Source organism: Shewanella sp. 10N.7 (assembly GCF_020806285.1).
Classification (GTDB): domain Bacteria; phylum Pseudomonadota; class Gammaproteobacteria; order Enterobacterales; family Shewanellaceae; genus Shewanella; species Shewanella electrodiphila.
In genome coordinates, this window is record NZ_JAJGZS010000021.1 from 1 (window position 1) to 57,671 (window position 57,671).

Consider the following 57,671-nt stretch of genomic DNA (forward strand, 5'->3'; position numbering starts at 1 on the left):
GAATGTTCCAATCTTTTTTCAATATCTTGTTGTTTCTAATAATTATTTCGTGGGGGTTCGTCAGGTTCAGAGTAAACTTTAACTACTTACCCTCATTGCTTTTGATGTTTTCTTATATAAAAATCAAATAAAGCCAATAAAACTAGATAAAATACAATGTATATAAAAATAGTAACTTTCTTTTCTGGAACAAACTGTAGTTTATAAATCAAGTCGTTAAAAACCACAAAAGCGCCATAGCCCATACAACCAGTAAGTAGCTTTGTTTTCTTTCGTTTATATATAGAGCTACACAATTTTGAATAAACGCTATTAAAATGCACTAAACTAAATAATATTGAATAAACTAGAAATTCAATATACCAATCAGAAAAGCCTACCAAATAAACAACTATATAAACACAAAACCAAGTTATGATTACCATAATCGCTTGATTGAAAACTTGATCATTATACTCCATGTTTTCTGAGTTTATTCCCCGCATAAATATCCTTAAAAAGTGGGTTCAGAGTAAACTGTATCCTGACCTTTGAGCATCAATTACACCACTGTCTTTCGCAGGGGATGCCGTCTCTATCACCGTCCATTTTTGTGCCTGGGCAGTTGTTGTTATAAAAAGTCGCTTCTTCACATGAACTCATGTGACTGCAATGAGTTTTACCTACTTCACATCTAAATGTTGGTTGGCTTGTTATTGGGTTGCTGTTTTGTACAGCGGGCTGCCATTCCATTTGTTCAATGTCTTGGTTTGTCAGTACTGGCGTTGCGGTCATTTCTTTATACTTCTGAAATCCAAATATACCGAGAGCTAATATGACTAAGAGAGGAATAAGCATGCCGCTAGATGATTTGTTATTGCCTTGTCGGTGATGAACACGATTGGACTTGCGGGTAGAGATGACTGCGACACCTTCGATATTGGCTTTTATCGCTTTGACTTTGCCATCGCTTTGAATCTCTGAAAAGTAGTTGATTTGGTCGCCAACGACAGGTTTTCTTGCCATGTGTTTGAGTATCGATATATGAATGAATATATCTTTACTACCTATTGAATCAGGTTTGATAAAACCAAAGCCTTTGTCGGCGTTCCAACGAACAAGTTTGCCTTTTTCCATGTTGTTCAATTTCTATTCCTTAGACAATCTGCTGACTATAACTACAATCTTGGCAATTCAAGGAGTAAGTCTCTTTGCGCTTTTGTACTTTGGTATTTTTGCTGTGGCACATGGGGCAGGCTTGCTTCATGGGCGTATTTTTAGTGCATTGATTACAATTAATGTAATAACCGAACTTACCGTACATTGGGATGTAATTTGTTGATTCACCGCAATGTTTACAGCTTAGTTTTACTTGAGGAATGGGTTGAGCCTCTTGATAGACGTTTGTAACTTGAGGCTTTGCTATTGGGGTGACTAATTCAGCTGTTGGATTGGATGTTGTTTGTTTACAGCTATTAATCTGGTTAATGCTATCAATATGCTGACTGAGTATGAAGTTACCTATGGAGTAGAGTTCTTGCTGGTTGAAGGCGGGTCTGGTGTCGTTAATATTGACTACACGCATTATTTTATTGCGGATATTCATAACGCTTTCTAGCTTATCAACTAAGAACTCTGTTTTAACTAACTGTTCTGAAACTGCTTTAGGCATGGACTTTCTGTCAATTAAGGTATCACTTGATACCACGCAAAGATTGTCCCATTTACGGCCATTAAACCCTTGTTGTTTTATTCCTAGTAGTTTCCCTAATACTTCTGCTTTGTGTTGCTTGAGTAGTTGTTTAAGCAACTTCTGTTGCAGTTCTACCTGCTTAATTGGCGATGGCATGCCTGACCATTTCTGATTAAAGCTCCGATTCCATTCACCTTGCTGATTAACCTTTACATGGCCTTTAATGCTTTTTGATTCAATCAGCACAAAGCCATAAGGGTAAATGATCAAGTGATCGATCTGGGCGACTTCATCATTAAAACTAAATTTGAAATCATTGATCACCAGTATTTCTGGGTGATCTTTAAAGGCGCGGCGTAAAAAGAAGGCCACGTTTTGCTCTTGCTTTTGACCCGCGATCGCTTGCGGTGAAGTGGTGTTTTGCAGGGTTTTCGTTTTGAGTATCATTTATCAACAGCATCCATTCATAACTTGATAAAAATCATTACCATAATACCCAATTATAGATTGATAAAGCTATGATTATTGATTGAATTTGTATAAAAATAGCAGTCAATTTAACCCTTTTTTAAAATCATCTTCCACTACACGCATCCACGGTTAATGGCTTTGCGTAACAGTACTGGCTTTGAGTAAAAGCCGTGAGAGTTATACCAAGGTTTATGGCATACTGGTTTGCATGCTATGGATCATTCTAATTATTGTCATTGCGGGCTGTGTTTTCTTGCCTGGCTTGTGGGTTAAGCACATCATGAGCAAGTACCAACAGCCCACTGATCGCTACCGTCATCAAGGTAGCGGTGGTGAATTTGCTCGCCATATTCTAGATCGTTTTGGCCTAAATGACGTTAAGGTTGAAGAGACGCCTGACGGTGATCATTATGATCCCGGGGCTAAGACTGTTCGCCTTTCGCCGGATAACTATTCCGGTCATTCCCTGACTGCTGTGACTGTCGCTGCCCACGAGGTAGGGCATGCTCTGCAGGATTCTCGCGGCGAGTCTTTGTTTTTGATGCGACAGAAGCTCGCTAGAACCGCGATGGTCGGTGAACGTATTGCCGGCATGATGATGTTCGCGGCGCCAGTGGTCTTAATGCTCACCCGTATACCGCAGGCAGGGGCGTTGACCATATTAATCGGCGTGCTGTCGATGGGGTTGAGCACTATTGTGCATCTGGTGACCTTGCCGGTGGAGTTCGATGCCAGTTATGGCAAGGCGCTGCCCATACTCAAAGAGGGCAATTACCTGCACGACGGTGACCTAAAGCATGCGGAGAAGATTCTCAAAGCGGCCGCGCTAACCTACGTGGCTGGCTCGCTGGCCAGCTTACTCAATCTTGGCCGCTGGATAGCGGTGCTGCGTCGCTAATAGGTTTTATCTAAGAGCCCCCTGTGTCAGGATTATGTTCGACGAGTTAGCTAGTTGCTAGTTCGTTAGTTGCTAGTTCGTTAAAGAAAGCTCTTTTCGAACAATGTCAGCACCCGCACTTAATGCTTGTAACTTTCCTCTTGCGACATCACGAGATAACGGCGCCATGCCGCAGTTAGTGCATGGGTACAGCTTGTCAGCATCGACGTATTTAAGCGCTTCACGTAAGGTGTTGGCGACTTCTTCTGGTGTTTCAATGCTATTGCTGGCGACATCAATAGCGCCGACCATGATTTTTTTACCGCGAATAAGCTCCAGCAGTTCGATGGGCACATGGGAGTTGTGACATTCCAGCGATATAATATCGATATTAGATTGCTGTAGCTTAGGGAAAGCCTGCTCATATTGACGCCACTCTGAGCCCAAGGTCTTTTTCCAATCGGTGTTGGCTTTTATGCCGTAGCCATAGCAAATATGCACCGCTGTTTCACACTTAAGCCCTTCAATGGCTCGTTCTAAACAAGCAATACCCCATTCATTCACTTCGTCAAAAAATACATTAAATGCAGGCTCATCAAATTGAATAATATCAACACCTGCAGCCTCTAACTCTTTCGCTTCTTGGTTGAGAATCTTGGCAAACTCCCAAGCCAGTTTTTCACGGCTTTGATAATGGGCATCATAAAGAGTATCTATCATGGTCATAGGGCCTGGCAGCGCCCATTTGATCGGTTGATTGGTTTGTTTACGCAGTATTTTTGCGTCTTCAACAAACACTGACTTTGGCCGAGAAACCGCACCGACTACTGTTGGAACGCTGGCGTCATAACGGTCACGAATTTTAATGGTTTTACGCTGTTCAAAATCGACACCCGTTAAGTGCTCAATAAAGGTGGTCACAAAGTGTTGGCGGGTTTGTTCGCCATCACTGACGATATCAATACCCGCTTGCTGTTGCTCTTGCAGCGACAAACGCAGCGCATCGTGCTTACCGTCAATCAACTCTTGACCCTGTAATTTCCAAGGTGACCATAGCGCTTCTGGTTCTGCCAGCCATGAAGGTTTAGGTAAACTGCCAGCCGTTGATGTTGGCAGTAATGTTTTCACTGTATTCGTCGTCATAAGAGCTGCTGTCCGTTTGGCTAAAATTGTTTCGATTGCGATTGTTTATTCATGTACTTGTTTTAGCACTTGTTATTGGTGCGAGTTATTCATGTACTTTTTATTCATATACTTGTTATTTATGCACTTGGTATTAGCGCTGCTGATTACAGCGAGTAGCTCGCAGACCATTGTTCTAGAATGGCTTGATACGGTTTGATGAAGTACTCCTCGGCAAACTTACCCTGTTTAATGGCTAATTTACTGCGCTCATCTCGGTCATAAACAATCTGAGTGATAGAGTGATCCTGATTGCTCAAGTTAGGTTGGTAACAGTTACCTGCCACGGCATTCGCGTTATAAATTTCAGGTCGGTATATCTTTTGAAACGTCTCCATGGTGCTGATGGTGCTAATTAACTCAAGGTTGCTGTAATCATTGAGTAAATCCCCAAAGAAGTAGAATGCTAGAGGCGCCACACTTTTAGGCGGCATAAAATAGCGCACTTGTAGACCCATTTTTTTGAAATATTGCTCAGTTAACGACGACTCATTCGGTTGGTACTCATAGCCCAGTAATGGATGTTGATTGCCCGTGCGCTGATAGGTTTTGTTATCTGACACACTCAGGCATATTACGGGTGTTTTTTTAAAGTGCTGTTTATAGGTGTCTGAATTAACGAAATACTTGAACAGCTTGCCGTGTAAGTCGCCGAAGGTATCAGGAATGCTAAATTGGCTCTGGCCTTTATTATGCTCAGACAGCAATACGCTAAAGTCATAATCTCGCACATAAGATGAGAAGTTATTGCCGACTATGCCTTCAATACGTTCGTTGGTTTGATGATCAATAATATGGGTTTTTAATACTTCAATGGAGGGAAACGTCTGGCCACTGTTTTCAATTTCCATATCAACAGAGACAATTTCAAGTTCAACTGAATAACGGTCAGCTTTTGGGTTGTCCCAGTAAGCTAACGCATTAAAACTATTATCAATCATTTTTAACGCATTACGTAAGTTCTGTTGGCGGCTCTCACCTCTGGCCAAATTAGCAAAGTTAGTGGTAATACGGGTACTGTCTGATGGCTGGTAGTTCTCATCGAGACAGATGTTTTTAATCGTAAAAGTAAATTCGTTATTCATGATGTTCTGGTATCCCATCTTGTGTAATCAAAGCTGAATATTGGTTAATATTTTGCTGCTTTTTGATAACTGCCATTCAGCAGTTTCAAGTTTTTCTAAGCTGTGTTTGATTTATACGTGTTTCATTACTTGATGAAAATTGATTAAATTTCCGCTGCAACATGAGCGCTATTCATGTTGAGTTTTGGGTGAAGAAAATGGCTGAGATAGCGCGGTATTAAAACGCTAATAATGGCAGCTGTCAGGGTAGGTGTAACTTGTTTGAATTAGTGGCCACGATGTTGTTTAACCATGCCTGAAATGATGCTTGCTGATTTGTCACCTGAAGGGATAAAGCGACAAGATTTGAGCGCCTCGATATCATAAGGTGTCGGGGATTTTTAATATCGATAGGGTGGAAGAGTATTTTGCAGCGTGTTTCAGATTCTGTGCTTATTTAGCGATTAGATACAAAAAATGGCTGAAATATGGCTTAATAATCAATAACGCAACTGCTGGTTGACAGATTAACAAGCTGGCTTGCTAGTGAGCAACTGCCTGATTTCTTATGCTTGCTGCTCAATTATTGATTAAAAGGACTCACTAATGATACTTGCAGATAAGATTATTAGATTAAGGAAGAAACTGGGCTGGTCGCAGGAAGAGTTGGCTGAGAAAATGAATGTTTCTCGTCAGTCTGTTTCTAAATGGGAAGGGGCAAATAGCATTCCTGATTTAAATAAAATCATTATGCTTTCACAGATTTTTGATGTGTCTACAGACTTCTTACTAAAGGATGAGAACGAGGAATTTGAAGTTGCTACGGAAGCCAAAGAACCAGGCATTAACCATATTACCCTAGAGCAAGCGACTGAGTATGTTGAGCATAAAATCGCAATGACGAATCTTGTTTCTAAAGGCGTGGTTTTGTGTGTGTGTTCTGCAATGCCGTTATTTTTCTTTATGGCGATGGCGGAAACGAATCGATTAAACATGACGGGTGATATCGCAGCGGCATTGGGTATTGTGAGTGTGTTGATTTTGGTGTCAGTTGGAGTGAGCTTTTTTATCAAGACAAACCAATATCAAGATGAAATAGCGGCGATAGAAGATGAACCATTTGAACTCGCTTATGGTGTTCACAGCGTGTTTCATGAAAAGCGTAAACAGTTTAGACCGGCTTATAATTTGCGTTTATCTGTCGGTATCTTCTGTTTTATTGTTAGCTTTGTTCCGCTGCTGTGCGTGAGTATTTTTTCTTTTGAGCAAGACATCGTTTTATTAATGATAGATGTACTGCTTTTTATCATTGCAGTTGGCCTATTCATTATTTTACCGGTTTCAGCAAAATATGATGCCTATAGCAATGTATTGAAAGAAGCCGTTAAAGAGACAGAGACAACTAGACGTACTAAACGAGCCGAGAAGTTGGCTGGATTTTATTGGCCCTTGCTGATTGCTATCTATCTTGGCTGGAGCTTTTGGACAATGGCTTGGGGTATCACTTGGATTATTTGGCCTGTTGGCGCCGTACTGTTTGCCGCACTCGTTGGCTTGATGGAATTACTTCACAAAGACACGCCTTAATTAATACGTGGGAATTAATACGAGGGAATTAATACGTAGGAAACAAGAAGTGGGAAATAAGATGTGGAAAATAAGGCGTGGGAAATCAGGGTACGAAGTTAATGCGCCGAAAGAAACCCAGAGTAAATCGCCAAGGGTAAACCTCTTCTGCGCACAATACATTTTATTCTGCATTAACAGCCGATAACGTCGTAAAAATGGACAACAAACGCTGCCCGTAGGGGGCGGCTAAATCGGATTCTGCATTGTTGAGCGTTTTTTGCGAACAAAGAGGGCTTAAATTGCTAGGCGGCAATTCACTCGCCGCGCTTAATCCGTTTTTATCTCGAACAAAACTCAACCCGTAATGAACAACACGTCCTAGTTAACACTTATTGATAATTGTTCTGCTAATTAAGGTTTTATTGATTTAATCATCTATAAGATCTATTAGCTTTGCAGTAGAGTGCGCGCAATTATGGCTTGGGAGGATTTATGGTAACAATTGAGTTAGTGGTGGTATTAGCTGCCATCTTTATCGGCGCACGGATTGGCGGCATTGGTATTGGCTTTGCTGGTGGTTTAGGTGTGTTGGTGTTAACTCTTGGGTTAGGTATGACCCCAGGCACCATTCCTATTGATGTGATTCTGATTATCATGTCGGTCATCGCAGCGATTGCGGCGATGCAAGTTGCGGGTGGATTGCAATATTTAGTTAATATTGCTGAACGGATCTTACGCCGAAACCCTAAGCAGGTAACTTTTTTAGCCCCAGTTGTGACTTACACCATGACATTGTTTGCAGGTACGGGACATACAGCATTTTCCACTTTGCCCGTTATTGCTGAAGTAGCTAAAGAGCAGGGCATTCGTCCCTCAAGGCCATTAAGTATTGCCGTTGTTGCCTCTCAAATTGCGATTACAGCGTCACCGATTTCAGCTGCAGTTGTGCTTATGAGTGGCATGCTTGAAAGTAAAGGCGTGGGCTATATCAGTTTATTGATGATTTGTATTCCATCTACTTTTCTTGCTTGTATGGTCGGTGCTTTTGTTGCCCAATTTATGGGTAAAGAGTTAAAAGATGACCCGGTTTATCAAGAACGTGTTGCGCAAGGTTTAGTGAGCAAACGCGAAACAAATAGCATTGAGTTACCTGCGAGCGCGAAGCGTTCAGTGATGGTTTTTCTGGTAGCTATTGTGGCGGTGGTGTTTTATGCCACGGCGATTAGTGATGCTGTTGCGCTTATTGAGAATCCGACATTACCGCGAAATGAAGCCATTATGGTCTTTATGTTAACCGCCGCCACTGCTATTACCTTGTTGTGTAAAGTGGATACGGCAGAGGTGCTTAATGCTGCGACGTTTAAGTCGGGTATGAGCGCGTGTATTTGTGTATTAGGTGTAGCGTGGCTTGGTGATACTTTTGTTTCTGGGCATTTAGAAGAGATTAAAGCGCTATCGGGTGGCTTGTTAGAAGAGCACTCGTGGATGTTGGCTATTATTTTGTTTTTAGCGAGCATGTTGCTGTACTCGCAAGCAGCAACAACTGCGGCGTTAATGCCATCAGCATTTATGCTAGGGGTTAGCCCAGAGGCGGCCATTGCTTCGTTTGCAGCAGTGAGTGCGTTATTCGTATTGCCAACGTATCCAACCTTGTTGGCTGCAGTTGAAATGGATGACACTGGCTCTACCCGCATTGGTCAATGGGTATTTAATCATCCTTTTGTGATACCGGGTGTGGTGTCTATTGTGAGTTCAGTGATTATCGGCTTTGTACTTGCTGAGATGATTTTATAGGCATAAACGATTAGTTTTACTATCTAGTCATACAAGCTGTAACTGAAAGTTGTTTGGGGTAGCTTATTGCTACCCCAATTATTTGCAGGGCTATTTATCTAGTTATTTATCTAGTTATTTATCTAGTTATTTATCTAGTTATTTATCTAGCTATTTGCTTAGTTATTTCTCTAATGAGTTAGCACAAATAGTGATTATTTGGTGCGGCTTATTTTGTCGAGATAGCCCATGACAAAGGCTGATAACACAAAAGTGATATGGATAAGTAAGTACCACATGATTTTGTCGTTTTCGATATTTTCGGCATTCATAAACACCTTCAATAAATGAATCGATGAGATGGCGACAATTGAGGCCGCGACTTTGTTTTTAAGCGAGCCTGAATCCATCTTGCCAAGCCAGTTGAGCTTTTCATCTTTATCAGCGACATCAAGTTGTGAGACAAAGTTTTCATAGCCTGAAAACATCACCATCACGATGAGCCCGCCAACCAAAGTGATATCAATCAGTGATAAGGCAATTAGCACTAAATCAACTTCTTTCATTTGAAAGATAATCGGTAAGATATGAAAGATCTCCTGAAAGAACTTCAGACCCAGTGCAATCAAAATCAGGCTTAATCCTAGATAAATTGGCGCCATGATCCAGCGTGATGCATACATCAATTTCTCAAACATTTGTTCCATTGGTAATCCAACCTTTAAATTAAAAATCGCTACTCATCAGCGATTTTCGAACAATACCACAATGATGCTAATCCACACTCATCATTTTAGCTTTCATCAAGATAATAAGTTTAGGTGATTTATCGGCACTGATGAGTTTACTTAAATTCAAGGCGCTAACTTAATTGTAGGTAGAACAAATATTGATATTGATGCACTTCTAAGCTGTAGATATTTTTTCTTGCTTGGCAAATTCATTGCCATTTTACTGATGCCAATAGCGCACGACTTTAGCTTTGAGGTGCCTTGCGCTAATGGCTATTAGTTATTGCTAGTTATGTCCTACCTTGGCTTGATTGTTAAGGCCCACATGCTTCAACGCCGCTTGTAGCGCTTCATAGCGGAATAAGAAGGTATTTTGTTCAGGCAAGGAGTCAATCACACGGAACTTATTTAATTGCTCACGGGTTTGCGGATTTGGGCACAATAAAAACACTTCACAATGAGCATCTTGGGCATCTTTAATCGCATTTTCTAGTGCTAAACCGACTGTCACATCAATCATGGGGACGTCGGTTAAATCTAAAATCATCGCTTCATATTCGCTAATACTGTTGTGCTGACGTGATATTGCTTTCGATACGCTGAAAATCATCGGCCCCGACAAATAAAAGAACAACACTTTGCCGTTGGCTTGATCCAATAAATCACTTTCGCTTTGCGTGAGTGGTACGGTGTTTTGGTCTGCATCACTTATGGCTTTGACTTGGCGAGCTTGTTCACGGCTAAGGCGTTCAATAATGATGATGTTTGAGATAAACACCCCTAATCCGACCGCAACAATCAAATCGACAAACACAGTAAGCAGCATAACGCCGTACATGATGGCCATGCCTGCAACACTGACTTTATGAGCGCGCTGAATAAAGCTCCAATCTAAAATATTAAAGCCCACATAGACAGCAATACCAGCCAGTACCGCCATCGGAATAGGTTCGGTTAATCCACCTGCCACTAACACAACTAATGCCAGTACTAACGCACGTGTCATGCCCGAAACCGGTGAACGCGCACCTACTTGAATGTTGGTTACTGTGCCCATCGTTGCGCCTGCACCGGGTAATGCGCCAAATAAACCGGCCAACATATTAGCTAAACCTTGGCCGCGTAATTCTTTATCTGAATCATGTTCTTTACGGGTTAATGAGTCGCCAATCACGGCTGTCAGTAAGGTATCAATACAGCCTAAAGTTCCGAGCACTAAGGCATCAATAATCATGGTGGTGAAGATTTCACTATTGATATGCGGGATGACGATTGAAGGAAGGCCAGCTGGGATCTCGCCAATTCGGCGTATGCTGTCATCATCAAAAAATATGATCGACAGTAATGTGACTGCGATTAACGCGACCAGTTGTGCGGGGACATATTTACGGTATTTTTGTGGGAATAAAAATAAGGTGACTAGGGTTAATATGCCTAAAAATAGTTCTTTGAAATCTATGTTTAGTAAGGTCTCTGGCAGCGCATTAAGTGTCCCAATAACACCGCCAGCAGGAGCTGCATGGCCTAAAAGTGGCGACAACTGTAAGATGATCAAGATAATACCAATGCCAGACATGAAACCAGACACTACGCTGTAGGGCATTAGGGTGACATATTTACCTAATTTGAGCATGCCCAGCAAAAACTGAAATGCACCAGCCATCATTACAATGGTAAATGAAATTGCTACGCCTGATTCTGGGTATTTGGCCACCATGGTGGTCAAAATAGCCGTCATGATCACTGTCATTGGGCCCGTAGGCTCAGAAATGAGTGTCGAAGAACCGCCAAATAATGCGGCAAAAAAACCAACGAGAATGGCGCCCCATAACCCCGCTTCTGCGCCAGCACCTGACGCTACACCAAAGGCGAGAGCAAGTGGTAATGAAATAATGGCAGTAGTAACACCACCAAATATATCTCCCTTTAGACTGACATCTTGAAAGCGTTGTTTAAACAAAGCGAATACCACCTAAAACGTTAGCAACACAAAATTTTGCAGCATTGTATAGTGAATATATTAATGGGATCAATGTCGCAAATGTAATTGAATTTGTGAGCTTGTTTTGTGGGTGGTATTTATTGCATGAGATTACATTTTTAGGCAGAATTTCGCTAAATAAGGCCATGTCTTTTAGAGTTATTAGCTTCTTAAATATAGCTTCTTAAGCTGTGGTTTCTTTAAGCTTGGGTTAATTTAAGCTTGGCCGCCGCAGTACTTTTTTATCTGAATGTTGGACAGTGTGAACCGATTTTTAAAGCAGGCAAATTATAAATTACTTTTAAGTTCAAGCTCATTATATTGATTTAATCTTGGCCTCAGGTAGGGTTGTTACAGTCTGTTACGACGTCAATTAATTCAACATTTAAAGAGAGCATTGCTATTATGGGGACTTCTAATTCAAACACTACTCGCCGCAAGCCTTTAGTGGGCTTGGGTATTGTCGCTGCTATTATCGTATTGATTGCGGTAGTTTTTTCGGTTTTGCCTAAAGGTTTTAAAACTTCTCATGAGGATATTGGTTCGGGTATCTCTGCAGTCGTATTTGTCTATGATCCCAACCTTGCTGTAAGTAATAGCCAGACAGAGCAAATGAATGAGGCTCGTGGTGCATTAGGTGATGATGTTGCTTTTCTTATTGCAAGGATCGGTACCCCAGAGGGTGATCAGTTTATTGGCAAGTATCAAGCCAGACCTGCTGAGGTACTCCTTTTTGAGCCAGTAGGTAAGTTGGTGAAAAGGCAGTATGCATTGAAATCGGCTACCGAGTTAGTGCAGTGGGTTAACTCACTTAACTAAATTCACGAGCAAGCTAGAGAATGGATTGAATCAGTCTTATTTTTACTGATTAAAAAGCCTTGATAGCGAAAACTATCAAGGCTTTGTTGTTTGTGCTTACAGGTGAGTCATTTTTCTGTAGTGTTAATATCTTATTGGTTTACTGCTTATAGACTTGGCCGTCTTTCATCACAAACGTTACGTTTTCCATTAAGCTGATATTCTTGAGGGGATCGCCATTAACAGCAATAATGTCAGCTAAGAATCCTGCTTTAATTTGCCCTAGGTTGTCTTGTTTTAATAATTTAGCACTATTAATTGTCGCAGCCTGTAAAGCTTGGGTTGGGGTCATACCAAATTTAACCATGCGTGAAAATTGATTGCCGTTATCACCATGTGGGTATACCGCTGCATCTGAACCAAACACCATGTTAGCCCCCGCTTTTACTGCTGCTCTAAAGCTATCTCGCTGCGCCTGTGATACTAATTTTTCTTTATTGATATTTGCTTCTGGCACACCATTAGCTGCACCGAATGCAAGGGTATACTCGGTATTATAAATATCGCAAGATAAGTAAGTGCCCGCTTCTACAGCCATTTCTATCGCTTCACTATCCATGAAACTACAATGCTCAATACTATCGACGCCAGCTTTGATTGATGCTTTTATGCCATTGGTACCATGGGCGTGAGAGGCGATAACTAAACCACGCATATGTGCCTCATCTACGGCTGACTTTATTTCTTCATAGGTTAACTGTTGAACCCCTACTTTGGTTCCTTTTGAAAACACACCACCTGTGGCACACACTTTAATGGCATTGGCGCCATATTTTATATTTTCACGCACTTTAGCGCGTATTGCCCAAGGCCCATCAGCCACCCCTTGTGCCTTTGCCTTTTTTTCAGGAGATGAAAAGTTATCATCGCAATGTCCGCCAGTAATACTAATAGGGTGGCCTACAGCCCAAATTCTTGGGCCTGCAATTTCACCCGCATTAATACCATCGCGGGTGGCGATAACGGCGTAGCCTGCAGCGCCCAAGTCACGGACGGTAGTAAAGCCAGCCTTCAAGGTTATCTCAGCATTTTTAACCGCTTTGACCGTTTGGCGTGGAATAGAATAATTTTGTGCGGCCAAAAAGTTATCCTGTGCATCACCGGCTAGGTGAACATGCATGTCCATTACACCAGGGAGTATGGTTTTACCACTGAGATCGATAAGTTTGTAATCATGATTAGTTGGTATCTTTGACTGCTGGGTGACCTGGCTTATCTGATTGTCACTAATGACGATGGCTACGTCTGTAATGGTTTTTCCTTTTGCGACATCAACGTAAGCATCTGCAATTAATAAAGTATCTTGTGCTAGGGTTGGCATGCTCATCGTTAGCGCAATTATTGTGGCTAACGATAACGACAGAGAGGATTTCCTGTTTATTTTTGGTTGCGCCATTGGTGTTCGATATTTGATTTCCATCTTTGTGGCTTCCCTTTTATTATTTTTGTTTGAAACAAGATTGAAACCCATCATACGATAAATGTTATGGCAAAGTTAATTGGTGACGCTGTTGAATTGAAACAACTGATGTATGAGAAGTCGTTTTAGCACTTATTTAATCGCGCTATTTATGCTTTTTAAGCCAATATTCATCCGCTTCTTTAATGAATGGGCCTTTATTTTCGAGCCAGTTTTCTCGTACGCTCAAGCTGTAGTTTAAGTAGAGTTTGTCTTCAAATACGGTAAAAGCGAGTGGGTCACTACTGACCACAAAGCCACTGCTCATGGCATAGGCGCAGTATCCTCCGTATTGCGGTATATATCGCTCAGGGGATTGTTCAAATAACTGTTGATGCTGCTGGCTGGCAAATAACCACTGAGTGCCTTGGTATTCAATCTGAAATTGGCGGTCACCTTTTACGGCTTTATTGTCGGTAAAATAAGCGACAACATCATATCCAGAAACAGCATAACCTTCGTTATTATAGATGGGGTGTTTATTTAAGCTGGTGCAGCCAGCCATGATGAATAATATCAGTGGCAGTAATAGTGTCGTCAGTAATTTCATCTCATATCCTTTGGAAGACTTCGCCTTATTCAGTTGTAAAGTACAACTGGTCTCGCTGGTTATCTTGATAAAGAATGAGACCTAATAAAACAGTAAATCATTTCAGAAAGAGTGAAATAGCCAAGAATATTTAAATACAAATTGTGATTACAATGCGCATTCACCTTGGCTGAGTTCGTTGGTTAATCTGCGTAACATGGTTTCAGAGGTAAAACCACGGCGCTTGGCAAGGATGGTGCCTTTGGTATCAAGTACTAAAGTGGTTGGAAAGCCTTTCACGCCACCGCTTTTACGTACAAACATTTTATTGCTTTGCTTAGAGGGTATATCGGCTGAAAAATGACGTAATTCGCGTTTGAGTTGGCTTTTAGAGCCTTTATCCCCGACTAGAGTAAAGTGCACGCTATTGCCACATTCGCCTAATAGCTCTGTGATTATTTTGCCCTGCTTTTTACACCAACTGCAATCGGGTTGAAAGTACATCAACACGGTAGGTTTTTCTGCATGGTAACTCACCGAGGATTGACTGGTGCGCAAATCCTTTAATTGGATTTGCGCCACAGAAAGTGCGGTATTCGTATGATCTGCACTGGCAGTGCTACCGAGAGCTAAAGCTGTCAGTAGCAATAGGCAGTTAAAGCTTGCCTTCAACGCCAACATAGAATTCTCGACCATGAAGTGGACCATAGATGTAAGCTACGTCATAGCCGCCATCAGCATCATAAAACAGTGGTGATTCACCTTCTTCTATTTGGGTGTAGTTGAAGATATTAGATAAACCGCCATAGACCTTGATGTTATTGTTGCTGGACTATGTCATGCCTACTTCAGTGGAGATATTGCAATTTCAGTGCTGCATTTATTCTTACACTATTCATATCGAAGATTTTTGGGTTAAATGCTACTATAAATAAAATAACAATAATTTCACATCGTCATTTATGCCCAAGCTTAGCGACTTAAAAAACGATAATAATATAGCGCTCAGTAACGAAAGTTTACATTCTCTCCTTTGGGGGCTGTTACTCACTTTTGTTGTGTGTGCTTGTGTGCTGAGTACTTCTGTTAAAGCTGATACCATCGTTATTCCTGAGTTCCAGCAAGGCAGCCTGGGTAAGCAAACTCAGTACTTTAGAGAGCAAGATAGCAAGCTTTCATTGAGCCAAGCCCTTGAGCATTTTGAAGCGGGCTCGCTCACTCGTGGCAGCAGTAACTCTATTTCTTTAGGCATTGATGTGACTCCAGTCTGGATGATATTTACGGTCAATAACACATCACATTCGCCAACTCCTTACCGACTTTCAGTTGAAACACCGTGGATTGATTACATCGATACTTGGCTAATACAAGATGGAAAAGTGGCGCAACATATTGCTGGTGGCGATGGCTTGCCCTTTGAATCAAGACCCATGCAATATCGTTTTTACGCATTTGAACACGCCTTTGTTTCGGGTGAAACCCAAGTCATTATGCGCGTAGAAACAAAAGGCCCGATGGCACTGCCGATACAATTTAGCTCATTAGTACAAGCCATTCATCGTGATATTAATAGCGGTTATCAATATGGCGCTTTATACGGCATTATGCTGGCGCTTGCGCTATATAATTTGGTGCTTTTTGTATATATTCGACAGAGAGAATATTGTCTTTACGGCTTATATCTTCTAGGTTTTGTGCTTAACAGTCTGTCTTATACGGGCCAATTACACACCATTATTACCTATGATTTTGGTGCTTACTTTCAAGATTGGCTCGATATATTCCTCATGATTACCTACAGCGTAGCTGGATTGCATTTTGCTCGTTCATTACTGCAAACAAAGGAGTATGCTCCTGGATTAGATCGATTTGTGTTACGCACTACCTTATACATTCCTTTCGGAATGCTGATTGGTTTTATTTTCAATCAGTTGTTTTTCTCCATGGTGCTAGCGTTTTTACTTAACACCTGTTTTGTGGTGCTATTTATCGCCATGGGCGTTAAAGCGCTGAATGCTAAAAAACCATTTGCAGTGATTTTTATTCTTTCCTCTGTCACTGCCGCCATATGTATCACTATCTCAACATTGGCAGTTGCAGGGGTGTTAGTGCCGTATAACGACTACACCTTTAAGGCTATTGAAGTCGGTATGGCGTTCGAAGCCATTTTGTTAGCTTCTATTCTGGCTCGCCAATTTAGAGTTGCTCAAATTGATAAATTGATTGCTGAAAAATACGCCCGCACCGATCCACTGACTGAGTTAAATAATCGTAGAGGGTTTCAAGAATTAACTGAGCCCCTTTGGCAGCAGATCGTTTATCAGAAGGGTGACGCATCGTTATTATTAATCGATGTCGACTCTTTTAAAGATGTTAACGACACTCATGGTCATAGTGTTGGTGATGAGGTGTTGAAAGCCATTGCTAAAGTGATTTCTGAATCCTGCCGGCAAGGTGATATTTCAGCGCGCTGGGGCGGTGAAGAGTTCATTGTATTTTTACCTCGTACCTCTCGCGATAGTGCCATTACTCAAGCTGAAGTGATAAGAGAAGCGATAGAAAAAGTTGAATTTTTAGCGCTAGAGCTTTCGTTAACCTTAACCGCTAGTTTTGGTGTGGCAGGTTCAGTAGCCAATCAGTTTGAGGATAGCCCGTTAACTTTAGCAAGGTTTGAGCCTATGATTAAAAATGCAGACAGAGCATTATATATCGCCAAATATAGCGGTAAAAACCAAGTAAGAATAGTGAGTTAACGTTCAAGTTCTCGCTTGTTGAACACTGATTTACAGCTAGAAATATCATTAGCTAAACAAAAATTAATGGTCGAATACTCTTGTAATGGTAGAATGCGCGCAATCAAGCCACAAGGCTTTCATCCCGCTTTGCTTCATATCAGATTAGAGTCATTATGAAACGGATTTTATTACCTACCTTATTAGCATTTTCAAGTGCTGCTGTTGCTGTTGAACCACTATTTGAAACACCAAAAGATATGGAGCCGACTTGGGTCGATGACATTTTATCTGTGTTTGGTGCTGATGGTGAATTTGATGACAGCAAACCGATTGATATGAGTTACTTACCAACTGCTTATTACACGCCTGAGAAAAAATTTGGCGTGGGATTGTTGATGGTAGGCTTATATAAAACCGAAGGTTCTACACCGGAAGAGCAGCCTTCATCATTGGTGCTGAACTCTTTTGTGTCGATGAATAACTCCTATGGTATTGAAGTTGAAAACATGACGTTTTTCAATGGTGGTAAACAAAGGCTGTTACTGGATTTAGAGCTATACAATGAAGCTGCAGTCTACTATGGCCAAGGCATTGAAGAAGGCAATATCGATGCCAACCATCATGAGTATGAAGAGCAAGCTTATAGCTTTAAACCTCGTTGGATGACAGAAATTGCTGACAATTACTTTTTAGGTGTTGGAGCGGATTTTACTTATTCTAGTGCTGAAAAGCTGGAGTTAGTTGAAACTGGTGAGCCGGTTGACGAAAACAGCCTATTGCCGAGTAACTTTAGTTCTGGTGTTGTCGTCACCAGTATTTACGACTCCCGTGACTATCGTTTGAATGCCACTAAAGGTTGGCTATTTCAAATTGATGCAGGGTTATATCAAAACAGCGAATATTCTACTTTTTCGACCTATAATATCGAGTTAGCCAACTATATTGATTTAAGCTCAACGTCTATTTTAGCTAATGCTCCTGGTTTAATTGCTTGGCAAGTCCAAGGTAATTTTACCAGTGGTGATGTGCCTTGGAATATGCTGCCTGACTTGGGTGGTTCTAGTGCCATGCGTGGTTTCATTAAAGGCCGATACCGTGACGAGCAAATGATGATGGGACAAGTTGAGTATCGTTTACCGATTTTCCAACGCTATGGCATGGTATTTTGGGGCGCGGTTGGCAGTGTTGCACCTAATGTCAGTGACTTAACTGAAGAGCTATTAGCCTCATACGGCACAGGTTTCCGCTTTAAAATCAAAGACAATATTAACTTACGTTTTGATGTTGGTGTGGGCGAAAACGAAACTAACTTTTACTTAAATGTGAACGAAGTATTTTGATGATCTTGCCGATTGATTTTTTTCCGCTTAAGCGTTTGCTCGCCATAGTCTTAATGTTGTCTTTCAGTCAGCAGGTTATTGCTGCGCTTGAAGAAAATCAGTTAGTAGAAAGTCAGTCAGTAAAAAATCAGTCAGTAGAAAGCCAGCCTAAAAAAAAGCTATCTACAAAAAAGCAGTGCACCCGTCATGCCAATTACGACATTTATCTCAGTGGTATTCATACTGGCACAATGAAAAGAGCGGAAAATTGGCAGGGTAAGTCAGCGGTGGTTACCTCGACAAGTAAAGCGAGCATTTTAGGGATCGGCACTCAATATGATCAACGAGCAGAACTGTCATGGTCTGATACGACCGAAGAATGGATCACTGAGCGATTTCATCAGTTAGTCACAGGGTTTCGTGCAAGGGATATGAAAGTCTCTTTAAGTAAGGACGGGCTTGAGTCAGAGGTGGATATTGATGGCGATATCGACCGCTATAAATCGGCTCACATACCGCTAAGAGATGTCGATACTTTAGCGATTCAAATGCGTCAATTGTTAATGCAAGGTCGCAGCCAGTTTGCGTTAGTTAGACAAGCTTCAGATGATATCGAGCCGTATCAGTTGTATGTTAAACCCACGATTAAGGCAACAATTGAACCATGGGGGGAAATGAAATTGATCCCTGTTGAGCAGTCAGGAGCTGAGGAAGTGACCTATTACTTTGCTCCGGATATGGACTATCAGTTAGTCAGAGCTCGCTATCATGGTTTCATTTTACAAGGGGTTATTGAGCTTAACGAGTACAACTCAACATGTGAGCGACTGACACAATAACTGCTTGCTAGTAACTCTTGCTTAAGCTTGCTGTGATAAAAATAAGCTGATGCAATATCAGCTTATTTTTGAACGAACTATGTAATCGAACTAGAAAGTAAATCCAGTCTGTATAGCAAAGCCCATATTGTTCTCATCGCTGTAACTTGCTGATAAGTCGAAGTGGAATAAGCTGAAGGTCGATAAGCCGATACCTGCTGTAATACTATCATCAGTGTTATTGCTTAAGTCCGTTTGATAACCCGTTCGTAATTTTACCCAACTATCTGGGAAAAATTCGATACCAATTGCAGCAATTTGTTGATTATCTTGGGTGGCATCAAACAAGGTCGACGTTCCACTGATCTCGCTGTAACCTTCAGACTCATTAAGCTGAACATCAATAGCTGCTACTAAGTAACTATTTTGATAATTTGCACTGACTGTGTAAGTCGGACTGAGTTCGTACTGTCCTTTTACCCTTTCAATTATTTCAGTGTCATAGCTATTTTTGATTAGGTTTTTACCGACAAAACCGAATCCATAACCATCCTTGTGTTGAAAGGCGATACCCACATCTAAGTTGAAGTTACTATCATCATTCTGGTAGCGATCATCATCCCAATCATCAAACTCGAAGTTTTCAATGTCGGTAATATAATTGATGGTATTTACAGTTTGGTACTTAGGTGAAGCACCATAAAAAAGGCTACCAGACTCAAACTGATGCGAGTTTGCTAAGCTAACGCCTATTTCAGATATGATGACGCCCATTGTTAGCGCTTGTGAATTGATATCCTGATTGATGATGTTACTTGGATCGAGATCTTCATCGGCAATATCAGCAAATACTAAGGCGTCAGCATAGGCTTGAGCAAATAAATTAACCGCAACAAGGTTGCTTGGAATAGCAATGGCTAACTGGGTGCCCGCTTGCACTTGAGCATAATTGCCTTGCACCTTTTTAAGCTGATCAATCACCACTTGGGCGTCGGCTTCAGTGGGATTCTCCAAGAACTTGAAATCATCATACACATCAGAAAAATCTTCAACATTCTCAATAAGATCGCTTGGGTCGTTAACATGTGCGCCCAGTGAGGGGATCAATAAACCGACATTGTCATTTTCTTTAAAGTTCGCCGCTAGCGCTGGGTTGTGAAAAGGGGCTGTGAGGTAATCTGCAGTGCTTACGCCTACACCACCCATGGCAAGAGCGCGGGCATCAAAACTGTGGTTGTTTGCGTGAGCAGAAGTAGCAAAGGCGGCAACGATACAAATAGGTAAATACTTAAGCATATTATTTTTAGTTATTTTAAACATGTTCATCCTGTAACACTATGATATAAATTGTTATTTTTAATGTTTTTTCGCAACAGATAATAACAGTAAATGGTTTTTGTTTTTTCATAAAACGTGCAAATATCAACCATTAACACACTGTTTTTGTTAAACTTTGTATCATGTGTAGATAAGTTATTTCATTTTAGGTTTTTAGCTCTCTTTTCAATGGCGAACATAACCTGATTTATGTCACTTTTTGTAAAATTTCCATTAGAAATATTCTTTAGGTCTGATTTATTACTGTGAGTAAGCTTTTGCTGTATTTAAGCTTAAGTAAACTACCGCTTTATGAATGAGTTAGTCAGATTTGATGATGGTGGCACTATGCAAGATAGAGGCGTAATTGAGTATTTTCGATGGTTATTTTATAAGGACCGCGAGTTAAGTTCATGGGCATTTAATATTGTCTTAGGCTTAGTGTTATTGTGGGGAATTAGCTGTATTTATGCTGTGATTACTTATATGCCGCAACATGACTTATTAAAAGCGGGGGTGCTTTGGGTCTTGGGGGTGTATTTAAGCATTATTGTATTAGGCGTGCTATTGGGCGTTAAGTCTCAAAAGCCCCTATATAGCTTTATTGGCTATACATTGATGACAACAGGGCCGACCTTGTTACTCAGTTATATTCTCCCCCAAGAAATTCTTCTACCTTTATGCGACGGTTTGATATTTATTGCATTCATGCTGGGTATTATTTTACTGTTATCAGCCAAATTACCTGCTTTGTTTCAATCCTTCATTGCCATACTCTTTGGTATTTTAGTCAGTTTAATTGTGACCGAAATAACATGGATGATGATATTTGATTCCTCTCATGGCCTTTGGCATTGGTTTGGTGCTTATCTGTTTTGTGCTTTTATTTGTTATCACTGGTCACAATACACCGAAAAGGAGAAAACAATCGATAACGCAATTGATTCAGGTAGTGCCCTTTACCTTGAGAGTGTCATATTCATTGGAAAAACCTTAATAAACCTGGGCTTAAAGCGCGATTAATTAGTGCCTTTTATTACAAGTTATTATCGACATTATAATTCCATAAACTATTAAAAGTTTCACTTGAGTGTTGATATGCTCTCAGTTGCTCATAATGATTGGTTTACTTAGGGTATATGGTGCCTTTTATCATCTGACTCTTTTTTATCCTTGGCGTTTTAGATGGATGATGCTGCTCTGTTCGCTTGCAGTTTATGAGTGCTTGCTGAGCAATAATATGATCTAAACAGCAATATTTGATATTTATTTGCACAATTTAGCATCAGGATAAAATTTATCTTTACTTATTTTCGCTTCAGGAATACATTCGCCGAAAATAGTCTATAGGGCTTTCTCACCTTTAGCCGACAAGAACGCTTTACCCTTCCAAAATCTTACATTAAGTAGTACGAAATTGACGATAATCAAGCATGGCAATGTTGAAAACAACATTGTTACCCCTGTAGTTGGTTTAACATTTTTCGCTGTCGCATCGGGCTTTTTAATGAGCCTTATTCCATTGTCATTAGCTCATTTTGGTATCAATCAATCTTTAACGCCTTGGCTTGCCAGTGTGTTTTATTTTGGTTTGCTGTTAGGGGCAACTTGTATTCAAGGGGTCATTAAAAAGCTAGGGCACCGACGCGCCTTTATTATTTTTTTATCTCTTGTGGGTTTGACTGTGGCGTTAATGCTACTCATTCCTCATCAGGTGACTTGGCTCGCTGCAAGGTTTATTGCAGGTATGGCTGTAGCAGGGGTATTTGTGGTGGTTGAGTCGTGGTTACTCATGGCTAATTGTCCTAAGCAGCGAGCAAAGCGCTTAGGTTTATATATGGCGGCGCTTTATGGCGGTAGTGCTGTAGGACAACTGGCTATTTCTGTCTTAGGCACCGAAGGCATACAACCTTATCTGTATGTATTAGGACTACTGTTTTTAGCGACTCTGGCGCCTGTACTGATCCGTTCAGGTCAGCCGGTTAGCCACGACCAACAATCGATTAACCGCAAAGAAATTCGCCATATTAGTCGTCCTGCGATTATTGGTTGTATTGTGTCGGGATTATTATTAGGGCCTATTTATGGATTGATGCCGTCTTATCTTAGCCATTCAAGTGCTTATGCTGAGCATACGGGGTTATTAATGGCGAGTATTATACTGGGCGGCATGCTAGTTCAACCTGCGGCGAGTGCCATGTCGACTCGCATGAGCAAGAGCTTACTGATGGCTATTTTTTGTCTATTGGGTTGCTTGGCTGTCATGGGCGTATTGGAGTCAACGAGTGTTGTCATGATGGCGTTAAGCTTATTAATGCTAGGGGCGAGCAGTTTTGCCCTTTACCCAATAGCCATTACGTTAGCTTGCGATAGCTTACCAGTTGAAAAAATGGTGTCTGCTACCGAGATGATGCTGTTGTGCTATAGCGTAGGTTCAGTATTAGGCCCGTTATTGGCGACCACATTTACTCAGGCAAGTAACGGTTTAATTATCTACTTAGGTGTGTGTTTAATAACCACTTGTATTTATATGCTGCTTAAGAGCGCAGAAACCATTTCATCAGGTCAAAAGCCGATTGCTGGGTAGATATAGTTGAAAAGAAGAACTCCTAATAGGCATTAGGAGTTCGAGTCTCAGTTACGCTAGCCAACTAACAAGGCTTATTGATTCAGTTCTAACTGGTAAAAAGTCGCTTGTGTATAGTCGCCACTTTCCATGCCACGCCATTGACAATCTGAGCTGTTTTTCTTGGTATTACATTGGTTGTAAGCCCCTGCTTTGTAATACATCCAGTCAGTGCCGTAGCCTTCATCCACTTCGTGGCCTTGGTATTGACCTTTAGCCAAATCAACCGCGAAGGTTTTTGTTACTTCGTTGTCGGTGCCAGGGTTCTTAGTAAATAACAGGTGCATGGTGTCGCCCGTTACATTGACCTCATAAGAGAATATTTCACCGAGTTTAATGCCATCTTGTGGATCGGCAGCATTCTCACGTAGGTTGTATTCGCCAAATACATTATGACGGATATCTTGACGCAGCTTTTTACCATTTTCATCTTTGGCATCTTGCAGCTCTGGAATCGGGTTTAGCTCATAGTTCCATGCGATTGAGCCGTATTCATGGTTCGGTAGTTTGCGATAAGAAATTTTTAATGGTTCATTATCAGAGCCGTGAATTTGGCCAATTACGACCGAGTACGCCCCGTTCTTTTTAGGGTTACCGCTGACACTGACATGATCAACCGACAGTGTCGCTTTTAATTGGCCGCCAATAGCGCCATATTCATTGGCGTCAGGGTGAGAGGCAACCACAAAGTTGTTTTTAGGCTCGCCATAATGCTCTGCTAACATGGCACGCAATTCACTGCGGGTATTTTTACTATTTGGCGTCGTCGGTGCTTCATTTGGTGCAACGAACACCAAGGCGCCAGTATCTTTATTAGTGTAGAACCATTCAGGGTGGGCATAAGGCGTTTCGGTATTGCCCAGTTGAGTTTTATCAATTTCTAGTGCTTTGCCTTTGCGTTTACCTGTTTTGGTTAATTCCGGTAAGGTAATTTTCCAATTGGTTAAATCAAAATTTTGCGCAGGTGCTTTAGCTGGATCAAGGTTAAATTTTTTGGCGGTATCAGTTTCAACTGATGCCACTGCAGAGCCAGCAACGATAGTTGCAATCAAAACACTAAGTTGGAGTTTTCTCATTGAGCCTTTCCTCTGGAACATGCCATTAAAGTCTACCTAAGATACTACAATAATATTGTATTACAATATTGTGATCGAGTTGGATGATTTGATCAATTGAGCAAAATATTATTGAAATACAGCCCGACTTGAATCAAATGCACTAATTTAACGACTCATTTAACCAGTCATTTAACCACTTACCCATTTACTCAGTTACTTATAGCGAGTTGAATCTATTTAAAGCCATGGCAGTCGCATGGGTAGCTTGCATAGTACGGGCACTGGTTTTAGTGATGGAGATAAAACCATGCATACAGTCGTCAAAATGCTGATGATGAGTGCTAATACCAGTTTGTTTGAGACGATTTGCGTATGCAATGCCATCATCCCTTAAAGGATCGTAACCTAAGGTTAATATATAGGTATTTGGTGAGTCACTAATGTCATCTGTTAACAAAGGGCTGGCTAAAGGTAATGCGATTTCATTCAATGAGTTGAGGTAATGCCCTCTAAAATAATCCACTAAGGTTCGAGTTAGGAGCAGTTGTTTATTGAAGCCACGGTAGGACTCAGTTAAGCCTTGTAAATCAAGCATCGGATAGATTAAAAACTGGAATGCAGGTTTTGCTATAGCAATAGACGGTAACGCTGATTGCAGCTGCTTTAAGCCGATAATACAAGCAAGGTATGCACCTGCGCTATCACCACCGACTCCAATATGTTCAGCTTGAATATGCAACTCTTGATGGTGGTCGTTAATATAGTTCCATGCGTCAATGGCATCACAAATTGGGGTAGGGAATTTATACTCAGGGGCTAAGCGATAATCGACAGCAATAACATTCATGTTGCCATGTTTAGCCAAGTACCGACAAAAACGATCATGGGTATTTAAACTACCAATCACACAGCCTCCACCATGAAAGTACACCAGTGTTTTTTGCGCAGTTTTAACTAAGTCAGCATCAATCTTTTGCTCGAAAACAGGATAATATGCACGGAGTTTGATTGAGCTCTCTTTGTCAGTATGTGTGGTGACAGGGATACTTGAGTCGATAACCTTCGCCATTTCAATCTTACTTAAACCCAATAATCTGTCCATTGTGCTATAAACATGTCTAAATGCTTTTGGCGGCAATTTATGTAATGGCGCTAAGGTCAGCAGTTTGGCTGCCATTCGTTGTTTAGCTTCTAACTTTGGCGCTTGTAATCTTATCGATGTGGCGCTTTGACTCATTTATTCATTCCTTTTTATAAATTACAGTTTGGACCAATTAACGACTTAACACCTTCATAAACAAGCGGTTGATAACAGGAGGTGAAACACTACTTAAGCAATGTAACATACTATAAAGCGACCCGACTGTTCTATGGGTTCTAGGTTGATTAACTTGCTTTTCAATCACAGTAATCACTTCTTCAGCGGTTAAATGCCGACCTAGTTTTGTCATCACTTTAGCGGTTTTTTGTTGTGTATTAAGCATTTTAGTAGCGATAAATGGCGGCAGCACCTCGCATAGCCGAACTCCATATTGAGCAAGTTCTAACTCAAGTGCTTCAGTGAGCCCTTTTATTGCAAATTTACTGGCGGAGTAGCTTGCTAACTCAGGCACACCATAATCACTGCTTGCAGATGACATATTGATAATGGTGCTAGTGTGGTTTTGTTTTAAATAAGGCAGTACAGGCAAGTATTGAAATCCATACCGCTTGAAGAGGTAGCCTTGCAGTTAGGCTTTTACGATGGCGCTAATTTCAGTCATAGCTTTAAACGATGTAAAAATATCACCCCGAGCCAATATCGAAAGCAGGTAAAAAAACAATACTAAAACGGCCAATCATAGATTGGCCGTTTTAAAGGTCTTGCACACTACTTACTCAGAAGATCGAGAAGTTTATTAAGGCTGCATTTGCGCTTTAGCCGCTTCAACTTTTGAAAAATCTAAGCCTAACTCGAGTACAGCTTCTTTAATCAACGCTGGGTTTTGCATTACCATCGCCATTAGCTGTTGTAGCTTTTCAGAAGGAATGCCAAGTTGACCGATGATATTCATCGCCATCATTGGGTTTTGAGTTAATGCTTGAAACATTTCACTGATTTTTTCATCACTGACACTGTGTTCTTTTAACAGGGCAATAATTGGATTCATTGCTAGACCTTGTGGTTAATTGAGAGGGATAATCGTCCTATTTTACCATTTATATCTTAGTTTTGCAGAGTGAAAATTTCGGCTGTGATTCCAGAGTCGATTTAAGGGGTAAGTTGAAAATTTAAAATCATGTAGCCTGTAGCTAAAACAATTATAAGGCTATGTATTTGTAGCTATGTGGCAAAGGTGTAGCTATGTGGCAAAAGTTAAAAATCTAAACGGTGTTATTTACTTCAACAATCCATACTCACTAATTCATATTCAGCAATCCATAATCAATAATTAAAAAGCCAGTAGCGCGGGCTACTGGCTTTTTATATTGGCGTCTTTTGTTATCACTAATAAACCAACTAGAGTGCTAGGATTTATTTATTAATATAATCGGTAGCAATTTCACCATTTGGCGTGTGTGCATCGCCCATATAAAGAATATCAGGACGAGACTTTTCACCATCTGTTAGGGCTAGGCCATCTTGAATGATATTCGCATTACAATAATCCACCCCATAAAAACCTTCATAGGCAGATTGGTCGCCAATTTCTGTGGCTGACAGTTGTGATAACGCTAAGATAGGCGCTGCAGGGAAAGTTAAATACCAACGTGAACCTGATAAATTACGCTCGATGTCAGCACGAGAAATTTCAGTAATGGTTTTACCTGTTTGCTCGGCTAAATATTCGCGGTTTGACTCACTCATAAAGTAAGTGGCAACGTTACCGACCTCAGCAACGGGCTCATCATAAACCGTTTGACGTAAAATAATATCGCCACTCACTGATAGATTATTGATACGACCACGGGTTAAATCACGACAACTGCTTTTACATGCAAACGATCCTTTACCCACTAAAAGGGCAGAGCCACTATCAATAGCTTCAATGTTCTCTACAGTTATGTCCTTCATGATTTTACTGTGTGGCTTTAACCAAACGCCAGTAAAGCCGTTAGTCACTTTCACATTAGAGATTTTGATTTTATTCGCTGAGCTAAAGTAAGGGCCTGAACGGTTAAAGTTGTCTTTATTGGTTCCATTACCTGCTTCCACTCGCACACCAATACCATTGAATGCTTCAATGTTATCAATTTCAATCCAATCTCCACCGTAAACTTGCACTACGCCATAACCCGTATGGGCATTAATTGACTTAATGTTTTTCACTGAGCCTTTAAGCGGTGTGCGGGCATAAGTTGGGTTGCGTTGAATCGCGAACATGTCTGGCACTATATTGCCTTCATCATCAATAAAATCACCATTCTCATTGGTTGGAACTGGTACATTGACTGGATTCATCGGCCTATTTAAGCTTGGCGATCCTTCTGGGTTTTTCACATATCTGTCTTGTAGATAAAGCGGCGCAGAACCAAAGCGATAAGTGTATGATCCATCTTTATAATCGGCATCAGCAAACATTTGTACCGATACTGATTCAGTATGGTTATCTTCAATGGTGACATTGGATACCGAGAAGTTTTCAACATAAAAAAGCCCAAATGGAATCGCGCGGGTGAGGTTAACTAAGCCGCCACCATTGCCACCCTGCATTTCGCCATAGTTGTATGGCATGTTGGTTTTAGCATCAACGGTGAAATTTCTACTCGGGTCGGTTGAAGTTATCTGCACATTCACTGTGCGTTCAGCGGATAACTTACTTGGGCCAATGCTTCGCCCAAACGAAAATAAGAACTGTCGATTGGGTCTATTACTTGGATTACCCGTAGGATAGGTGTCTTCTTTAATCCCGCGCATTTCGAGGACAACATCAGGTTCGACCTCAATACGGACATTTGAGGGCACCACAATATGCGCCAAACTATAGCGATTATTGCTGCCATTTTCAGATGCACGTAAAACTACCACACCGCCATTTTCTTCTTTAGCGGCAAAACGAAGCGCTTTCTTTAAGCGAGTTGTGTCATTGACGGTTTCATCAAAACTATCAGAGGCAAATAGAACTTCAGGTTCGTCATCAAAGACTTTGTTTTCAAAAAAGCCAATTTCTTCCCCCTCATAACCGCTTAAGTCTGTGTCTGTTGGTAAGTCTTCTTCGGCGACAACAGGTATACCTTGGCAAAAGTGTCGCTCAAATTTGCAATGACGATGACCATGATGTTTGCGGTGTTTATTGCATTTTTTCCCCGCTGATTTATGGCCGCGCCATTTATTACTGTAATCTGCACGGCGGCTTTCACTTTCCCCTCGTTGTTGGCGTTCATCAAATTGCCACCCATGGCTGTGATGTTCTGACTGCCCGTGTTGCTGTCCTTGTGAATCGGCATATACGCTTAGTGGCGTGATGGCCAATAAGCAGGCAATCGCCAGTTTTTTATGACGCATATTTACGATGTAGTTATTTATATTTCTCATTTTTATCCCCATAGTTTCAATCAAAAAAACGGAAGTTCTCCCCTTTGTTCCGCTCAAAGAACAATCAACTTGTTTGTTTGAGTGTACATAAAGTTAACAGAAAAACAACAAACATATGATGAATGCACTTTTAAAATGTTTAAGCTTGTTAATTTGATTAAAAGAAAAAGTGTAAAAAATTGCCAATGAATCTGATGAATTGCTTGGAAGTTAGAAAATCATGGGCTGAAATATAATGAATCAACCTAGAGAGTAAAATTTTGAAGTTAACGATGATGTCGTAAGCTTAGTATTTTGTTTTTTAACACCTTATCCTCATTAGTTATTTTACTAGCATCTCGAATGAGCTTTGGTATATTACAACGCAGACAGATGTAGCGAATGGATTCAACATGACATCAAATAGACTGCAACTGATTGGGTTGCTTGAACAAAATGCGATTGATGAGAGCAAAATAAACGATGCCCTTATCATCAGTAAGGTGCAACCAAGTAAACACCATTGGGTTCACTTTTTTAATCAACTATTAGCCTGGTTAGGTGGTCTTGCGATCACTTTTTCTGTGCTGTTTTTTATTGCATTTAACTGGCATGAGATGGGTAAGTTTGCCAAGTTTGCGCTGGTGGAAATACTGATTGTATTCGCCGTTGTTGCTTATTATCAGTTAAACAAGCTCGCTCAGAAAACATCGAAATCACTAGAAAATTCAAATCCTCCTCCCCTAAAGTCCGTCATTCCAAAACTATCTGAGTCGATTGTTAAAGTGCCGTTATTTATGGCCGCCGTTTTCTTTGGGGTGTTATTAGCCTTATTTGGGCAAACCTATCAAACAGGCGCCGATCCTTGGCAGCTATTTTTTAACTGGGCTTTATTAATCCTTCCTTGGGTTGTCATTGGCCGACTTAGCGCACTTTGGATGTTGTGGGTTGTCTTAATCAATGTCTCTATCTTGCTGTATTACCTAAATTTTGGCGGCAGGCTAGGCTGGTTTATCAACCAAGAGCTGAATGCTTTATGGGTGATATTGTTATTCAATATCGTGGCGTTAGCTTGCTGGGAAGGTTTTGGGTGCTATTACCATTGGCTCAAGGCGCGTTGGGCACCAAGGCTGCTGGCTGTCGTCAGTGGCGCTTGCATTACATGGCTAATGCTAGGCAGTATTTGGAGCTTTACTCATGATTCATATCTTCATTCTGCTTTTAAAGAACTAGGTTTTTTACCCATCACCATTTGGCCGCTTTGGTTGCTGGCAATGTATGTTTGTTATCGCCATTATCAAAAAGACTTATTTATGCTGGCTGGAACATTATTGTCAGCCAACATTGTCATTATCAATTATGTTTCGGCATATTGGCTTGAAACATTGGAAGAAATTGGCCTGTTATTGATATCAAATATGATGATCGCCATGGCAGCAGGTTCGGCTATTTGGCTGCGTAAAATCAATAAGGAGTGGCAGTCATGAATGAGTCATTAACCCCAGAGGAGTTCGGCTCAGAGTCACTGACCCAAGAAAAAGCTCATAACCAAACCTCGTTATGGCAAAGCTTATTGCACCACGGAGTGGTATCAGGTGAGCAACCCGCTAAAGCAGAAATCCAATCACCTTGGTTTGTAAAACTGTTATTGGCTATTTCTGGTTGGTTTGCAGCGCTGTTCTTTCTTGGTTTTTTAGCTCTAGCGATGGAGTTTATTTTTGACAGTGATCATGGCGCTTTTATTGTCGGTGCAATTCTGACCCTAGGTGCTTATGCATTATTTACGCTCAATAAAAATGAATTTATCGAACATCTGTCATTAGCGGTTAGTTTTAGTGGGCAGATATTAATTGTCTATGGCTTTATTCAACATTTTGATGATGACACCTGCTGGTTGCTGGCGACAATATTGCAATTTTGTCTGATGGCGATAATGCCCAATGACATTCACCGCTTTTGTTCAGCCTTCTTTGCTGCCTGTTGTTTTATCGTCACCTTAGCCATTTTTCAGCTGCCGTTTATTGCCACTAGCATCATATTACTGCTTGCCTGCTGGCTTTTTCTGCATGAGTTTGAGCGGAAAGGACAAACTAACAATCCGCTGTTAAATAGTCTTTTTTCAGTGGTTTTATTGCATAAGCGGCCAATCGCTTATGGTTTGCTATTAGCGCCTTTAGTGCAAACATGCTTTATGTCATTTCAATATGCTTGGTATGGCTTAATTGAAAGTGAGTTGTTATCAACGGAGTCACTTACTGCGCCCTGGATGGGCGATGTTTTATTGGCTTTAGTGTCGCTATATGTGGTGTGGCAAATAGTAAATCGATACCCAGAATTATCGGTTAAAGTGCGTTATAGCGTACTCGTAATCAGCCTGTTGGTTTCAGTGTTGTCGTTTGAAGCTCATGGAATTAATATTGGCTTTTTAATTATGGTGTTGGGCTTTTCAGCCAGCAACAGATTACTGTTAGGCTTAGGGGTTATAGCTTTAGTGACCTTCATATCAGCATATTACTACTTCTTAGATTTCAGCCTATTAGATAAATCTTACACGTTGATGTTAATGGGTATTTTTTTACTGGCTGTGCGCTGGGCCATGCTCAAATTTGTGACCAAACAAAGGGAGCAAGCCGATGCCTAAATTCTCTAAAACCGCAATCATGACAAACCTCAATACCATTATCTTAGTCGGCACCTTGGTGTTGATATTAGCTTTAGTTAATTGGCAGATATTTCAAAAAGAGCAGCATATACGCCATGGGGAGTTAATTTATCTTAAACTGGCACCGGTAGATCCTCGCTCGTTAATGCAGGGGGATTATATGGCGCTGCGATTTCAAATGAGTAACGATATTCGTAGTGTGCTCAAGTTGCGTCAAGAAGAGCTGCGTAAAGAGGAGCTTGCTCAAGAAGAACGGGCTCAAGAAGAACAGATTCAAATAGAGCAAAATCTTACTGAAGCGGAATCAACTGCTAATTCAAATGATAATTCAAGTGCTGACCTAAGCACTAGCTCTGCAGCCAACGAACAAGCTGAAACTAACCGACAATGGCGAAAACTGCCTAATCGTGACGGCTACGTGGTGGTGAGTGTCGATTCACGCAATATCGCGACTTATAAAGCCTTATATGATGGGCAGGAGCTAGCAGCAGATGAAATGCGCTTACAGTATCGAGTCAGAGACGGCAGGATCAAATTTGCCACCAATGCATTTTTCTTTCAAGAAGGTCACGCCAGTGTCTATGAAGCTGCAAAATACGGTGAGTTCAGAGTCAATCAACAGGGTGAAGTGCTATTAACCAATATGTTTGATGCTGAGCTGAATAAGCTTGAACCTCAAATAGCAGCAGAAGAGTAGCGCTGTTGGTTATGGCTTTATCATTCATCAGAATGCTATTTATAAAACGCATTTAACAATAATATTAAGATTTAAAACTTTATTATCTCCCGCAACGTATGGTTAATTATTGATTTAGCGAATGAAATAATTAAAGGATTGTAAAATGCGAGCCATATTAATGTTAGTGGTGGTATTTCTGCTGAGTGCATGTAGTACCACTTACCAAAATCAGCAGGTGACGGGGCAGGTGTTTCCGTCGGTGTCTGGTGAGAGTTTAGCGCAAACTGCGATGAACTATCCTGAGGATGTGAGTGGCCAAGTGACTCTATTGTTAATTGGCTACAAGCAAGACTCACAGTTTGATATTGACCGTTGGCTGATAGGTTTGGACATGACTCAAACCCAAGTTGCGGTTTATGAGTTGCCGACGATTCAAGGCATGTTTCCAAGAATGTTCAGTACCTTAATCGATAATGGTATGCGCGCGGGTATTCCAAAACCATTGTGGAAAGGCGTGGTAACCATTTATGAAGATGGCGAACAAGTGCAAGCCTTTACCGGTAATGAAAACCCGAATAATACTCGGGTGGTATTGTTAAATGCAGAAGGAAAAATCATCTATTTTTATGACCAAGGTTTTTCAGTCGCTGCATTAAATGAATTGAGGGCAAAACTGTAATTACTTCAAGGCTTGTCTTTATTGCTATTTAATTATCCCTTTACTGCCTTTAGCTAGCATTCATTAAGCTTTATTTAATTGTTAACCATGACAATGGATTTATGTTGATGTAACAAGGGTGATGGTTGTCCCGTTCTCTCGGTGTTAATTCGATTAACATTCATCGCTAGCTTTACTTACTGCCGCAATTTACTAATGATGGCAGCGGAAGAAAAATAACAATAACTAGATCAAGGAGACCTCTCGTGAAGAAAGTCGGGATAGTGCTTATGTGCTTGTTGATGCCTGCAGCGTCAATGGCAGCAGAGCAAGTCAAATCAACACAATCAGTTCAAAAAGCAGCGCAAAACACCACATTATCAGTGGATGTGTTGTGGAAGCTAAGCCGAATCGGCAATCCAATTATTTCACCGAACGGTGAGTTTATCATTGCGCCTGTAACCCAATACGATGTGCCTGAAGATAAAGGTGCCACTCAACTATGGTTGTTTGATAAAGACGGTAAAGGCCAACGCCCTATAACAGCTAAAGGGCTGAGAGCGAGCGAACCGACGTTTTCACCTGACGGTAAGACATTAGCCTTTGTTAGCAAGCGTGATAAAGACGAAGCTGGCCAAGTGTATTTATTACCAATGGACAAAGCAGGTGAGGCGCAGCGCTTAACTGAAGTGCCTGGTGGCGTTAAAGGCATTAAGTGGGTTGGCGACAATATTTACTTTATTAGTAATGTGTTCCCAAATAAAAACTGGGACGAAATGTCGGTTCAATTAAAAGCCAACAAAGATACTAAAGTCTCTGCACACCAATGGAATGCATTACCATTCTCAAGCTTTGATCATTGGATTGACGAAGACCGTGAAGCACACGTATTTAGTATTCCTGCTAAAGGCGGTGACATTGCGGCTATTACTCAGCCACTAAACAAGCAGTTACCACGTTCATCGCAAAGTAGTGGCAACTACGATATTTCGCCAGACGGTAAGTTAATTGCGTTTAATAGTAATGGCTGGGATAACCAAGTTGACCCTAAAATTGATATTTTTATGGCAACAATTGGCAGTGGAAAAGTGGAAAACTTAACTGCTAAAAATGAAGCGCCAGATACCAATCCAACCTTTAGCCCTGATGGTAAAACTTTAGCGTTTACGCGTCAGCTTATTCATGGTTTTTACGCTGATACAGCGAACCTAGTATTGTTAGATGTGAAAAAACGTTCTGAAAAAGTGATTACAACTGACTGGGATCGCTCAGTGGCTCGCTTTAGCTGGACTGCAAATAACAAAGGTTTTTACGCCGCTATTGATGATGCTGCAACCCGCCGTATTTTCCATATCAGTGCTAAAAATGGCAAAGTAAAACCAATCACTAAAGCCACCAACTTTGGCGCACCAGCGATTGCAAATGACGGTACTATCGTTGCGGCAAATGATAGCTTTTTATACCCAGCACGTTTAGTGAAAGTTAATCCTAAGAATGGCAAAACGACCCGTTTAGATAGCTTTAACGATGATGTTTTAGCAGATGTTGATATGGGCACCTATGAGTCAGTAACTTATAAAGGTTACAACGATGAAGATGTGCAAATGTGGGTACATTACCCGCCAGGATTTGATAAAAGCAAAAAATATCCGTTAATGATGCTTATTCACGGTGGCCCACATAGTGCGATTTCTGACGGTTTCCATTACCGCTGGAATGCACAAACGTTTGCCTCTTGGGGGTATGTAACGGCATGGCCTAACTTCCATGGTTCAAACAGTTTTGGACAAGACTATACCGACAGTATTAACCCAGATTGGAAAAACAAATCATTAGAGGATGTGTTTAAAGCAACTGACTGGTTTAAAGCTAAAGATTGGATTGATAACGAGCGTTTAGTAGCTGGCGGTGCAAGCTACGGTGGCTATTTATCATCGATTATTCTCGGTCAAAAAGATCAGCCGTTTAATGCGCTGTTTATCCATGCTGCTGTGTATAACATGTACTCGCAAATGGCCGCTGATTTCTCGGTCCACAGCACTCGCTTTGGCGATTACTGGGATAACCCAGAGATCTACAAATCGATCTCTCCACATTACGGCGCTGAAAACTTTGACACTCCAACCCTAGTGGTACACGGTCAATTAGATTACCGCGTGCCAGTGGGTCAAGGGTTTGAGTTGTTCCGCACCTTGCAAACTAAAGGGATCGAATCGCGGATGATTTACTTCCCTGATGAAAACCATTGGATCATGAAGCCAAACAATTCAATTTATTGGTACAACGAAGTTGAAAAGTGGATGAACCAACATGCTGAGCCAGGGGCGAAGTAAACTCGCTTAGTTGATAATGATAAGTAATGCCGAGCAATCTGATTGCTCGGCATTTTTGTTGTTAACGGTTAATCATTCATTGCTGCTTAAATAATGCCGAATAGGCTCTAATCGCATGATGACATGGTTAGAAACTGTGTTTTAGTGATCCCATAAAAAACGCGATCGTCGAACTTGTTGCTCAGTTTAAAATAATCTTGTTGGGTTCCTTCTAGTACAAAGCCACATTTCTCCATGGTCTTGTATGATCCTATATTACTGCGATAACAATCTGCGGTGATTTTATGTGCGTCAAGTTCAGTGAAAGCAAGGTGGGTTAGCAGCTGGCAAGCTGCGCTCGCAATACCTTGTCCCCAGGCGTATTCCGGCAATTGATAACCGACTTCATAATTACCTTCTAAAAACATCACAGCAGGTAAACCAGCCATGCCCATAAAGCGGCCATTATGATCTCTGATGATGATGGTTGGATTATCCGGCCATTTTTCGGCATCAATTGCTGATTGGGTATTGTCGATAATCGGGGTAAAGAAACCTTGATAAACTTCAACAGGCGCAGGGGCAAAAAATAGATATTGAGTCACATTGGGGTTATCGAACATCTGAATAATATCAATCAAATCAGCTTGCTTGATCAAGGAAATGGTAAGTGTGGTCGTCAAAGGAATTGATTGACCAGATTTTAAGGCATTAAAATTAAAAGGCATTACTTGTGACCTGTCATGTGAGTTCAGGTAAATCATAGCCAATAGTGCTTGTTCAGGATTGAACATTTACGACAATGTGATGTTTTCATATGAGTAAGATCAAATAATGCCTGCAGTTGCAGGCATTATGTTGATGGCATAACCATCGGTGTGAACTCAAAATCAGTGTTTGCTATCGACTTTAACTACCGATGTTTACTATCGATGTTAACTACCGATGTTTTCATCGATGACAACTCAAGCGATTAAAGGTATTTATCTACCATTTTCTGAACATTGTTCGGCAAAATTGGTTTGGTTAAGTAATCGTCAGCACCGAGCTTTAACGCGAAATTTTGATCCGATTCTTCAACCAATGAACTGACCACAACAATCGGCACTTGCTGGTTCAGGCTATGTTTCTTGACGTATTTTATCACTTGGTAACCGTTTACATCCGGCATGGTGATATCAAGGAAGATTAAATCAGGTTCTACAGAAGACAATAGTTCAATTGCACCGTCGCCAGAATTAGCGGTCATAACCAAGTAGTCATCACCAAGAATAGCGAGCAGCATACTGGTGCAAACTGGGTCATCATCAATCACTAATATTTTGGACTTGTCCATTGTTACCTCACTTAAGGTGTGGATATTACTACTATTGTACTAACAATAACCATAAAGGCTTAAAGCGGATTAATCAAGCTGAGTCTTTGGGGGTAACTCGGTTGAAGTGGCTCTATTAATGATTGATAGCGGTAAGCTGTTATGATTATTGTATTGTGGTTTAGTTCAACAGTTTTAGGTTTTATATTGACGATATTTTTCAATAACCCCATTTCTATCCAAACCTCGTTTAACGTTTTTACACAACTTCGCAAAGCGGCTGATATCACCTAATTGGGGTATTTCATTATTGGCTATTGCTGCCTCCCAATAACTGATTTCACTGTCGACTAATTCTATTAGTTTTTTAGGGCAACCTTGGCACTGACCTTCTGGCCCGCATACAAAGGTTTCTGGCTCTTGTAGCGGAAACTCGGCCTTAACTTGGCTGATTATCTGCTGCATTGCTGTGATCCGATCTGGTTTTTGACTCATAGTCTGCCAATGTCGTCGTGTGTTTACGCGCGAGTAGAATGAAATGCTAAGCTTTTATTCTAGCTCAGCTTTACGTGAAGGTAAGCGAAAGAAGTGATAAAGTGCTGCGATAATAGTGTGAGATAACAACAAAAATAAACCTCATTTAAAGGATACTCGCTTCATGACATTTCGTTTTCAGACTTTCGCTGCCGGAGCATTTTTATCACTGGCCATGGGGTTATCACTTCCAAGCCTAGCCGATGGCTTTTATGCAAATGAAACTTTGCAGCGACAAGCACCAGATGCATTTGCATTGCAGCCTGAAGCTCACGAATTCTTAGTGTCATCTTATGCATTAACAATAAAAGACGGCGATCGTTTATTAGACTTAATTGCAGAAGATAAAGCGCTGACGAATGCCATTCAGCAATGGCCTGAAATGACTATTGATCAGCAAATTCCTTGGCTTAAAAAAGTGTTTTCCTTAGAAGTGAGAAGTTTTGGCACTGAGGCGCCTAAACTCATTATTGATAATCACAGCTATCCTAAAAAAATGGTGTATTTTGACTTTGATGTTGAAGCAGGTGGCAATGGAATTGTGTACTTAAATCCTGATAAATTAGCTGAAGAAGAGGCTTATGCTTCGCTGGCTTTTTTGATTCATGAGACTCGGCACTCTTACCAATTCCAGCAAGCATTAAATGCTAATGCTAATGCTAATGCTAATGCTAATGCCAATGCTAATGACAGTGACAGTGAAATTGTAGCGATATCCGCCGGGTATTTAGCCGCTTTTAAGGCGCAAAAACAACTCAAGGGGTTTGGATTTAGTGACTTCCTTACGTTGTTGAATGAGTTTGAGGCTTTCCAATATGGTAATTATGTTATTGGGCAACTCACTGATTGGCAGATTGATATGATTAATATGGGCACGTTTGCGAGTCAGTTTGATAATCAAGGGCAATTAAAAATCGACTTAAATACCTTGTCAGCTAACGTTGATGAATTAAGTTTATTAGCCCAATACAATGAGTTGGCGAAAGAACAATTTGAGTTAAGGCAGCGCCAGCAGTAAACCTATTACTAGCAGCCTGTTATTAAAAGCCTGTTATAAAAGTCTACTAATACTGAAGGATAGGTGGGTGAGTTATCACAATGGATAATCTATGAATCTAAAGCAATTAGAGATTTTTTGCGCCGTAGCGGATACGGGTTCTGTTACTGCAGCCGCTAAGCAACTTAACAGTAATCGCACCCAGCTAAGCATGGCGATTAAGGCGCTTGAGTCGAATTTGCAGGCGACATTATTTGTCCGTTCTGGTAATAGCCTGGTGTTATCTGAAGTCGGTAAGTCTATTTATAAAGATTGTGAAAGCGTGGTGTCTACCTGCGAGCGAATAAAGCAAACCTGCGAACAAACGTCAGAAAAATTTCGTTCAGAGATTTGGCTCGCGCGTGACGACTCCTTTCCTGATGAGGTTTGGCAAGATTTCATTCATCAACTGAATAATCATTTTAAGGCAACCACAGTGAACACCGTGCTGGCATCCAGTGGCGATTTAGCTAACTTGGTGAATACCAAGCAAGTTGATTTTGCTTTTGGGGTCGACTTTGAGCGAGTGGATGATGCCAATACTGACTATTTGCCACTCGGGCGCATAAGAATGATGTCGGTGTGTGAACATACCCATCCGTTAGCCAGTCTTCGCCGTGTGTCAGATATTCAACTGCGTGAATCTATGCAAGCGGTGATGGTGTATCTCAATGATAAAGATAATCCTGAGTTGCAGCCTTTTTCATTAACCCATATTGGCTTTACGAGCTTTGAATATATGCTCAACACAATATTGTCTGAAAAAGCCTGGGGTGTGTTACCTGAACCATTGATTAGGCAGCATTTACGCCAACAGCAATTGGCTGTTATTAAGCATACTTATGGATTAACCCATCAAGATTATTGTTTATTTTCAGCTCCCGGTAATGCAATACCAGCACCGATTTCTTGGTTATCAGATCAAGTGAGCGACTATTTGTTTAAGTTTTAAAGGTGCTGACTTTGATAAATTAATTGGCACTTGTTATTTGCTAAGCCAAATTCGTAGGCTTCATATTAGAGTACTTCATATTAAAGCTCTTCAACTTAAGCCTCTCATATTAAAGCTCTTCATATTAAAACCTTTCATGTTAGCGCTCGTTATATTTGAACTCTTCAAATATGGGCTTGTATATCATAATCACTGAGCGTCAAAGTAGTTGACGCTATAGGCGGTTGGTAACTCATTGAAATAATGATGTAATCGTATATTTTCCATCTAAGTTCACTTTATGTACACTTTAACGATATTGAGGTTTTTCGCTGTTAACGCCATACTTTTCTTAGGTTTTAACAGGTGATAATGAATGTGTGCAAAGAGCAACAAACAAGATAAACAATTACTTAAGCTGTCAGCAGTCGCTGCTTTTAGCTTTGCAATCCTCGGGGTCATCGTTGGCCTGTTAAGTGGATCTATTGTCATTCTTTTTGACGGTGTTTACTCACTCATTAGCTTATTACTGACAATGTTATCTCTTGCTGCTTCTGGCTATATGCATGGTTCTTCACGTTCTCACTTCGCTTTTGGTAAAGCCATGATGGAGCCGTTAGTTGTTGCGATTAAAGGCTTAGTGATTTTGATGTTATTGGGCTACAGCTTATTCAGTGCTTTTCATGTGTTTATCAATGGTGGTCAAGCAATTGATACTTCGTTTGCAGCTATTTTTGGTTTTATCAATTTAGTTGGTTGTTGGGGAGTGTGGCGTTGGCTGCAACATAAAAACCAGTCTAAAAAGCAACAAAGTGGCTTATTGGCCGCTGAAGAAAAGCAATGGCAAATGGATACGGTACTGAGCGCAGCGGTATGTGGCGGCTTAATTATTGCCGTGATTCTTGAGATGACGCCCTTGTTTCATTACGCGGTGTATGCTGATTCTCTAATGATGTTGTGTATTGGTTTGTACTTCCTAAAAGTACCTTTTGTTATGTTAACCAATGCATTACGCGAGCTGTTAATGATGAAACCTGATCAAGAAATATGTTCACTTGTGCGTGAAAGTGTTTATGAAGCTAACGGTATATCACCGCAAAACCTTAAGTTAACCGGCATTGCCAAAGTAGGACCTGAATTGATGGTTAACATTAATGTCGATCCTAAAAAATCACATCAATTATTGGCTGATGTTCAACATATTCGTGAATTATTGAACCGTAAACTTGCGCGTTTATCGCTGAATGTGAAGTTGAATCTCGATATCGCTACTGACGTTAAATAACAATGTGTTAATCCTAAATCGAGTGCCTCATTGATTTGACACTCGATATGCTTATTTAAAACTAATGACCTGCTTATTTTTTCAGTACATCCTTAATCCAAAAAGCTATTTGAGCGCACATGACCAAGGTAAATGGAATGGCGCCAACAATCGCAATTTGCTTGTTTAAATCCACGTCGTTAATGGTCACTAGTGCAATTGTTATCGCAATTAAAATAAGACTCCAGAGCATTTTAGCAATGTGACTTTCACTGCCTGTGAGCATGCTGGTAATGTAAATGGAGGAATCTGCACTGGTGATAAGAAAAGTGATTAACAGTAGTATTGCGGCAACCGATAAAATGCTGCCCAAGGGGAAACCATTTGGGGTTAACTGATTAAAAAAGCTAAACAAGCCTAAGGTGTATTCTTGATTGACCGCAGCCATAACCTCAGCAGCAAAGGGTTGAGTTAACACGCTACCAGCAAAGCCAGAAAACCAGATAATTGAAGTGAGTGTTGGCAGTAAAATGGTACATGCTAAAAATTGCCTGATGCTACGGCCTTTACTAATTCGAGCGATAAATGGCCCAACGAAAGGCGCCCAAGCAATCCACCAAATCAAATAAATGACGCTCCAGTCTTGGCTCCAATTAGCGGGGTCTCCGACACTAAAAGAGACTTTTGGCAGTAACTGCAAATAACTCACGCTTGACTCAAACATGAGCTGTAGACTGTTGAAGGGATCAACTAAAGCAATAACCGTGACCAAAATAGCCACCATAAAAAAGGTATTAAACTGGCTTAATCGTTTAATTCCCTGATTTAATCCAGCAATGGATGACAAGGTGAATAGCACTGCAATAAACAAAATTAGCCCAATTCTAAAGCCGACACTGGCCACATCAAGTCCAATTGCTTGTTCAATCCCTGTTTGAATTAAGGCCACGGTATTTGCAAATGTGCCAGCCATACCAAACACAATAGCGATAACCGCCAGTAAATCTAACATGCTTAACCATTTGGGCTTTTCAGCACTAAAACTGGCACTGATGCGCAGGCTGCGATTACGATTGTAAGCAAACCAAGCCATGACCAATCCTGCCATGGCGTATATAGCCCAAGCATGTAACCCCCAGTGAAAGTAGGTGATCGCTAACGCGCCAGATACTGATGAAAAGTCATCTTGTAAAAAGGCAGGAGGATTAACGAAATGATAAACCGGTTCAGCCACTCCCCAAAATATCAGCCCTGATCCCATGCCTGCGGTAAATAACATGGCAATCCAACTCGCAAAACTGAATTCAGTTTTAGCTTCATGGCCACCAATAATCATTTTTCCTATGGGGCTAATCGCAACTACTATCGCCATTAACAGCAATAGTGATGAAAGCTGAATAAATTGTGAGTCAAAATTTTCTAAAAAAAACTGGGTGAAGGTACTAAACACAGCCAGGGTCTTATGGGGGAGGGCCAGTAGTAATCCCGCAATAATAATGACAGGCAAATAAAAGCCTAATTTGGGTGTCATTAGCTTTTGATTAGTTGAGGTTTCATGTTGCTGAGTCTGGCTTATATTGGGCGATTTCAAGCTTGTCGATATCCATTATTCGAGTCTGTAGTCAGATTTTTCACTATGACTTAAATTACGAGCAGTTTAAAGTGCAATTGATTGGTTTAGCTTTTGCTAAAGTTTTGAATGTTAAAGTTTGTGGGTGCTAAAGTATTTAGGTGCTAAAGCTTGTGAGCGCTAATGCTGAAGGAGTTAACTGATATACCGGCGAGCTTAATAGAGCTTATAAAATGAATTTGTCGTATTAAAGAATGATGTTTTTACATTGATAGACGAATAATAGCTTAACTATGTTAATAAATTGTTTTAATGTAAATCATTGATAAAGTAAAAAATGATTAATTTATTTTTGCCAGTGTACTGTGTGGGGGATAATTATTTGAACAAAATCAAGTTAATTGCCGCAATGGCATTTTTATTGTTTTACTCCTTCGCTTCAATGGCTACAGTACTGAAATATAACGTCAATGGCTCAAGTAGTTGGGTGCCTTATTATATTCCTGATGCAGCAGATAACTCGGGTATTTTAGGGGAGCTAGTTCCGCTAATTTTATCGACAGCTAAAATTAAAATTGAAAAGCATAACTACCCACCAAGACGAACCAACCAAGCATTAAAAACCGGCTTGTTAGATTTTGATTTTGTCAGCCCCAGTTGGTTTCCTGAAGGTGAGATGGGCAAAGAGTTCATTCGGTCATCACCTATATTATCGATTCAAGAAAATATCATCACACTCGAGGAAAACCAAAGCCAATGGGCTGATGTTGATAAGATAACTGGCGAGTCTATCGGCACGGTACGTGGTTATCTTTATCATGATGATGATGTGTTTACTCGGGTGGACTTTGCTTCAGAGAAGCAATTAATTAAAGCCTTACATAAAGATCGCGTTAAAGCGGCTATCTCAGGAGATTTACCAGCATTATATTGGGCAAAACAACTCAAGATGCCTATAGCGCTTGCTGCGGTTCATTCAAGTGGGGTGCTAGTGATGCGCTTGCGTAAAGAACACAGTAGCGTGATGCCGAGAATTAATATGGCTATTGCCCAGTTGCAAAATGATGGCACCATTCAAGCTATTGTGGATAAATACACTAAAAATGAGCAATATCAGCAATAAACTGATATTGCACATCGGTAATGAAAACGAATAAATCTATTGTGTGCGTTTAGTTGCTATTAGCTGTTTGAGGTTGAGAAACCTGACGTTTTTTGTTTTCAAAGTAGTGATTTGTTTCCGTCAGAATTACATGTCTTAAGCCAATAAGTGCAATTAAGTTAGGAATGGCCATCAGGCCATTGACGGTATCAGCCAGCATCCAAATTAAATCTAATTGAATGAAAGCACCTACCGCAATTAACCCTAAAAAAGTCAGTTGGTAAATCTTAATTCCTTTGTCACCGAGACGCTGATTGGTCAAATAATTCCAGCAACGTTCGCCATAATAGTGCCAACCTAAAATGGTGGTAAAGGCAAAACACACTAGCGCAATAGTCACAATGTATTGACCGACAATCACTGAGCCGCCTGAGGCGAAAGCGGCACTGGTCATTGCTGCGCCGGCAGTATCACCATTCCACACGCCAGTAATGATCAACACTAAACCTGTCATGGTACAAATTAAAATAGTGTCGAAGAAAGTACCTGTCATGCTCACAAGCCCTTGCTCCACTGGCTCGTTGGTTTTGGCTGCCGCTGCCGCAATTGGCGCACTGCCTAGGCCCGATTCATTTGAAAACACCCCGCGGGCAATACCAATTTGAATCGCTTGGGCAACGGTCGCACCTAAAAATCCGCCCGCAGCAGAAATAGGGGTAAACGCTGAATGAATGACTAATTCGAGAGCGGGAATGATTTGCTCTGAAAAGCTAAATAGAATCCAAATACAAGCCAGCACATAACCTAGGGCCATAGTAGGTACTAACTTTTGGGCAACGTTAGCAATACGTTTTACTCCGCCTAGCGTTACCGCAGCAACCATAGTTGTGAGGATTAACGCTGTGACCCAAGTTGGCACATTAAAGGCGATGGTCATGGCATCGCTAATAGCGTTTACTTGGGCAAAGGTACCAATGCCAAAAAAGGCCACGCCCACACCAAATACAGCAAAAATTTTGGCTAACCATTTAAGGCCTAAACCACGCTCAATGTAATACATAGGTCCGCCCGCAATATTACCTTTAGCATCTGTGGTGCGGTATTTAACTGCGAGCATACATTCAGCATATTTAGTGGCCATGCCAAAAAAGGCGGCTAACCACATCCAAAACAATGCGCCTGGGCCACCAATTTTAATTGCGGTTGCAACTCCAACAATATTACCTGTACCGATAGTGGCGGATAGGGCTGTACATAGGGCAGCAAAAGACGATAAATCGCCTTTACCAGTAGCGGGTTTGAATAACAAACTAAGGGCAAAAGGCAGCTGGAAAACTTGCAAAAGTTTAAGGCGAATAGTGAGATAAAGACCTGTACCAACAAGTAAGCAAAGGGTAATAGGGCCCCAAACAATGCCATTGATATCGGCTAAAAGCGCGTGAAAATTCATGATATTCCTCGAATATTAAACAACAAAATTAATATGGAGGAGGAAAAGAAATGGCTGATCAGTGGTACTGAAGAAAGAGACGGGCGAAGCATCACCTTGTTCTAATAGCTCAAGGTTAATATCAGGCGCAGCAGCAAACGACAGCGACCATAAATGAATACAGTCATCCTCTCCTCTGTCCTTTTGCCTGAGCGTTTCGCGTGACTGACAAGTCAGCCTCACTTTCGCCTTCGGCGCTGTAATAACAATCGCTAACGAACCACGTTTGCTTACAGTCTCTCCAGAGGCTCGTCCAGTAACAGTCCTCACCACTATGTGGCACCTGAAAGAGTGCTTTATTCATTTGCTTGAAATGACTTAATGTTTACACAAAATGTCATTGCATGAATAAACTTGCCTCGTCGGTGTGGGGTTACTCCCCACTCTCCTGCTACCTTCATCCGAACGGATCTTATTGAATAATCTTGCTTGGTATTAGCTAAGTGATTAATCAAAAAGGGCGATTAGCATGCGGGATCTATTTCATTGACTCAAGAGAAGTGGATCACAGTTTAATCGAGCGGTAACTGACTGCGCTATTATTCAACAGTAATCCCAATCCCAATGTAATCTGAGTAGCTATAATGAGATTTTATAAAGCGGCAGTGAATGGTTTGTGACCAATCACTGCCATTGAGGATAAGTTAACACTCAGACTCAAAGCCCTTCGGGTTTGGGCCGTACTGATTAGTTTCTTGCTCGCTATCGGATACGAAGAAATACAGTAGAACCAAAGCACCAATAAGCGGGATTAATCCAATTAATATCCACCAACCGGTTCTGCCTGTGTCATGTAATCGACGCACAGTAACGCCAAGCCCTGGTAAGAAAACTAATAAAGAATAGAAACCGCTGAGTAAGCCGTATCCTGTTTCGGGGGTTAATGTGCCAGTCATATTGTCAATTAAGGCCAATACAATGCCCGCAATTAAATTGAATAAAACAAAAAACCAATATTCTTTCCGACGGGCTCGGTCTTTAAAGTTAATGTAATTTTTAAGAACTTTTATATACCAATTCATGAATTATTCCTTATTAACGGGCGATATTGACTCAATTGAAACCATAAAGAGACTGCATAGGTTTACCGCTTCAGTCTTTAGTTATATCAGCATTACGCAGTGATGAACATAAATTGAAGAAATTAATGATACTGGCCTTTATTCCATTATCTTTGAAGATTAATGAACCAACATTTCACTATTTGCGTAGTGCACTTTATAGCCAATTAAACAGGTGCCAAATGATGGATAATATGAATCAATCGGGAAGTATTGCAACGATCATTGGCGTTGCAGATGCCACGCATTATTTGGTGGGCCTTACTGATGCGAATAATAACTTCGCCGGATTAAATGGCGAAGTGGCAGGCGAGTGTGTTCATTCAATCGTTGAAGCTAAAGCCTTACTGAAAAGTCATGATTATGCTATCGCTCACCTTGAATATCAAACGGCTTATGATGAGATGTGTGGCTTAGATAATAGCGGTAAATACCAACAGGTGATTAACTTGTGATTCAAGCTGATCAATAAAGCTAGCTTGATTCAAAACCAAGCCAGCTTTTTGTTAACTCGCAATTGCAGACTAACAGCAAGCATTTATACGGTTTCTACCATCTGCTTTCGCACGATATAATGCTGTATCGGCGGCGCAAAGTAGGGCATTTTCCGTTCTGAACTGGCCATTGACCTCACTAGCATGACCTTGGCTTACGCTAACAGAAACAGAAATATCCAAACCTATATCCATATAAGTCAGCGCATTAATATTTTGCTGAATAAGCTGCGCTGTTTGCTGCACTTCTGATGTATCGCAATTTGGCATCACTAAGGCAAATTCTTCTCCGCCATATCTGGCGGCAGTGCAATTTTCATTGGGTAAAGACGCTTGAATCGCAGCGGCAATTTTTTGCAAGCAGCGATCACCCATCACATGCCCATGGTTATCATTAAAACTTTTAAAATGGTCGATATCAATAATCAATACGCTGATTGGGTCGCCCTGTTCAATACAGGTTTTCCAGTGGTGTTTTAAGTCGGCATCAAATACACGGCGATTAGATAAATTAGTTAAGCAATCCGTTGATGCCCACTTATAAAGCTGTTGATACTCTGCGCGATACTTACTTAAATCTCTTATGATGATGCCAAATAAAGGTTCTGACTTAGGAAAATGGGTTACAGACATTTCAACATCAATGGTTTGGCCATTGGACATGTTAAGCGTGGTTTCATTAGGTAGATGGTTTAGTGGTCTTGGCTCAAATGTTGATTCGAGAATCATCTGTTGATAATGAGACTTTTGAGGTTCGGTCAAATAAGATTGCCAGCGTTGACCTATTAAAGAGTTTGTAGAACTTTTATTGCAATCGAGCAATAACGCCACTGCGTGACGGTTAGCCATTTGGATATTGCCAAACTCATCAACCACAATCATCGCTTCCATCATGTAATCAACTAAAGTCGATAATGAGCTGAGTGCATTACCACCAAGCATGGTTGTGCTATGAGGAGGATTGAACCTAGTTTCCAACGTTTTATCAAAATGATTATATTCATTTGAATCAGTGCGTGTTTTATTTGCGGCTAGATCTGCAGCATTAGCCGTCGTATGTTGAGCTAAATTATTAGATAGGAACTGGGGTTCAATTTTTAATGGGTTAGCACTCGGAGGCTGTTCATTAGCGCCAAACTTGTAATGATAATTACCACCAAGCGTGTCACCAATGAACATATCCATTTTCACTTGAGAAATCTGGCTTAGCTGTTTCTCTGCAGTGGAAGTGAGTTCTAACATAACGAGTATCCTTACTAGTGTGTTAATTTCATCGCATTAGCTGCGTTTTCTAGTTAATACTCTATCGAACTCTGTTGGCGATAACCTTTCGTCAACCTTCCTTTTTAAGTGATTGTTATTTCTTGTGTTTTGAGTGGTGGTTAGCAAGCTTTACTTGAACCTTCTCCTTTGTTGACTACTTGTGGATCCTCACTGAGTAATAAAAGTGAGTTATCGGTGTTTGTTAATACAAATTGAAATTTTGTGGTGCCAACAACTTTATCGAGGTCCATTAACTGGATAATTTTACCATCGCTGCTGGTAGTTACAGCATCAATAACACCGTCAAAAGGGGTTTCAAAAGCGGCGCCTACAAATTTTAATCCTTTGTCTGTTAAGTCATCTAGTAAGTAAGTAATGGTACTTTCACCAGAAACTTCGACAGAACCCGTGTCATTACTGTATGAAAAAGTGGGGACTTCATTTTTATCGATGGTAACGGTAACAGTGATAAAAGTGGCTTTGCCAGTGATATTTAGCATGATAATTCCTTTTAATTAATCATTATATTGTGGGTAGGTAAAACAAGTTGTGTGATAGTGCTGAGTTGGTTTTCTGGTAGAGGTTCGCCTAAGCATTGCAGTGCTTTAAAGTACGGACTTGTGATTAATGGGTGTTTATTCTTTTGAAAGAGTAGGGCTAATCTTGTTTTGACTTCATTACAGATTGAGGTGTCATTGAACTTAGAGTTAACTAGGGTGAGTGTCTGCTGGCTTAACAGCTGACTTGAAGAGAGTAAAGCTTTGTAACTGATATTATCAGGGTGTCGACTGGAAATATCAGAAAATAAATCCACGGCAATAGCGGCGTATTCAGCGCTTTGTTGATATTGATTATGATTGAAAAAATAACGAGCTGCTGCCAAATGATAATTTGCCCAAATTAACTGATTTTTTGAAGAGTTAATCAGCAATTGATTTTTACTCAGTAAACTTGCCAAGGTCTCAACGTCATACTCCATACGATGCAGATTTTTTTTATTTACGACTTCTAGTAATCGTAACAATGCATCGAACTTGTCTATTTGCCATTGCTCATTTTTCGGATCTTGAATTAAAGCTTTATTGATTGTGCTTAATCCTAACAATGCGACCTCAAATGCTTCGTGGTGCTTCTTTTGATAACGTAAAAAATTAGAGCGGATGTGATAACTGGCATATAACCTGTATAGGGCGTATGGCGTTAGATTATTATTAGAAGCGACTAAATCTTGCTGTAATTGTTCATGGAGGTTAATAGCAGTTTGAATGTCACCTTGAGACACTGCCGCAGTTGCAAGCCATGAGCGAGTGTCGGCTATATCAGCGATAAGTTGGCTATTAGTCGAGTCATTAATTAAAGCTATTCCCTTCAGTTTTAATGATTCAGTGAAGTCATTGGTGGCTTCATGAAAGCGTTGTTGTTTTATCGAAATAGAGCCTAAGGAGTTATATGCGTATGACAGTTCCATCAGCGCTTCTGTATTTTCTGGCGCTAGGTCATACATTTTTTTACTGTAATTTAGGTATTGTTCAAACCAGACTTTTGAGGCTGTCCAGTCACTTTGGTCATAATCCAATTGCCCTAACCAAAACGCATTAGCCCCTAGGGTTTTAAGCAACTCAAAATGTTCAGGTTGCTCAATTAACAATGCGCTGAGCTTTTCTTTAGCGGCTAACAATGCTTCTTTGGCTTCGGTTATTTTACCCCGTGAATAAGCCACTTCTCCCATCGCCTCTAGTGTTTGCCCTTGTTGAAAGCGAGACTCAAAGCTTAAGCTGGTGTCTTTAAGGCTTGATGCTTCGCTATAGTATTCCAGCGCTTTTTTATTAATACCATCGAGTAAATCCATTCTGCCAATGCCACGCATTTTGTCGGCAAAATCTCCCACCATAAAGCCAAGTAGGTTTTCAGCTGCTTGTCTTTTTTGTAGTGCCATCTTCTCAGATTCGAAACTTTTAATACTGGCTAAAATCGAGGTGATAGTGAGTAAAATCAACAATGAGACGGTGAAGGTTTTTTGCCAGCGTTTGATTCGTTCATGTTTACTAGAGGCATTAATCAGTTCGATTTCTTGTGGCTCTAAATCAAATAACGGATTAGCTTTAAGTGCTTGCGCTTCTTTCAGTGGTTTACCGTCGGCAAGTAAGTATGCATGATGTTTATTTTCTTGCAGCCAACGGCTAGAAAGGTGCTGTAATCGGCTTTTAATACGAATACTTTGATTATGTTCGGCAATCCATGATGTGGCTCTTGGCCAGCGCCTTAATAAGGCTTCGTGCGCAATGCTGAAACAGGGTTCGCCATTTTGTAGGCTGGAAACAAATAAACGACTATTGATCATCGCCTGTGTCAGAGCCCGTTCTTCTTTGGTGTGCAGTTGTGCCCAGCGGGCGGTGCGGCTGGTGATTGATGATTCATCTTCACGTAATGTGACCAATAGCGACAATACATGAGGCAAGCTGGCTTTTTGCTGCACAGTTAGCTCGGCAATGGCATCTTCGGCATTTTTACCTATTGCACCTTCTATCCCGCCCAGTTCTTGATAGACACTAAACAGTAACTGATCATCTTTGCTGCGTTTTAAATACAGTGCTTGGAGCATGTACTGCAGCATGGGGAGTGCATCAGGGTTACTGGCGGCTTCAGCGCATAGTATTTCATCCAGCGGTGTCGCAGTATCAGGATCGCTGGTCCAGGTTAAATTGGCGGCAACAGCTGGCAGTCGGATCATTTGCAGTAATTCATTGCGAGTAGGCGGCGATAAATCAAAATGAGCTCCACGCCCTTTACCTGTCATTAAACTGGGGTAGGCCACTAATAATGGGTAAAACTCATTACGGCAGGCACTCAGTACTATAATACAACCCGAGTTGGCTAATTGTTCGAGTATGCTGATGAATGCTGTGCGCTGCTCTTGAGAAAATATCGGTGAAGATAGTAAGACTTCGAGGCGGTCGATAAATAAAGCAAAGTGAGTGTGGCGTTTATGGTTAGATTTTATCGCTTGTTTACATTGACTCACAATAGCTTGGGGCTCAGTAATGAGTCGATGAGACAGTGAGTCGGCACTGTCACCGTCAAATACTGGCAAATCATTTATTTCCCAATCGAGCATGACGCCAGCAAGTTCAATGAAGAGTTGCGATTTAGATACATCTGCAAAATCGAGACTACCATAGGAGGCTAGATGCACGCCGTTGTAACCTGCGCCGACAGTGAGGTTGGGAATAATTCCCGCATTAATTAATGATGATTTACCACTGCCGCTGGGGCCTAATAAGAGGCAAAACCCACGGCCAAATTTGACTTGCTGGCTGATGCGTTCGAGTAAGACGCTTATTTGCTTACTGCGTCCGAAAAAGACTTCATAAAAGTGTTCTGAGTAGGCTTGCAGGCCTGGAAAGGGCGAGCCTGATTTCCACTGCTGGTTATCGGCAACGGTTTCGTGTCCAATGGGAAAGTTAACATCGGCAATAGTACGATAGCCACGTTTGCGAATGGTTTCGATATAACAGGGCGAAGTGGCTTTATCGTCAAGGGCGCGGCGTAATTGATTGATGATTTTATGCAGTGGATTGTCGCCAATATCGCTATCTGGCCAGCAGTGATTAACAATATCATCGCTACTTAAGACTTCACCGCTGCGCTCGCATAGCAAGATCAGCACGTCCATTGCTTTGGGTTCAAGCTGTTTGGTTTTTTTGCCTAGGTTTACGCTATTGCTATTGGGGTCGACCTGCCACTCACCAAAGAAAAAAATCTCTTTTTTCATTATTACATTCCGTTGAAATCCCAGCTATTTGCATCATGCTTTGACTGCTAAATAATCGCAATTGCGTTTCATTAGCATTTACTTATACCAACTTATGGTTAGATATGTAACCACTTAAAGTGTGAAAATGTATAAAATATAGGCTTTTATTTCGATTGGATTGTTAAGGCGTGCAGCTAGATGCACTGTTGAGCGGTATAAACAGAATGGTCGTTATTTAAGCTGATTGAGTGCTTTGAGCGTTAACGCTTCAGTGTAGGGATTAATTTTAACATGATTAGGACTCCAGCCTTTTACAAAACGTTGAAAGTCAGCCCAAGCGATGGAGTATAGAGGTCGCCAAGTCTGGACCAATGTGGTGGTACATATTTGGGGCTGATGCACTAAAGTACTGCTGACCAATGCGTTAAAATAATCATCCAGTAACCCAGAGATCTTTGCCTCACTTTCTGAAAATGTCAGTACACTACTGAGTAGCAGCGCCACATCCTTCATGCCACAACCCTTGCCTACATATTGAAAGTCCACTGCAGCCACTTGTTGGTGATTTGGGCTAAAACAGAAGTTAGCCAGCTTAGCATCGCCATGAACTAAGGTTTGAAAAGGGCTTTGTTTTAGTAGGGTATCGATTTGCCTGGCTGCGGCTTTTAAGTTCGGGTCGGCTAATGCTGCTAATTCATCAGGTCGAGTATCTAAATGCCAATAGGTCCCTTGCTGCCAGAGCTTTTCATGTAAGTGGTTAGTTACTTTTTTATCTTCTTCAGTTGAATCTAGGTGCTGAACATCAGGATTTTGAAATAGAAATTGGCCATGAAAACTTCCGAGCCATTTAAGGCAAGCCTTGATGGCGGTATCATCAGCTCGAGTGAGGACGTTGTTAAAACCAACAGTGGCTAAGTCCTCAAGAATCAATAAGCAGTCATCGCCATCTTGTTCTAGATATAAACATTTAGGCACCCGATTATCTTGGCTACATCGGTTGGCGTAATCTTGATACCAATGAAACTCTACCTGGTATGACTTTATCTTGCGCTGGTGAGAAAGGGCTGTATTCCATCCTTTAGGGTGCGATTGTGCTGTGGTGCTATCTTGTGGGTCCATCATAGGTAGCTTGATGTGTTTAACAATCACGCTGTCATAGGTTGAACCACACAAGTGAGCTCTGAACAATTCGCCGTAACCACTCCAAAGCGATTGAATCAGCTCTATTTGAGTAATTGTTGTCGCACCAGTTTGTTGTTTTATGGTGTTGAGCACACTTGAGTTAACGCTTGAATTAAAGTCAGTTTCAATATTCATTCGATGAAAATAATCTCTCTATAATCGGTATTGATGTGGCATTGAAACGGTATTGAAACAGTATTGGCGTAGAAATTAGCTAAACACTACTCAATACACTATTCAATACACACAATTCAATAAATGCGATTCAATAAACACTATTCAATAAATACTGAGCAAATTGTATGTTTAACCACAGAATAAGTGAAATACTTCTCAAGACTTAGAGGGTATGCATTGAATTTTGAAGAAAATAGCGTAATTTTAAGGTATTGAAACCGACTGGAGTTTGGATATGAAGCCAGGCAAAAATGATAGCAAGTTACTGAAACTCGCCATGGAAATTGGTGAGGGATATGCGAAAAAAAGAGGTTTTAAAGATTTTGGTGTAGGCATTTCGCCAAAGGACAAAGTGGAATGTATTTATCGTTTATTGGTACAAGATGGCTTGATACAAGCACTTGCCGAAGACAAAGATGATGGCCCTAATAGAAAGCATAAATTGGTGTTATGGATTTCAAAACAGCTTCCTCCAGAGCATCCATTAATGAACTAAATGGTGGGCTGTCGTACTAAAAAGCCAAGCGTCTGCTTGGCTTTTTGAGCTTTATTTGGGGTTATCTTTCCATCAAGGCTGCTTCACCATCAAGATTTAGCGACCATCTCGTTATCCACTTCTAATTCTTCAGGAGATTTCAGCACATCTTTAGGCTTAGTCACGCTACCGACTGGCGGATAAGCCACACTATCTTTAAATCCTTCGCGGGTGTCTTCACTGTAATTTGGAAAGGGTAGCTCTTCTTCTTCAATAAGCTGGCGAATGGTTTGCTCTGCCTTTTGCTGCGCGTCGAGATCAGCAGGCACCGCATTATTGAGCACCACATTTTGCCCTACTGGCGCAATATGGATATCCAGTGTTTTCATAATGTTCAATAAGTGAAAATTCAAATCTTCGGCAATACCAAAATATTCATTGATGTCACCAGTATCAATGTAAGCATTGACGTTGACCACAAAAGCGTCACGTTCAATCGCTAAAAAACGTGCTCGCTGGGCGATTTCTAATACTCTTGGATGCGATAAGAGTAATTTACGCAACTCCATCAGCAGCATTTGTAACTGCTCTTTGGAAGTATCGAGGCTAATTCGCAAATCATGCTTATAACGGCGGCGATCGATCACTGAAAAGTTTTCTAATTCTTGGGATGAAAATACTGAGTTAGGGATATGCACTACGGTGCGGTCAAGCTTACGAATGCGGGTTGAGCGTAAGCCGATTTCTTCAACCACGCCTAAGGTTGTGCCAAAGCGGCAAAAATCACCGGGTTTAATCGGCCTTGCTGCATAGAGGGTTAATGCGCCAAAGACGTTCTCTAATGGTTTTTGTGCGGCTAATGCAATGGCTAAACTGCCAACACCTAAACCTGTTAGGATTGTCGCCATATTGTAGCCTGAACTTTCAAACCACATCAGCGCGATAATAACTACTATGACCATTTTAAGAATGGCTACCATAGGTCTTAATAAAGCCACACTGTAACTTTTATCTTGATCATGAAGTTGCTTAGACTTGTAAGCAGAATAAAGCTCAACTAAACCCAAAATCAAAATGGTATTGGCAAGGTAGAGTAACGTGCTGTTATCAAACCAAACTCTTGCACGCACAGATAATCCAAGTGCCAAAGCGACATATTGCAGTAATGATAAGTATAAGAACCAACGCAGACTGCGGCCACAAAATCGGCTTAATCCTGCAATACGAGGCTCGAAGTGTTTGGCTAGACTTTTGGCCGCGATACTAATTAGCCCAGTGCCTATCCAACCAAAAAATATGCTTAAACTGAATATGAGTAATTGCCAGTTTTCCATGTGAAAGGCTTTAAATTCAGGTAAGAAATTTGCGAGGGTTTCTATTTGAGGACTGTAACCGTATTCGTCCCAGAGTTCAGGGATTTTGGCGACGGTAGCGTTAGATATTTTCCAAACTTTACCGCCTTTTCCATCTGGGACATGCTGCATATAAACAGGAATTGGGCCGGTATTGGTTTCAAGTACGCCCAGTAAATCTCGGTAACTTGGGAGCTTATCGTTTAAGTGTCCTGTTGCTTGATCGCTGATTTGCGACAAGTCGATGATATTTTGCTTGTTCCATAAAATGGATAGCTTTCGCAGTAATTCAGGGCCGTCTTCTGGATTAATGCCGTTAGGTAAATAACGTAAGTCGACAAATTCAGCCGCTGTTTCCCAATCATCTTGCTCAACCGCTTGGCTTATGGCGATTAATGTTGATAGTGGCGTTTCACCATCTCGGGCAAGTATCAACCCGCCTTGTGCTTCGGCAATGGCTTCACTGCGTTTTTCTGCCTCTGCGACTTTTTTGAGATTAATGTCATCAGCGGCAACAGCGTTAAAGGGGGCACAGTGGAGTGAAATGAGTAAAACAACAGAGAGAAGCCAGCGCCAATTGTGCATCATAATTTATCCCTAAAATAAGACCTGAAACACTTTCAAATATATGTGTTTTATCATCAGACTGCTAGCTCGAATTATCATAATTTTCACAAAGTTAATTAAAGATGGTTACATTTTGCGGTTGATACTTTGCCACTAAAGGTAAAGCCACGCCTCCAGATAACTATTAATGCCTACAAGAAGCTGAGCGTAGTGGTGTTTGTCGCAGGTTAAGTGGGTTATCTATTTCAGGTTGTAGTTCCTGATACCGTTCTTGCCGATGAATAGCGGCTTATTGAAAATAATAGACTTTTAATAATAGCTAAGTTGAATTTGATTAATGTTGAATCTTGCCTAGACTGAATCTATATAGCCTGAAACCACTAACACCCTGAAAAAAAAGAGCATCATTGTTTTAGCCAATACCAAACGCGACAAATTAAGTACGTTATCAGTTGAATGGAATCAAACTTAGACTCACAGAAAACATGGAGTTAATGAAGCATGAAAGCACAACAAATATTTTTACTTCTGGCGGCTGTAGGGCTCCTTCCTATCGCATTATCTTATGGTTTTTCTCCAGCTAATTCACTTTCATTTTTATTCGATATCAACGCAGAACCCATTAATGTGACTCATATTTTTCGCGCTGTAATGGGGCTTTATTTAGCCTTGGTGCTCTTTTGGGTGGCAGGTGCTTTAAAGGCATCCATCAGGCTTGCAGCTTTATACAGTTTGGTCGTGTTTATGCTTGGTTTAGCAGCAGGTCGCAGTTTGAGCTTATTCATTGATGGTATGCCACATTGGTTGTTGGTTGTGTATCTGCTGTTGGAAATTGGCTTTGGGGTAGTGGGCATTCAAATGATCAGAAAAACAGTATTAGAAGACGTTTAAGTTCTATCGTAAGTCTAGTGAGCTATTTGCTTATAAATCATAGCTTTTAATGTGTTAATTAATAATCAAATTGATGTTTAAACTAAAAGGTGACTGTATGAAAAGTATTGTTTCATGGGGAGTATTAACGCTATTCACTTTGGTCAGTAGCAGTGTATTTGCGGCAACGGATAAGCCAAACATATTTGTTATTTTTACTGATGATATTGGTATCTCAAACTTAAGTGCCTATCACAATGGCGTGATGAGTAGTGATACACCTAATATCGACAGTATTGCTGAAAAAGGCATTTTAATGACTGACTATTATGCTCAGCCTTCATGTACAGCAGGGCGATCTGCTTTTATGACAGGGCAACTTCCGGTGAGAACGGGAATGCATACAGTGGGCTTACCAGGCGGACCAGTAGGACTGAATAAAAATACTCCTACACTGCCAGAGATATTAAAATCAATGGGCTACATGACAGGCCAGTTTGGTAAAAACCATTTAGGTGATCGCGATGAGTTTTTACCTACAATGCATGGCTTTGATGAGTATTGGGGCTGGTTGTATCACTTGAATGCAATGGAATACACCGAAGACCCTGATTGGCCTACCGATCCAGCATTTCAATCATTTGCTCCTCGTAATGTAATCCATGCTAAATCAACAGGTAAAGGTAAGCAGTCTATTAAAGATGATGGACCGTTATCGATTGAACGTATGCGAACACTTGATGATGAAGTAAACAAACACACCATCGATTTTATTGAAAGAGCAGTCAAAGCCGATAAGCCTTTTTTTACTTGGTATTGCCCATCTCGAGGTCATGTTTGGACTCATTTATCGCCTAAGTACGAAAAAATGCTTGGCCAAAATGGCTGGGGGTTACAAGAAGTTGTCATGAAAGATTTAGATGACCATGTGGGTGAAATGCTAGCCAAAATGGAAGAGCTGGGCATTGCTGATAACACCATCATTGTATTCACGGCTGATAATGGCCCTGAAATAATGACTTGGCCAGATGGCGGTATGACACCATTTCATGGTGAGAAGGGCACCACTTGGGAAGGCGGAGTAAGAGCGCCAATGTTAATTAGTTGGCCTGACAAAATTAAAGCGGGCCAAGTTAAAAATGGCATGTTTGATGGTATGGACTTTTTACCTACCTTGGTTGCAGCAGCTGGTGGTCCTAATGATCTGAAGCAGAAAATGTTGACGGGTTATAAAGGCTTTAAAGCCCATTTAGATGGTTACAACCAGCTGGGTATGCTGACTAAAGATGAGCCTTCGCAGCGTAAAGAGATTTTTTATTACGAACGTGATCGCTTACAGGCTGTAAGAGTTGGTGATTGGAAGGCGCATTTTGTGGTACAGAATAATGGATGGTCAGGAGCCAAAGAAGAGTTGAATGCGCCGCTATTATTTAACCTTCGACGTGATCCTTATGAACGTGCCGCTGAAGAATCTGGCATGTACCTCAAATGGATGGGACAAAAAATGTGGGCATTTGGCCCAGCGCAAGCTGCTGTACAAAAGCATTTAGAGACGTTTAAAAAGTGGCCGCCAATGACAGCTGATATTGGTTCAGTTAATAGTGGTGGCGTTGGGAATTAAAGGCTTTTACTCTCTTTCAATGTCTGCTTTAAAGGGCCTATATAGCCATTTCGGTTGGGTTATATAGGTCTACATGTTAACAAGGAAGGTTTTATGAAGCTTAGAAAGTGGCTAATTGTTTGCAGTACTTTGTTGTCTACAGCGATAGGGTTTACGTCAATAAGCGTGTTTGCTGATGACGGTTTCTCGACAACAGAAGCATCATGGAAGCACAGCGTAGAGATTTACGGGTTAGCGCTGAATATACGTGGCGACACCACTGTCAACGATCAGAATCTTGAGGTCGATGTTGATCCGCAATTTATTATGGATACCCTTGAAATGACTGCTATGGTGCATTTTGAAGGAATTCATCAGAATCAGTGGGGCTATTACATTGATTATAGCTTCATGAAGCTCAATGGTGAAACCAATAACATAATAGATAACACTAACAATTTGGTGCTAAAAGGCGATATTGATATTCGCCAAGGCGTATTAGAAGCTAAGGGCTTTAAACGCTATGAATATGGCGATAGCACACTGGATTATACATTTGGACTGCGTTGGTGGGATAACGACATTGATATGCAGTTATACCGCAAAGACAATAATGCCATTTTCAGTGAGATTAACTTAGAAGATGACTGGGTTGATTATGTAATTGGTATTCGATGGATGAATCCAATTAATGAGGATTGGCTTTTTTATGTTAGCGCAGATGCAGGTTTAGGTACTGATACTGACTTCACTTCGTCGATTATGACGGGCGTTAGATACCAGATAAACA

General features: G+C 40.9%; 51 protein-coding genes and 1 riboswitch (1 of these 52 running past the window's edge). Of the genes, 24 read left to right on the forward strand and 27 right to left on the reverse strand.

Features of this window, described 5'->3' with window-relative positions; genetic code table 11:
* Nucleotides 1-92 precede the first annotated feature (92 nt).
* Genes LMH66_RS13815 through LMH66_RS13825 form a run of 3 tightly spaced genes read right to left on the reverse strand, consistent with a single transcriptional unit; the run spans nucleotide 93 to nucleotide 2,119 of the window.
* On the reverse strand, nucleotides 93-485 hold the full coding sequence (locus tag LMH66_RS13815; RefSeq protein WP_229370700.1) for a hypothetical protein: 393 nt from the start codon (nucleotides 483-485) through the stop codon (nucleotides 93-95).
* A gap of 52 nt (nucleotides 486-537) precedes the next feature.
* Nucleotides 538-1,116 carry an excalibur calcium-binding domain-containing protein gene (locus LMH66_RS13820; protein WP_229370770.1) on the reverse strand — a complete coding sequence of 193 codons (579 nt, stop codon included), beginning with the start codon at nucleotides 1,114-1,116 and terminating at the stop codon, nucleotides 538-540.
* Between the two features lie 19 nt (nucleotides 1,117-1,135).
* The gene (locus LMH66_RS13825) at nucleotides 1,136-2,119 is read right to left on the reverse strand and encodes a nuclease-related domain-containing protein (protein WP_229370702.1); all 984 of its coding nucleotides are present in this window, start codon (nucleotides 2,117-2,119) and stop codon (nucleotides 1,136-1,138) included.
* A gap of 232 nt (nucleotides 2,120-2,351) precedes the next feature.
* Between LMH66_RS13825 and LMH66_RS13830 the strand changes: the two genes are divergently transcribed.
* On the forward strand, nucleotides 2,352-3,041 hold the full coding sequence (locus LMH66_RS13830; protein ID WP_229370703.1) for a zinc metallopeptidase: 690 nt from the start codon (nucleotides 2,352-2,354) through the stop codon (nucleotides 3,039-3,041).
* 72 nt (nucleotides 3,042-3,113) lie between these two features.
* Here the strand turns inward: LMH66_RS13830 and LMH66_RS13835 are convergent, their stop codons facing one another.
* Nucleotides 3,114-4,148: a methionine synthase gene (locus LMH66_RS13835; RefSeq protein ID WP_229370771.1), complete on the reverse strand. Its 1,035-nt coding sequence runs from the start codon at nucleotides 4,146-4,148 to the stop codon at nucleotides 3,114-3,116.
* Nucleotides 4,149-4,309: 161 nt separating this feature from the next.
* Complete coding sequence (locus LMH66_RS13840; RefSeq protein WP_229370704.1) at nucleotides 4,310-5,287, reverse strand: DUF1852 domain-containing protein; 978 nt, start codon at nucleotides 5,285-5,287, stop codon at nucleotides 4,310-4,312.
* A 585-nt stretch (nucleotides 5,288-5,872) separates the two neighbouring features.
* On the opposite strand from LMH66_RS13840, the gene LMH66_RS13845 reads away from it, so the two are divergent.
* Both LMH66_RS13845 and LMH66_RS13850 read left to right on the forward strand, forming a co-directional pair.
* Entirely contained in the window at nucleotides 5,873-6,853 is a 981-nt protein-coding gene (locus LMH66_RS13845) for a helix-turn-helix domain-containing protein (RefSeq protein ID WP_102527732.1), read from the forward strand.
* Nucleotides 6,854-7,327: 474 nt separating this feature from the next.
* Nucleotides 7,328-8,629 carry an anaerobic C4-dicarboxylate transporter gene (locus LMH66_RS13850; protein WP_229370705.1) on the forward strand — a complete coding sequence of 434 codons (1,302 nt, stop codon included), beginning with the start codon at nucleotides 7,328-7,330 and terminating at the stop codon, nucleotides 8,627-8,629.
* A 194-nt stretch (nucleotides 8,630-8,823) separates the two neighbouring features.
* On the opposite strand, the gene LMH66_RS13855 is transcribed toward LMH66_RS13850, so the two are convergent.
* Both LMH66_RS13855 and LMH66_RS13860 read right to left on the reverse strand, forming a co-directional pair.
* Nucleotides 8,824-9,315, reverse strand: a complete 492-nt coding sequence (locus LMH66_RS13855) for a TIGR00645 family protein (RefSeq protein ID WP_102527734.1) — start codon at nucleotides 9,313-9,315, stop codon at nucleotides 8,824-8,826.
* 310 nt (nucleotides 9,316-9,625) lie between these two features.
* Entirely contained in the window at nucleotides 9,626-11,299 is a 1,674-nt protein-coding gene (locus tag LMH66_RS13860; protein WP_229370706.1) for a SulP family inorganic anion transporter, read from the reverse strand.
* Between the two features lie 426 nt (nucleotides 11,300-11,725).
* Here LMH66_RS13860 and LMH66_RS13865 point away from each other — a divergent pair, with 426 nt between their 5' ends.
* Nucleotides 11,726-12,139, forward strand: a complete 414-nt coding sequence (locus tag LMH66_RS13865; protein ID WP_229370707.1) for a hypothetical protein — start codon at nucleotides 11,726-11,728, stop codon at nucleotides 12,137-12,139.
* A 139-nt stretch (nucleotides 12,140-12,278) separates the two neighbouring features.
* Here the strand turns inward: LMH66_RS13865 and LMH66_RS13870 are convergent, their stop codons facing one another.
* The 3 genes from LMH66_RS13870 to LMH66_RS13880 form a co-directional block, all read right to left on the reverse strand.
* Complete coding sequence (locus LMH66_RS13870) at nucleotides 12,279-13,598, reverse strand: amidohydrolase family protein (protein ID WP_420709426.1); 1,320 nt, start codon at nucleotides 13,596-13,598, stop codon at nucleotides 12,279-12,281.
* Between the two features lie 145 nt (nucleotides 13,599-13,743).
* Nucleotides 13,744-14,187, reverse strand: coding sequence for a YHS domain-containing (seleno)protein (locus LMH66_RS13875; RefSeq protein ID WP_229370709.1), 444 nt, complete (start codon nucleotides 14,185-14,187; stop codon nucleotides 13,744-13,746).
* Between the two features lie 147 nt (nucleotides 14,188-14,334).
* Nucleotides 14,335-14,862, reverse strand: coding sequence for a TlpA family protein disulfide reductase (locus LMH66_RS13880; RefSeq protein WP_229370711.1), 528 nt, complete (start codon nucleotides 14,860-14,862; stop codon nucleotides 14,335-14,337).
* 374 nt (nucleotides 14,863-15,236) lie between these two features.
* Between LMH66_RS13880 and LMH66_RS13885 the strand changes: the two genes are divergently transcribed.
* From LMH66_RS13885 to LMH66_RS13895, 3 genes are all read left to right on the forward strand, one after another.
* A complete protein-coding gene (locus LMH66_RS13885) occupies nucleotides 15,237-16,919 on the forward strand; it encodes a sensor domain-containing diguanylate cyclase (protein ID WP_229370712.1) in 1,683 nt (560 codons plus the stop codon).
* Nucleotides 16,920-17,074: 155 nt separating this feature from the next.
* Entirely contained in the window at nucleotides 17,075-18,241 is a 1,167-nt protein-coding gene (locus LMH66_RS13890) for a BamA/TamA family outer membrane protein (protein WP_229370713.1), read from the forward strand.
* Complete coding sequence (locus tag LMH66_RS13895) at nucleotides 18,238-19,059, forward strand: hypothetical protein (RefSeq protein ID WP_420709427.1); 822 nt, start codon at nucleotides 18,238-18,240, stop codon at nucleotides 19,057-19,059. The genes LMH66_RS13890 and LMH66_RS13895 overlap by 4 nt, the downstream gene beginning before the upstream one ends.
* Before the next feature lie 90 nt (nucleotides 19,060-19,149).
* Here LMH66_RS13895 and traF read toward each other — a convergent pair whose 3' ends face one another.
* The gene (gene traF, locus LMH66_RS13900; protein ID WP_229370714.1) at nucleotides 19,150-20,358 is read right to left on the reverse strand and encodes a conjugal transfer protein TraF; all 1,209 of its coding nucleotides are present in this window, start codon (nucleotides 20,356-20,358) and stop codon (nucleotides 19,150-19,152) included.
* 309 nt (nucleotides 20,359-20,667) lie between these two features.
* Between traF and LMH66_RS13905 the strand changes: the two genes are divergently transcribed.
* Together LMH66_RS13905 and LMH66_RS13910 are read left to right on the forward strand one after the other, a co-directional pair.
* A complete protein-coding gene (locus LMH66_RS13905) occupies nucleotides 20,668-21,378 on the forward strand; it encodes a hypothetical protein (protein WP_229370715.1) in 711 nt (236 codons plus the stop codon).
* 394 nt (nucleotides 21,379-21,772) lie between these two features.
* Nucleotides 21,773-22,942 carry an MFS transporter gene (locus tag LMH66_RS13910; RefSeq protein WP_267869179.1) on the forward strand — a complete coding sequence of 390 codons (1,170 nt, stop codon included), beginning with the start codon at nucleotides 21,773-21,775 and terminating at the stop codon, nucleotides 22,940-22,942.
* A 74-nt stretch (nucleotides 22,943-23,016) separates the two neighbouring features.
* Here LMH66_RS13910 and LMH66_RS13915 read toward each other — a convergent pair whose 3' ends face one another.
* From LMH66_RS13915 to LMH66_RS13925, 3 genes are all read right to left on the reverse strand, one after another.
* Complete coding sequence (locus LMH66_RS13915) at nucleotides 23,017-24,057, reverse strand: polysaccharide lyase family 7 protein (RefSeq protein ID WP_102527743.1); 1,041 nt, start codon at nucleotides 24,055-24,057, stop codon at nucleotides 23,017-23,019.
* Between the two features lie 199 nt (nucleotides 24,058-24,256).
* Nucleotides 24,257-25,276 carry an alpha/beta hydrolase gene (locus tag LMH66_RS13920; protein WP_229370716.1) on the reverse strand — a complete coding sequence of 340 codons (1,020 nt, stop codon included), beginning with the start codon at nucleotides 25,274-25,276 and terminating at the stop codon, nucleotides 24,257-24,259.
* A 37-nt stretch (nucleotides 25,277-25,313) separates the two neighbouring features.
* Complete coding sequence (locus tag LMH66_RS13925) at nucleotides 25,314-25,730, reverse strand: SDR family NAD(P)-dependent oxidoreductase (protein ID WP_229370717.1); 417 nt, start codon at nucleotides 25,728-25,730, stop codon at nucleotides 25,314-25,316.
* Between the two features lie 3 nt (nucleotides 25,731-25,733).
* On the opposite strand from LMH66_RS13925, the gene LMH66_RS13930 reads away from it, so the two are divergent.
* Nucleotides 25,734-25,868, forward strand: a complete 135-nt coding sequence (locus LMH66_RS13930) for a helix-turn-helix domain-containing protein (protein ID WP_267869180.1) — start codon at nucleotides 25,734-25,736, stop codon at nucleotides 25,866-25,868.
* Nucleotides 25,869-25,937: 69 nt separating this feature from the next.
* Here the strand turns inward: LMH66_RS13930 and LMH66_RS13935 are convergent, their stop codons facing one another.
* Both LMH66_RS13935 and LMH66_RS13940 read right to left on the reverse strand, forming a co-directional pair.
* On the reverse strand, nucleotides 25,938-26,189 hold the full coding sequence (locus tag LMH66_RS13935; RefSeq protein ID WP_229370719.1) for a DUF2999 family protein: 252 nt from the start codon (nucleotides 26,187-26,189) through the stop codon (nucleotides 25,938-25,940).
* 365 nt (nucleotides 26,190-26,554) lie between these two features.
* The gene (locus tag LMH66_RS13940) at nucleotides 26,555-28,555 is read right to left on the reverse strand and encodes a hypothetical protein (RefSeq protein WP_229370721.1); all 2,001 of its coding nucleotides are present in this window, start codon (nucleotides 28,553-28,555) and stop codon (nucleotides 26,555-26,557) included.
* A gap of 392 nt (nucleotides 28,556-28,947) precedes the next feature.
* On the opposite strand from LMH66_RS13940, the gene LMH66_RS13945 reads away from it, so the two are divergent.
* The 5 genes from LMH66_RS13945 (at nucleotide 28,948) to LMH66_RS13965 (ending at nucleotide 34,866) form a co-directional block, all read left to right on the forward strand.
* A complete protein-coding gene (locus LMH66_RS13945; RefSeq protein WP_229370723.1) occupies nucleotides 28,948-30,021 on the forward strand; it encodes a DUF2157 domain-containing protein in 1,074 nt (357 codons plus the stop codon).
* Nucleotides 30,018-31,175 (forward strand): DUF4401 domain-containing protein, encoded by a 1,158-nt coding sequence (locus tag LMH66_RS13950; protein WP_229370725.1) that lies wholly within the window; start codon nucleotides 30,018-30,020, stop codon nucleotides 31,173-31,175. The genes LMH66_RS13945 and LMH66_RS13950 overlap by 4 nt, the downstream gene beginning before the upstream one ends.
* Nucleotides 31,168-31,893, forward strand: coding sequence for a GDYXXLXY domain-containing protein (locus LMH66_RS13955; RefSeq protein ID WP_229370726.1), 726 nt, complete (start codon nucleotides 31,168-31,170; stop codon nucleotides 31,891-31,893). Before LMH66_RS13950 ends, LMH66_RS13955 begins: the two co-directional genes overlap by 8 nt.
* A gap of 145 nt (nucleotides 31,894-32,038) precedes the next feature.
* On the forward strand, nucleotides 32,039-32,554 hold the full coding sequence (locus LMH66_RS13960; RefSeq protein WP_229370727.1) for a hypothetical protein: 516 nt from the start codon (nucleotides 32,039-32,041) through the stop codon (nucleotides 32,552-32,554).
* Nucleotides 32,555-32,799: 245 nt separating this feature from the next.
* Entirely contained in the window at nucleotides 32,800-34,866 is a 2,067-nt protein-coding gene (locus LMH66_RS13965) for a prolyl oligopeptidase family serine peptidase (RefSeq protein WP_229370728.1), read from the forward strand.
* Nucleotides 34,867-34,973: 107 nt separating this feature from the next.
* On the opposite strand, the gene LMH66_RS13970 is transcribed toward LMH66_RS13965, so the two are convergent.
* The 3 genes from LMH66_RS13970 to LMH66_RS13980 form a co-directional block, all read right to left on the reverse strand.
* Nucleotides 34,974-35,573, reverse strand: coding sequence for a GNAT family N-acetyltransferase (locus tag LMH66_RS13970; RefSeq protein WP_229370729.1), 600 nt, complete (start codon nucleotides 35,571-35,573; stop codon nucleotides 34,974-34,976).
* A 245-nt stretch (nucleotides 35,574-35,818) separates the two neighbouring features.
* A complete protein-coding gene (locus LMH66_RS13975) occupies nucleotides 35,819-36,181 on the reverse strand; it encodes a response regulator (RefSeq protein ID WP_153912593.1) in 363 nt (120 codons plus the stop codon).
* Nucleotides 36,182-36,355: 174 nt separating this feature from the next.
* Complete coding sequence (locus tag LMH66_RS13980) at nucleotides 36,356-36,655, reverse strand: hypothetical protein (RefSeq protein WP_229370730.1); 300 nt, start codon at nucleotides 36,653-36,655, stop codon at nucleotides 36,356-36,358.
* 163 nt (nucleotides 36,656-36,818) lie between these two features.
* Between LMH66_RS13980 and LMH66_RS13985 the strand changes: the two genes are divergently transcribed.
* The 3 genes from LMH66_RS13985 (at nucleotide 36,819) to LMH66_RS13995 (ending at nucleotide 39,946) form a co-directional block, all read left to right on the forward strand.
* Nucleotides 36,819-37,712 (forward strand): hypothetical protein, encoded by an 894-nt coding sequence (locus tag LMH66_RS13985; protein ID WP_229370731.1) that lies wholly within the window; start codon nucleotides 36,819-36,821, stop codon nucleotides 37,710-37,712.
* 91 nt (nucleotides 37,713-37,803) lie between these two features.
* On the forward strand, nucleotides 37,804-38,682 hold the full coding sequence (locus tag LMH66_RS13990) for a LysR family transcriptional regulator (protein WP_229370732.1): 879 nt from the start codon (nucleotides 37,804-37,806) through the stop codon (nucleotides 38,680-38,682).
* 355 nt (nucleotides 38,683-39,037) lie between these two features.
* Nucleotides 39,038-39,946 (forward strand): cation transporter, encoded by a 909-nt coding sequence (locus tag LMH66_RS13995; RefSeq protein ID WP_229370733.1) that lies wholly within the window; start codon nucleotides 39,038-39,040, stop codon nucleotides 39,944-39,946.
* Nucleotides 39,947-40,019: 73 nt separating this feature from the next.
* Here LMH66_RS13995 and LMH66_RS14000 read toward each other — a convergent pair whose 3' ends face one another.
* Nucleotides 40,020-41,516 carry a BCCT family transporter gene (locus tag LMH66_RS14000; RefSeq protein ID WP_229370734.1) on the reverse strand — a complete coding sequence of 499 codons (1,497 nt, stop codon included), beginning with the start codon at nucleotides 41,514-41,516 and terminating at the stop codon, nucleotides 40,020-40,022.
* Between the two features lie 388 nt (nucleotides 41,517-41,904).
* Here LMH66_RS14000 and LMH66_RS14005 point away from each other — a divergent pair, with 388 nt between their 5' ends.
* On the forward strand, nucleotides 41,905-42,618 hold the full coding sequence (locus LMH66_RS14005; protein WP_420709428.1) for a substrate-binding periplasmic protein: 714 nt from the start codon (nucleotides 41,905-41,907) through the stop codon (nucleotides 42,616-42,618).
* Between the two features lie 49 nt (nucleotides 42,619-42,667).
* On the opposite strand, the gene LMH66_RS14010 is transcribed toward LMH66_RS14005, so the two are convergent.
* Together LMH66_RS14010 and LMH66_RS14015 are read right to left on the reverse strand one after the other, a co-directional pair.
* A complete protein-coding gene (locus LMH66_RS14010; protein WP_229370737.1) occupies nucleotides 42,668-44,047 on the reverse strand; it encodes an alanine/glycine:cation symporter family protein in 1,380 nt (459 codons plus the stop codon).
* Between the two features lie 165 nt (nucleotides 44,048-44,212).
* Nucleotides 44,213-44,341: riboswitch (glycine riboswitch) on the reverse strand.
* Nucleotides 44,342-44,730: 389 nt separating this feature from the next.
* Nucleotides 44,731-45,108 (reverse strand): DUF805 domain-containing protein, encoded by a 378-nt coding sequence (locus tag LMH66_RS14015; protein ID WP_229370740.1) that lies wholly within the window; start codon nucleotides 45,106-45,108, stop codon nucleotides 44,731-44,733.
* Between the two features lie 224 nt (nucleotides 45,109-45,332).
* On the opposite strand from LMH66_RS14015, the gene LMH66_RS14020 reads away from it, so the two are divergent.
* The gene (locus LMH66_RS14020) at nucleotides 45,333-45,602 is read left to right on the forward strand and encodes a DUF6482 family protein (protein WP_102527761.1); all 270 of its coding nucleotides are present in this window, start codon (nucleotides 45,333-45,335) and stop codon (nucleotides 45,600-45,602) included.
* Nucleotides 45,603-45,671: 69 nt separating this feature from the next.
* Here the strand turns inward: LMH66_RS14020 and LMH66_RS14025 are convergent, their stop codons facing one another.
* The 4 genes from LMH66_RS14025 to LMH66_RS14040 form a co-directional block, all read right to left on the reverse strand.
* Entirely contained in the window at nucleotides 45,672-46,883 is a 1,212-nt protein-coding gene (locus tag LMH66_RS14025; RefSeq protein WP_229370741.1) for a sensor domain-containing diguanylate cyclase, read from the reverse strand.
* Nucleotides 46,884-47,023: 140 nt separating this feature from the next.
* Nucleotides 47,024-47,404, reverse strand: coding sequence for a DP-EP family protein (locus tag LMH66_RS14030; protein WP_229370742.1), 381 nt, complete (start codon nucleotides 47,402-47,404; stop codon nucleotides 47,024-47,026).
* An 11-nt stretch (nucleotides 47,405-47,415) separates the two neighbouring features.
* On the reverse strand, nucleotides 47,416-50,676 hold the full coding sequence (locus tag LMH66_RS14035; protein ID WP_229370743.1) for a winged helix-turn-helix domain-containing protein: 3,261 nt from the start codon (nucleotides 50,674-50,676) through the stop codon (nucleotides 47,416-47,418).
* A 213-nt stretch (nucleotides 50,677-50,889) separates the two neighbouring features.
* Nucleotides 50,890-51,975 (reverse strand): ecdysteroid 22-kinase family protein, encoded by a 1,086-nt coding sequence (locus tag LMH66_RS14040; protein ID WP_229370744.1) that lies wholly within the window; start codon nucleotides 51,973-51,975, stop codon nucleotides 50,890-50,892.
* Between the two features lie 277 nt (nucleotides 51,976-52,252).
* Here LMH66_RS14040 and LMH66_RS14045 point away from each other — a divergent pair, with 277 nt between their 5' ends.
* Nucleotides 52,253-52,513, forward strand: coding sequence for a DUF5062 family protein (locus LMH66_RS14045; protein WP_102527766.1), 261 nt, complete (start codon nucleotides 52,253-52,255; stop codon nucleotides 52,511-52,513).
* 89 nt (nucleotides 52,514-52,602) lie between these two features.
* Here the strand turns inward: LMH66_RS14045 and LMH66_RS14050 are convergent, their stop codons facing one another.
* Nucleotides 52,603-54,432, reverse strand: coding sequence for a mechanosensitive ion channel family protein (locus LMH66_RS14050; protein ID WP_229370745.1), 1,830 nt, complete (start codon nucleotides 54,430-54,432; stop codon nucleotides 52,603-52,605).
* A gap of 480 nt (nucleotides 54,433-54,912) precedes the next feature.
* On the opposite strand from LMH66_RS14050, the gene LMH66_RS14055 reads away from it, so the two are divergent.
* The 3 genes from LMH66_RS14055 to LMH66_RS14065 all read left to right on the forward strand — a co-directional run.
* A complete protein-coding gene (locus tag LMH66_RS14055) occupies nucleotides 54,913-55,302 on the forward strand; it encodes a DUF4345 domain-containing protein (RefSeq protein WP_102527768.1) in 390 nt (129 codons plus the stop codon).
* A 97-nt stretch (nucleotides 55,303-55,399) separates the two neighbouring features.
* Complete coding sequence (locus LMH66_RS14060; protein WP_102527769.1) at nucleotides 55,400-56,902, forward strand: arylsulfatase; 1,503 nt, start codon at nucleotides 55,400-55,402, stop codon at nucleotides 56,900-56,902.
* 93 nt (nucleotides 56,903-56,995) lie between these two features.
* Nucleotides 56,996-57,671, forward strand: the 5' portion of a protein-coding gene (locus LMH66_RS14065) for a hypothetical protein (protein WP_102527770.1). It continues 119 nt past the right edge of the window; 676 of the gene's 795 nt are visible here — the first part of the coding sequence; it begins with the start codon at nucleotides 56,996-56,998; its stop codon lies off the right edge, out of view.

What these genes read in the sequence shown, in the direction of transcription:
- LMH66_RS13945 (WP_229370723.1), top strand. Translation starts at nt 28,948, where the DNA reads ATGACATCAAATAGACTGCAACTGATTGGGTTGCTTGAACAAAATGCG.
- LMH66_RS13990 (WP_229370732.1), top strand. Translation starts at nt 37,804, where the DNA reads ATGAATCTAAAGCAATTAGAGATTTTTTGCGCCGTAGCGGATACGGGT.
- LMH66_RS13985 (WP_229370731.1), top strand. Translation starts at nt 36,819, where the DNA reads ATGACATTTCGTTTTCAGACTTTCGCTGCCGGAGCATTTTTATCACTG.
- LMH66_RS13960 (WP_229370727.1), top strand. Translation starts at nt 32,039, where the DNA reads ATGCGAGCCATATTAATGTTAGTGGTGGTATTTCTGCTGAGTGCATGT.
- LMH66_RS13950 (WP_229370725.1), top strand. Translation starts at nt 30,018, where the DNA reads ATGAATGAGTCATTAACCCCAGAGGAGTTCGGCTCAGAGTCACTGACC.
- LMH66_RS14060 (WP_102527769.1), top strand. Translation starts at nt 55,400, where the DNA reads ATGAAAAGTATTGTTTCATGGGGAGTATTAACGCTATTCACTTTGGTC.
- LMH66_RS14005 (WP_420709428.1), top strand. Translation starts at nt 41,905, where the DNA reads ATGGCATTTTTATTGTTTTACTCCTTCGCTTCAATGGCTACAGTACTG.
- LMH66_RS13815 (WP_229370700.1), bottom strand. Translation starts at nt 485, where the DNA reads ATGCGGGGAATAAACTCAGAAAACATGGAGTATAATGATCAAGTTTTC.
- LMH66_RS14030 (WP_229370742.1), bottom strand. Translation starts at nt 47,404, where the DNA reads ATGCTAAATATCACTGGCAAAGCCACTTTTATCACTGTTACCGTTACC.
- traF (WP_229370714.1), bottom strand. Translation starts at nt 20,358, where the DNA reads ATGTTTAAAATAACTAAAAATAATATGCTTAAGTATTTACCTATTTGT.
- LMH66_RS14050 (WP_229370745.1), bottom strand. Translation starts at nt 54,432, where the DNA reads ATGATGCACAATTGGCGCTGGCTTCTCTCTGTTGTTTTACTCATTTCA.
- LMH66_RS13890 (WP_229370713.1), top strand. Translation starts at nt 17,075, where the DNA reads ATGAAACGGATTTTATTACCTACCTTATTAGCATTTTCAAGTGCTGCT.
- LMH66_RS13845 (WP_102527732.1), top strand. Translation starts at nt 5,873, where the DNA reads ATGATACTTGCAGATAAGATTATTAGATTAAGGAAGAAACTGGGCTGG.
- LMH66_RS13975 (WP_153912593.1), bottom strand. Translation starts at nt 36,181, where the DNA reads ATGGACAAGTCCAAAATATTAGTGATTGATGATGACCCAGTTTGCACC.
- LMH66_RS13875 (WP_229370709.1), bottom strand. Translation starts at nt 14,187, where the DNA reads ATGAAATTACTGACGACACTATTACTGCCACTGATATTATTCATCATG.
- LMH66_RS13870 (WP_420709426.1), bottom strand. Translation starts at nt 13,598, where the DNA reads ATGGAAATCAAATATCGAACACCAATGGCGCAACCAAAAATAAACAGG.
- LMH66_RS13830 (WP_229370703.1), top strand. Translation starts at nt 2,352, where the DNA reads ATGCTATGGATCATTCTAATTATTGTCATTGCGGGCTGTGTTTTCTTG.
- LMH66_RS14020 (WP_102527761.1), top strand. Translation starts at nt 45,333, where the DNA reads ATGGATAATATGAATCAATCGGGAAGTATTGCAACGATCATTGGCGTT.
- LMH66_RS13955 (WP_229370726.1), top strand. Translation starts at nt 31,168, where the DNA reads ATGCCTAAATTCTCTAAAACCGCAATCATGACAAACCTCAATACCATT.
- LMH66_RS13920 (WP_229370716.1), bottom strand. Translation starts at nt 25,276, where the DNA reads ATGAGTCAAAGCGCCACATCGATAAGATTACAAGCGCCAAAGTTAGAA.
- LMH66_RS13915 (WP_102527743.1), bottom strand. Translation starts at nt 24,057, where the DNA reads ATGAGAAAACTCCAACTTAGTGTTTTGATTGCAACTATCGTTGCTGGC.
- LMH66_RS13935 (WP_229370719.1), bottom strand. Translation starts at nt 26,189, where the DNA reads ATGAATCCAATTATTGCCCTGTTAAAAGAACACAGTGTCAGTGATGAA.
- LMH66_RS14035 (WP_229370743.1), bottom strand. Translation starts at nt 50,676, where the DNA reads ATGAAAAAAGAGATTTTTTTCTTTGGTGAGTGGCAGGTCGACCCCAAT.
- LMH66_RS13865 (WP_229370707.1), top strand. Translation starts at nt 11,726, where the DNA reads ATGGGGACTTCTAATTCAAACACTACTCGCCGCAAGCCTTTAGTGGGC.
- LMH66_RS13980 (WP_229370730.1), bottom strand. Translation starts at nt 36,655, where the DNA reads ATGAGTCAAAAACCAGATCGGATCACAGCAATGCAGCAGATAATCAGC.
- LMH66_RS13970 (WP_229370729.1), bottom strand. Translation starts at nt 35,573, where the DNA reads ATGCCTTTTAATTTTAATGCCTTAAAATCTGGTCAATCAATTCCTTTG.
- LMH66_RS13995 (WP_229370733.1), top strand. Translation starts at nt 39,038, where the DNA reads ATGTGTGCAAAGAGCAACAAACAAGATAAACAATTACTTAAGCTGTCA.
- LMH66_RS14025 (WP_229370741.1), bottom strand. Translation starts at nt 46,883, where the DNA reads ATGTTAGAACTCACTTCCACTGCAGAGAAACAGCTAAGCCAGATTTCT.
- LMH66_RS13850 (WP_229370705.1), top strand. Translation starts at nt 7,328, where the DNA reads ATGGTAACAATTGAGTTAGTGGTGGTATTAGCTGCCATCTTTATCGGC.
- LMH66_RS14015 (WP_229370740.1), bottom strand. Translation starts at nt 45,108, where the DNA reads ATGAATTGGTATATAAAAGTTCTTAAAAATTACATTAACTTTAAAGAC.
- LMH66_RS13880 (WP_229370711.1), bottom strand. Translation starts at nt 14,862, where the DNA reads ATGGTCGAGAATTCTATGTTGGCGTTGAAGGCAAGCTTTAACTGCCTA.
- LMH66_RS14010 (WP_229370737.1), bottom strand. Translation starts at nt 44,047, where the DNA reads ATGAATTTTCACGCGCTTTTAGCCGATATCAATGGCATTGTTTGGGGC.
- LMH66_RS14055 (WP_102527768.1), top strand. Translation starts at nt 54,913, where the DNA reads ATGAAAGCACAACAAATATTTTTACTTCTGGCGGCTGTAGGGCTCCTT.
- LMH66_RS14045 (WP_102527766.1), top strand. Translation starts at nt 52,253, where the DNA reads ATGAAGCCAGGCAAAAATGATAGCAAGTTACTGAAACTCGCCATGGAA.
- LMH66_RS13840 (WP_229370704.1), bottom strand. Translation starts at nt 5,287, where the DNA reads ATGAATAACGAATTTACTTTTACGATTAAAAACATCTGTCTCGATGAG.
- LMH66_RS13825 (WP_229370702.1), bottom strand. Translation starts at nt 2,119, where the DNA reads ATGATACTCAAAACGAAAACCCTGCAAAACACCACTTCACCGCAAGCG.
- LMH66_RS13820 (WP_229370770.1), bottom strand. Translation starts at nt 1,116, where the DNA reads ATGGAAAAAGGCAAACTTGTTCGTTGGAACGCCGACAAAGGCTTTGGT.
- LMH66_RS13905 (WP_229370715.1), top strand. Translation starts at nt 20,668, where the DNA reads ATGAATGAGTTAGTCAGATTTGATGATGGTGGCACTATGCAAGATAGA.
- LMH66_RS13855 (WP_102527734.1), bottom strand. Translation starts at nt 9,315, where the DNA reads ATGGAACAAATGTTTGAGAAATTGATGTATGCATCACGCTGGATCATG.
- LMH66_RS14040 (WP_229370744.1), bottom strand. Translation starts at nt 51,975, where the DNA reads ATGAATATTGAAACTGACTTTAATTCAAGCGTTAACTCAAGTGTGCTC.
- LMH66_RS13940 (WP_229370721.1), bottom strand. Translation starts at nt 28,555, where the DNA reads ATGAGAAATATAAATAACTACATCGTAAATATGCGTCATAAAAAACTG.